A 57,671-nucleotide genomic window follows, 5' to 3' on the forward strand; every position below is an offset into this window, starting at 1 on the left:
ACAAGGAGTCCTGGGGTTTTGATTTCGAGGTTCTCTTGTGTGGCTTGCAGGCATTGATCGGCAAGAGAGCTTTTAAAATCGGGTTCTGTAGTCTGGGACCCACTGGGTGCGCTGATCCAAGGAATGTGTCCGCTGTTAAGTGCAATCGAGCTAGAGCTAGAGTTAGAGCTAGAAGTGGGGAGCGTATTAGAGACAAAGGCTCGTTTAGGTTGCTTCAGTTGTTTATTAAGGTACTCAACATTTGCGGCGTGATTCTCTTCTCCGTTATCTGCAGGAGTTTTGATATTAGAGATCTGAGCGTTGGTCATTTTCAGATCTCCTTTGAGAGTATTGTCGGATTGCGTTAGCACAAACAGAGAACTTTTAATAATGGAGGGAAGATTTTCATAGGATGGCGCGTCTGGATCTGTAGGTCCAGTAGAGGGCGTTGTTGTATTTGCTCCGGTATTCGAAATAGTCGTAGGATCTGGGGCATCAGGATTTTGCGTGATCTCAATTCCCAGGGTTTTATGGGCTAAGTCAATTTTCTCTTCTACTTTTGTGGCAGACGTAATTGCTGTGTCTAGATCTTTGTTGCTAGTGATTTCTTTGACGATGTTTTGCACATATTTTACTGTGGCAGCTTCGGAGTAAAAAGCTTGCCAGGCGGCATTGTAATCATCGATTTTCTTTTGATACGCAGCTAATTTTGTGTTGTACGCCGCGATCTCTTGGTCTTGTTCAGCAGCTGGTTTGTCTTTAAAACCGGCGTCTTCGCGAGGATCCGTGGGTTTTTCTGAGTCTTGTGGTAGTTGGATATTTGGGGCTTCAGGTTGTTTCAAATTAAAGATAGAGTGCGTTCCCATATTAATGTTTCCGGTCATACTTCCTCCTTGAACAGGAAGGTATCCGGGATTAGGATCGTTTTTAGATAGATAGTGCGTTTGGAGATATTGTAAAGGAACCACATCAGTATCTCGAGTGGGAGTGGCGACCCCAGTTAATTTTGCTGGGTTAGGAAAACTGAGCTTGGTGAATGAAGCAACTTGTTGCGAGCCGACGCTCAATAGCGCATCGGCGGGAGTATTCCGTTGAAAAACTGTAGATGCAATAATTTTTTGTAATTTTTTTGTTTTTTTCATTTTTCAATTAAAAATTAACCGATTAGTTTATTAGTTTTTAATATCGATTAGTTTTTATTTTTAAAATGAAAAAGAAGAACTCATGATTTCTTCTGCTATAGAATCATGAAAAAGCCGTCCGCGTTGATTCAATGAAAATGCTTGGTTATTTACGGTAAATAGAGAGCGTATAGTTGGATTTGTTAACATTTCATCAACAAGCTCTTGGGGAAACATTCCAAAAGGAATAGGATCGCAGAGGCGAAGACGCAAGGCTAAAGCCTCCTTGATACGTTCGCTTGGAGGGAGTTCTTCCATGGACTCTGCAGTAGGCTGATGGTGATGTGCAGCTCTTAGATAATGGGAAATTCGGGAAAAATTTTTAGAACGAATTCCGTGAAGATATTGTGAGGCCGAGACTCCTAATCCTAAAAACGGCTGATCTGTCCAGTAGTAGGTATTATGTTTAGAGGCTGCGTGATTTTTTGCATAAGAGGCAAGTTCATAGCGGGCAAATCCATGACTTTCTAACAGTCTTTCAGCGGTCAGGGCCATCTCTGCTAGAGCGTCGTCATCTGCTATGGAAGGCAGAATGCGTTTACGATGCTTGTAAAAAGAGGTATGGGGGTCTACGGTAAGATTATAGACCGAGATGTGCTGGATGGGGAGAGCGATGGCCTGTTGAAGGTCAACAATAAAATCGCTAATCGATTGCGTAGGAAGCCCGTAAATTAGGTCTGCTGATAGATTAGAAAAACCATATTGAGAGCAGAGCAAGAAGGCTTCAGTTGCTTTAGAAGAAGAATGGGTGCGGCCAAGCAATCGGAGTAAAGGATCGTTAAACGTCTGCACACCGATGCTGATCCTGTTAACTGCTGTTTGGGCGAGATCTTGAATATATTTCTCAGATAGATTTTCTGGATTTGCCTCAAGAGTGATTTCTGTCGCTGTTTGAACTTCTAATGCTGTGAGGATATCTTGAATGAAGGCTGGTGGGACTAACGAGGGAGTGCCTCCTCCAAAAAATACGGTATCAACATAGTGGGAACAGCGCAGAGGAGCTAGCTTTTTTAGCCCCTCTTTGATAACCGCCTCGCAGTAAGAGCGAATAAGCTCTTCCTTGTACGGGATAGTATAAAAACTACAGTAGTGACACTTTTTCGAGCAAAAAGGAATGTGTATGTAAAGAGCTAAGGGAATCTTACCATTCATTCGCATCTGGATCCATGATGCCCCCTCTGCGCCAACGGTTGCGATCGCTAAAAGGATCTTCATCGTCTTCGCTGGAGTAATCTAGCTCGTTTCCGATGTCTTCTCTGCCCTCGTCACCTAAGTCAATCTCAATCGTATCGCTAGTATCAAGATCGACTTCTGTATCCGAAGATTCCACAAATTCTACATCTGAAACGCTAGGGCCGTCTGGGTAAATGGTTTTGGTAGGACTTCTGCGGGGAGTTACGTATTCTTTGATTTCTCCGTTTTCTTTAAGAAGTTGCAAGCGCTCTTTCTCTTCCAAGATTTTACTTTCTAAAAGGCGGATTTCCTCTTGATGTCTCTCAATTTCTTTTTTGGGAACAAGCCCGAGTTGCATCCACTGAGTAAGGTCTTGAAGCTCTGATTCTAATTTTTTTAAACGCTCACTTTTCATTCGTAAATAGTCCCGTACTATGATTGAAATAGGAAACCCCCTGAAAGCCAATGTACTTGCTTCTTACCAAGGGTAACTGCATCTTTTGCTCTGAAGGGCAAAAAGTGAGCAGGTATAAACAAATAGATCAGGAGAGATTTTGGCAAACAAAATACTCGTTCTGAAGTATTAGTGCAACTGCTAAGCCAAGCTTTGCTAGCTCTTGCAAGAAGTCAGGAGGCCAGGGTACTCGATACTCAAAAAAAAGCAAAGTTTGCTTTTTTTGAAAAATAAAAATTTTGTTATGGAGAGGCTTCTAAAAGTATCACCTTCAATAAATAGATTCGTCTTATGGACTCAGATTTTGCTAAGCACGTATATGCATCGGATATCGATTGGATAGAATCTTTATTTGAGCGGTTTGAGAAACAAGAGCCCATAGACGCTTCTTGGAAATATTTTTTTGAAGGTTATCAGGTTGGGAAGGTTGATGGTGGGTCAACAGCGGATACTAACGAGCAAGTTGTTGCGGCTCTACAAGAGAAGAAAGCGCAAAGTCTTTTGATGATATACCGTCATTACGGGTACCTGCAGGGACAAATCTCCCCAATAACTTCTGTAGAGGCATCTCCTTTAGTTACGGAGAAAGTTCGAGGGTTTGATTTACAGGAGGAGATCCCTTCTTTGGGATTACTTTCTCAGCCGTTTGTTCGTATTGCAGATTTCATTCAGGTATTAAAGGACAAATACTGTCGTAGTATTGCGGTTGAAACCCTGAACTGCTCTCCTGAAATTCAAGAGTATATTTGGCAGCTTATGGAGGGAGAGAAGACGGTTTTGACGAAAGAGGAGCTGCTATCTCGGTATCGAGAACTCAAAAGAGCTGTGGCTTTTGAAGAATTTTTGCAGGTAAAATTTACTGGCCAAAAACGCTTTTCTTTAGAAGGGGGAGAGTGTTTGATTCCTATGTTAGAGCATCTGATTGCTGTTGGGGCTCAGCAAGGAACGAATCGTTATGTGATGGGGATGCCGCATCGTGGGCGACTAAATGTTTTAGCAAACATTTTTGGTAAACCTTATCGGCAAATTTTCTTGGAGTTTGAAGATGCTCCTTTAATGAGAGGGATTCAGTCTGTTGGTGATGTGAAGTATCACAAAGGATACGTTGCTAATAGACCAAAGCAGAATGTGATGATGGCTTTATTGCCAAATCCCAGTCATTTGGAAGCGGTGGATCCCGTTGTAGAAGGCGCTGTAGCTGCGATTCAGCGTCAAGGAGAATCAGGGAAGGAACAATCCTGTTTAGCGGTTTTGATGCATGGGGATGCTGCTTTATCTGGCCAAGGAGTTGTTTACGAAACCTTCCAATTGAGCGGGATTCCTGGCTATTCGACAGAAGGAACGTTGCATATCGTAGTGAACAACCAGATAGGATTTACCGCGCAGCCTCGAGAATCTCGTTCCACTCCTTATTGCACAGACATCGCTAAGATGATGGGCATTCCTGTATTTAGGGTGAATGGTGAAGATGTTTTGGCTAGTTTACAGGCTGTGGAGTACGCTATGCGTGTTCGCGAGCGTTTCCACTGTGATGTGATTATTGACCTATGCTGCTATCGAAAATACGGGCATAATGAAAGCGATGATCCCTCCGTTACGGCGCCTTTTCTTTATGAAGAAATTAAGAAGAAAAAGCCTGTTTCTTTATTGTTTAGAGAAACCTTACTTGCTCATCCGGAGTGGATGATTTCCTCTCACGAGCTAGATCAAATTGATGAAGAAATCGCGCAAGTTTTAACCCAAGAATTTGCTTCTCTAAAAGATCTGCGTATTGACCAACTCGATGCCAAAGCTTGTATGCATTGCTCGCGTATGGCAGCAGGAGAGCTCTTAGTGGATAACGTAGATGCTTCTTTGGACAAAGATACGTTATTCGATGTGAGCGCTAAGCTTTGTGATATTCCAGAGCATTTCACGCCACATCCTAAGATCCAGTCTCTATTGAATAAGCGGATGAGCATGGCTAATGGGGATATTGGTTATGATTGGGGAATGGCAGAAGAGGTCGCGTTTGCCTCTTTATTGCAAGAGGGCTTTTCTTTACGTTTATCTGGCCAAGATTCTGTTCGAGGAACCTTTAGCCAAAGACAACTCGTTTGGACAGACACTCGAACAGGGGATACGTTCTCTCCGTTGTATCATCTTTCTTCGAGTCAGGGAAGAGTGGAATTATACAACTCTCCTTTATCTGAATATGCGGTTTTGGGGTTTGAATATGGTTATGCGCAACAAGCTGAAAAAACTTTAGTCATTTGGGAAGCGCAGTTTGGGGATTTTTCTAACGGCGCGCAGATTATTTTTGATCAGTATATTTCTTCTGGTATTCAAAAATGGGATTTGCATTCTGATGTGGTGGTTTTACTTCCTCATGGCTATGAGGGGCAGGGACCGGAGCATTCGTCCGCTCGTATCGAGCGTTACCTCCAGCTCGCTTCCGACTGGAATTTTCAGGTAGTGCTTCCCTCCACCCCTGTGCAGTATTTTCGTATTCTTAGAGAGCATACAAAACGAGACCTATCTCTTCCGCTTATTGTGTTTTCTCCTAAAATGTTGCTGAGACATCCTCAGTGTGTAAGCTCCATTGAAGAATTCGGCGTTAAAGGGGGATTTAAACCTTTTCTTGAGGAACCTAGTCCGAATTATCTTGCAAGTGTTCTAGTGTTCTGCAGCGGTAAAATTTATTACGACTACCGAGCCTCGTTACCCAAAGAGTGTGAGCATATGTTTGCATGTATTCGGGTAGAAAGTCTGTATCCGTTGTATTTGGAAGATTTATTAGCTCTAATCGGTAAGTATCCGCAAGTTAAACATTATGTGTGGTTGCAAGAAGAGCCCCAAAATATGGGGATTTTTAGTTATTTTTCTTTAGCCACTGATGAAATTTTCCCCAGTAAATTGCAGTGCGTTTGTCGTCCTAGGAGTAGTTCTACAGCAACGGGATCGGCAAGTTTGAGTCAGAAGGAATTATCCACATTAATGGAAACTTTGTTTTCTATAGGTAGAGAGTAGAGCATGAGTACAGAGGTTCGTATTCCAAATATTGCAGAATCTATTAGTGAGGTCTCAATAGCTTCACTTTTGGTGGCATCCGGAGATTTCGTGCAAGAGAATCAAGGGATTTTAGAGATAGAAAGCGATAAGGTGAATCAGTTGATCTACGCTCCCTGTTCAGGAAGAGTAGAGTGGAATATTTCTGTAGGCGATACGGTAGCAGTTGGCAGTGTTGTTGGTACTATTTTTGAAGCGGAGAGTCAAGATACCTTATCTATTCATGAGCAGATGCCATTTAGCTTGGTAGAACAAGAGAGCGATGCGCAAATCATCTCTTTTCCTTCATCGGTACGGCAGGATCCTCCTGCGGAAGGGAAAACTTTTGTTCCTTTGAAAGATGCCCAACGGTCCTTTTCTGATAATAGAGAAACTCGAGAGACCATGAGCGCTATTCGAAAGACAATTTCTCGTAGATTAGTTCAATCTTTGCACGAATCTGCCATGTTAACTACGTTTAATGAAGTATACATGGGACCTGTCATTGCTTTGCGTAAAGAGCAGCAAGAGGCGTTCGTTGCCAAATACGGAGTGAAGCTCGGATTTATGTCTTTCTTCATTAAGGCCGTAGTAGAAGCTTTAAAAAAATATCCCCGAGTGAATGCCTATATTGAGGGAAATGAAATTGTTTACAGACATTATTACGATATTTCTATTGCTGTAGGAACGGATAGGGGATTAGTGGTTCCTGTGCTGCGTCATTGTGACCAGTTGTCCTGTGGAGAAATTGAAGTACAGCTTGCAGATTTAGCGTCTCGGGCTCGAGAGGGGAAACTTGCGATTCATGAGTTAGAAGGAGGGAGCTTTACCATTACCAACGGAGGGGTCTACGGATCTCTTCTATCGACACCCATTATTAATCCTCCTCAGGTGGGGATTCTTGGAATGCATAAGATAGAAAAACGTCCTGTGGTTAAAGAGGACGCGATCGTTATAGCCGATATGATGTATGTGGCTATGAGTTATGATCATCGGATTATAGACGGAAAAGAAGCCGTAGGCTTTCTTGTTCATGTAAAAGAGCTTCTGGAACAACCAAATCTTTTATTTGCTCTCTAAAAAGCTGGTTTAAGGATCAAGATTATCTAGGAAGAAGCAGCACTGCTGTCACATTATTTCTTCGCGGACGAATCGCGGCAGGATTGTTTTGATGGCTAGATTTCCAGCTTCTAAAAGAGAAAAAGGTATCTGCCTCAGAACAGGTGCAGCGTTCGGAAATGAAGATATTTTTTTTAGATAATCCCTCTGAGAGCAGCTGGTTTCTTGCAACAGCGCGAAAATCTAAGTGATTTTCTTTCGGCATTAAAGGGAAAAAGCTAGAGGGGAAGAGTTTTTGGTAATCTGGATAGATAGCCATATCAGGGCCCAAGGAGGGTGATATAGCTACTACGAGATCTTGAGGCTTACTGCCAAAAGTTTTTTTCAGACGACGAACTGTAACCGCATAGATATTGCCGACGAGGCCTCTCCATCCTGCATGTACATTGGCGATCGCATGATTTTGAGGATCGTAGAAAATCGCAGCCTGACAGTCTGCGTGATAAATGTGTAAAGAAAGCAATGGAGTGGTTGTAAACAGCCCGTCAGCGGGACAGCGTTTCGGCGTCTTATGCGTGACATGGCGGAGGCTTGTGCCATGTACCTGATGCGCATTACAAAACCCCTTGCCTCCCAGGCAAGCGGCGATCTGCGCATCAGAGGCTTGATTCGCTTCCTCCTCATCACTTTGTTTAGGGAAAATCCCATGACTGATAGGGAATTGCTCCAGCTCTGGGAAAGTCAACTTTCGTAATGCTTTGGAAGCGGTTGTCATCGGTATCCTATTCAGGCTCTTTCCATACACCATGCTCTTTTAGCAGTTGGATTAATTCTTCTTCAGCATTTTCCATTGGAATACAAGATTTGACGCATTTATGCTTAACATACAAATCAATCATTCCAGGTTTAGATCCTACATAGCCAAAATCAGCATCAGCCATCTCTCCAGGGCCATTGACGATACATCCCATGACAGCAATCTTTAATCCTCCGGGAAGGTGTTTCGTTCGTTCTCGAATGCGTTGAGTAACTTCTGGTAGGTCAAAGAGTGTTCGGCCACATCCGGGACAAGAAATATACTCCACAGTAACAGATCGAATATTTGCACTTTGCAAAATCAAAAATCCTAGAGTTCTAGAAAGTTGCAAATCCGGAAGATTCAGTAATACGCAGGATCCTAACCCATCCAAAAGTAAGGCGCCTAAACGAACCGATAAATCAATCACCGCTTCATTTTCTGGAAGATTGGGATCTAAAGAAAAGCTCAAACAAATGGGCTGTGAGTGTTCCTTTCGCAACTCAAAAAAGCGACGCGCCTCATAAATATCTTCTACTTCAAAATAAGCAAATGGGGCAGCAAGCGTCTTTTCAGAAAGCCAAGCCTCTTCATTCGTTTCATTAAGAATAGGAGCCGCCTCTTGATCAAAAACAAGAAGATGTTTTTCAAGTTCAGCAACAATAGCTGAAGAACGCATATTTTGAGGGATGACCACCCCTTCCGGTGCGGTTGGGTCTTTTTTCCCGGTGGTTATGTCTACTCCTAAGTTTTGGAGGAGTTCTGCAGGTTCTGTAGTTAATAGCTGAGTTTCGGTTAACTTGACTAGAAGTCCATAAACATTCCCCCAAGGGAGATTTTTTGAGAGTTCTTGAGTAGCGAGCTGTTCCGAACGATAGATTTCAAAAGGATTGTCTTTTTTTTCTGAGAGTTCAGAATATCCTGAGGTTTGCTTGAGGAGATCTACGCACACCGGAATTTCAATAGTTGGGCATCCTGTCAACGAACAACGAATCGTATCTCCTAGTCCTTCAGAAAGTAAGGTTCCTATTCCTACAGCAGACTTCACAACTCCATCGATGCCAGATCCCGCCTCTGTAACACCTAAGTGTAAGGGGTAGAGCCAACCTCTTTGGTCTAACTCGTGAGCTAAAGCTCGATACGCGGCTACCATGACCTTAGGGTTGCTCGATTTCATAGAAAAAACAACATCATGGTAGTCCATATTAACGCAGACTTCGACGTACTCTAAAGCAGAGTAGACCATCCCTTCAATTGTATCGCCATAGCGTTGCATAACGCGCTCGGATAAAGAGCCATGATTGACTCCTATGCGCATTGCTCGGCCTAAGCGTTTGCATTTCTCAACAAGAGGAGAAAACTTTTCAAACAAACGTTCTAAGCTATGCGCGTATTGTTCGTCGGAGTAGATTTTTCCAGTAAACATATTCCGTTTGTCGACATAATTTCCTGGATTGATACGCACTTTTTCTACAAAATCTGCGACATGCATAGCCGCTTGGGGAAAGAAGTGAATATCAGCTACAAGAGGAATAGAGACGTTTTGTTGGATTAAACGATCTTTTATTTTCTCACACGCGCTCACTTCTTTTAGACCTTGAACAGTGACTCGGGCAATTTCGCATCCACATTCCTGTAGAGCACAGATCTGCTTAACCGTGCCCTCTACGTCAGTAGTGGCTGTTGTTGTCATAGACTGTATTTTGATAGAGTGTTCACTACCAACAAAAAGATCTCCGATTTTTACAGAGAGTGTCTTACGTCGAAAAGGCTTTTGTAAACAGGGCGTTGCCATGACAAAGTCTCCTACGAATCATTTTTTGAATTTTTGTTAGGCTGTGTAAGCCAATTGCAGCTCATCCTAGAAAATTTTAGAGGCATAAAAAGTGTAAGATTTGGCCAGATTTAAAGGAAGGTTTATTACGAAGAAAAACCTCCCTAAGCTTTCCTCAGAAATAAATCGGTTGAGGGATGTTGGTTAAAACAATAATTAAATCTTTGTGGTGATATTTGTTTGCTATATTCTCCACCGCATGAAGCAAAGCGAGTTTTGCTGAAATTAGCCAAGACCTTTGTTTGACCGGATCCTTTGGAGTAAAGTCCGAGAAGCCAGACAAAAGAGGAACTTGAATAATTGGACAATCGTGCTTTATGGCTTCTTCAAAACAAGCTGAATAGGCTTTCAAACAAATTCTATAACAATCCCCGGAATTATTCCCATACATAGAGGCTTTAGGGGCCTGTACTTGGATAAATCGAGTAGGTTTATTATAAGTTTTCGTTTCAGGGTCCCAAGTAGGGACAAAGGAGTCTCGGTCTTCCCATTGGGCGGAAGAGCATTCTCCAGGGGCTAAGAGGCCTGAACGGGGTTTAGACTCTTCCCAACACGAGTCAGTAAGCACAGAAGAAAGTAAATAATTCGTTCCACCTCCACCTGAGCCTTTAGAGCAGGATATGGATTGTGCCAAATTGACAATTGCCGCAGGCAAATTGGATTTAAGTCTTAGGGAAGCAAAGTGTCCTGAGGTAGAAATGAATAGTGTCTTTGTGTTCGGGATATTCCAAGCAGAAAAGCGTGCCAAAGAGTTTCTAAATGATAAGGTAATTTTCTCTGAAGAAAGAAAATAAGGCATTATTTTCGGAGATCCTATGCGATTCCAGCCGAAAACTATCTCTTTTATGGTTTTTTTTAATGCTGGTTTAGAAGGGGTCCAAGAGGGAGGAGGGGTGATGGATTCTGGCATTTCGAGCTCGGGGAGTTCAGGAATAGCTTCAGAGGGAAGTTCCCTTACTACTCTTTTTAGAGGGCAAAAATGTTGGTAAATAAGGAATCCCGCAACGAGAAGACTGCTTCCTAAAAAGAGAGCAGAAATCGCGATCAGCGAGGTAGTAGAGGCAAGGATTCCCACTATGCAACCCGCAAGCCCTAAAATGATCCCTGTTGCAAGTGAAGTAACGAGAGCCTGTTTATGAGTCAAAGTGGGAGATTGGCAAGAATGACGTACAGCATTCTGTATTGCAGATAATGGCGCAAACATAAACCCTTAAACTTAAAAATTTTGTTTAAAAGTTTAAGAAAACAGACCGTTTTGCGCAAGAATTCGAAATTTAGGATTAGAAGGTAAGTTTGACACAGCCGCTTTTAATACAACACTGACAAGCCAAACGTTCATTGGACGATTCAGGTTCTCCTAAAAAATCCTGTTCTGCCTCAGAAAATTCACTTAAATTATCTGCCCCTTCGAGGACTTCAACAACACAGGTTCCACAAACTCCTTCTGTACAAGCCAAGGGGACTCCAGCATTCTCACAAGCTTCTGCTATAGGTGCACCATCTTCTAAATCAAACTCTTGATTTTCGCCGTCCGCTGAAATGATGAGCTTGGCCATAAGGTCTCCAGAGGAAAAATAACATTGTGTTTATTAGGAATCGGAGTAGAGGGATTCGAACCCCCGACCTATTGCTCCCAAAGCAACCGCGCTAACCAGGCTGCGCTATACTCCGATCAAAAAGGCAAGAGCTCAGAAGGTTAGCATATACACTATATATTCGACAAGAAGAGGTTGTAGAAAATGCAAAATATTCTTCGAACTTCTTCTTGAAGATATATGTTTTTGCTGGGTATTCGTTCGGTGTAGCATCAGGGGGGACATAGTGAATCACTTTAAAGGAAGTTCATGGAAAGTTGTAGTCATTCCTATCTGTATAGTATTCACTTTGGTGTTCCCTTTTCCCAGATGGCTGATTGATTTTGGGGTGTGTGCTAATTTAGCCTGCTCCTTATCGATCATTTTTTGGGTGTTCTCCCTGCGTTCTTCTGCTTCCGCTAGAATTTTTCCCTCGCTTTTACTGTACCTTTGTCTACTGCGGCTTGGTCTCAATTTAGCTTCCACACGGTGGATTTTAGCTTCAGGATGGGCTTCTCCTTTAATTTTTGCTTTAGGGAACTTCTTTTCTTTGGGGAGCATTCCTGTTGCGCTTACGGCATGTTTACTGTTGTTTCTTGTGAATTTTCTTGTCGTAACCAAAGGAGCGGAGCGTATTGCGGAAGTGCGGGCGCGTTTTTCTTTAGAATCTCTTCCCGGTAAGCAGATGTCTTTGGATGCTGATGTTGCTGCAGGAAGAGTTGGTCCGGGTAGAGCTTCTGCCAAAAAACATTCTCTTTTTGAAGAGAGTGATTATTTTTCAGCTATGGAGGGAGTGTTTCGCTTCGTCAAAGGTGATGCGATCATGGGATGGGTGCTGTTGGGAGTAAATAGTCTGGCAGCGTTATCTTTTGGACGAGATATCTGTGTTTACGATTTATGGTTAACCGTATTGGGGGATGCTTTAGTCAGTCAAGTTCCTGCTTTGCTAACATCTTGTTCAGCAGCCACTCTTATAGCAAAAGTCGGAGAAAAAGAAAGTTTAGCGCAATATCTAGTAGACTATTATGAGCAATGTAGACCAAGTTTTTTATTTATCGCATTGATTCTGTGTGGAATAGCTTGTATTCCTGGGGCTCCCAAAGCTCTTGTTTTAGGATTCTCTGCTTTGTTGCTGTTGGGGTATAAGAACTCTTCTTCGGAAGAAGCTTTGTTGTTTCGTAAAGAGCGGATAGAATTCCTACTGCCTAGCAAAGAATGCTCAGACCCAGAAAATTTATATAAAGACGCTTGTAAGCGTATTTATCAGGAATTAGGGGTAGTCTTCCCCAAATTGAGCGCGGTCCATTATGTAAACGGAGTTTCTCCCAAATTGGTGTTTTCTGGGCAGGAGGTTGCTTTGAAAGAGCTTTCTTACTCTGCCTTAGTAGAGGCTATGAGAAGGCTGGCTCCCGAAATGATAGGAGAAAGTTTCGTTGCTCGTCTTGTTGAAGAAATTCGAGGAGGCGTTTCTTTATCGATAGAAGAGATTATCCCGCAGAAACTCTCGGAAAATTCCTTGGTCTTTCTATTGAGGGCTCTTGTTAAAGAGCAGGTCTCCTTACATTTATTCCCTAAAATTATCGAAGCTATTGATGTGTTTGGTGCTCAAGCACAAAATTCTCAGGAATTAGTAGAGTCTATTCGTAAATATTTAGGAAAACACATTGGGTTATCCTTATGGAATAGAAAGGATGTTCTTGAGGTTATTACCGTGGATGCTATGGTTGAGCAATTTGTGCGCGATTCGCAAGAAAAAGTTCGTTTAGATTTACATGAAAAAGTTGTTTCTCAGGTGAAGAACTTATTACGGGAGAGCGAAGGCCATTTTCGAGCTATTGTGACGGGAGCCGAAACGAGAAAAGAATTGAAACGCATTGTGGATCCATATTTCCCTGATTTATTAGTTTTAGCGCATAGCGAGCTTCCTGAAGAGATGCCGATAACTCTGTTGGGAGCTGTTTCTGATGAGGTTTTATTGTCTTAAAAAGCTGTTTGCTAGGAGTTGTTTATTAATTGTGAAAGAGTAGACGTTGTTTAAAATTTTTATTTGATTTAATCTTATTTTTTTAGTTTGTGAAAGATTATTTTTTTGTGAAGACTCAAGATCTTGCAGATACTTGGCAACTCTATTGGGCAACTAAAGAAATCCATCACAGGGATTTTTTAATTGAAGCCTATCTCCCGCTTGTAAAAAACGTAGCGCATCGACTTGCTGCGGGGATGCCATCTCATGTGAAGATAGAGGATCTTTATGCTTCTGGGGTTGAGGGATTAGTCCGAGCTGTTGAGCGGTTTGATCCGGAAAAAAGCAAGCGATTCGAGAGCTATGCTCTTTTTATTATAAAGGCTGCGATTATTGATGATTTGCGCAAGCAGGATTGGATTCCTAGAAGCGTCTACCAAAAAGCACATCGCTTAGCTGATGCGATGGACTCTTTGAGACAAATGCTGGGGAAGGAACCTACAGATGGGGATCTTTGCGAGTATTTAAATATTTCACAGCAAGAGCTATCGCAGTGGTTTTCCTCCTCTAGACCTGCGCTAGTTTTATCTCTGAATGATGATTTTTCTTGCCAAGATGATGATGAAGGACTTGCTTTAGAGGAAAGGATAGCGGATGAGCGGGCTGAAACTGGGTACGATGTCATCAGAAAAAAAGAAGCTATCTCTATTCTGACAGAAGCTCTTCTTTCTCTTGATGAGAAAGAGCGGCAGGTAATGGCTTTGTATTACTATGATGATTTAGTTCTCAAAGAAATAGGGAAAATTTTGGGAGTTAGCGAGTCTCGCGTTTCCCAAATTCACTCTAAAGCCCTGTTGAAATTGCGAGGCACCTTGTCGAGCTTATTCTGATAGCTTTTCTGGACAATCTCTTCTATATTGTTTTCTCAATTTTTTATTTAGATGTAAGACCCGTTTTGTTGTCAATCCATCCCTCATAGCTTGCCTTGCTATAAAGGAACGGGATAGATAAGATGTTGCTAAATAAGTTTATATGGATAGATTTTATGCAACAGTTAATCGACAGCCTTCAGAAACGGGGGATCTTGGATAATTCTTCCGCAGGATTAGAAAATGTAACTGCCCCTGTTTCTGCTTATTTGGGATTCGATCCAACTGCGCCTTCTTTGCACATAGGGCACTGGATTGGAATTTGCTTTCTGCGTCGGTTATTGGCATATGGAGTTACCCCTGTCGCTCTCGTAGGAGGAGCAACTGGGATGATTGGAGATCCCTCTGGCAAGAGTGTGGAACGCACATTATTAGACCAGGATCAAGTGCTCGATAATAGTAAAAAGATTGAGTCGGCTCTTGCTAGCTACCTTCCCGGGGTTCGTATAGTGAACAATGCTGAGTGGCTGGGATCTTTGAGTATGGTGGATTTTTTGAGAGATGTCGGCAAGCACTTTCGTCTAGGCTCAATGTTAGCTAAGGACGTAGTGAAACAGCGAGTGTATTCCGAAGAGGGAATTAGTTACACTGAGTTTAGTTACTTATTGCTGCAATCTTATGATTTTGCCCATCTTTTTAAGGAGCACAATGTTGTCTTACAGTGTGGGGGAAGTGATCAGTGGGGGAATATCACCGCGGGGATCGATTACATTCGTCGAAGAGGATTGGGGCAAGCTTTTGGACTTACCTACCCTTTATTGACGGACAGCAAAGGGAAAAAAATTGGAAAAACAGAGTCTGGAACCATCTGGTTAGACCCTGCGTTAACGCCTCCTTATGAACTATTCCAGTATTTCTTACGTTTGCCAGACCAAGAAATCCCCAAAATAGTGAGAACGCTTACTTTGCTTGATAATGAGGAGGTCTTTGCTCTTGATAAGCGGTTAGAGAGTGATCCTCAGGCTGTGAAAAGATATGTAGCCGAAATCATTGTAAAGGATGTGCATGGGCCCGAAGGATTGGCTGAAGCACAGGCTGCTACAGAGAGCTTTTTTGCTAGCAAGGGACAAGGGATGACCGAATCAGAGCTTGCAGCATTAGTTCAGTCTGGTGTTGGCGTCAAAGTAGCACGAGCAGATGTGATAGGGAAACGTTGGTTAGATGTCGTTGTGGAACTAGGCTTTTGTTCTTCCAGAGGGGAAGCGAGAAGACTTATTCAGCAGAAAGGCTTGTATATTAACCAGGAACCTTTAGTAGATGAGCAGAGCATTTTGGATGGAACTCATTTACGCTTCGATCGGTATATTCTTCTTTCACAAGGGAAAAAGAAAAAACACGTTATAGATCTTAATTAGGAGGGGACAGTGGCTCCAAATGCAGATATTGGATTGATCGGTTTGGCCGTAATGGGCAAAAACCTTGTATTGAATATGATGGATCACGGGTTCGCTGTCTCTGTCTATAATCGAAGTCCTGAGAAAACCGAAGAGTTCTTAAGAGAATATGGAGAGAACGGTCTTCTTCAAGGGTTTACTACTATCGAAGAGTTCATTCAATCCTTGAAACGTCCTCGTAAGATCATGATTATGATTAAGGCCGGGGCTCCTGTTGATGAAATGATCTCCTCTCTGCTTCCTTTTTTAGAAGCTGGGGATATTCTTATTGATGGAGGGAATAGTTATTATCTAGATTCTGAGCGTCGTTACATAGATCTCAAAGAAAAAGGGATTTTATTTGTCGGGATGGGAGTCTCTGGAGGAGAAGAAGGAGCTCGAAAAGGTCCTTCTATTATGCCGGGAGGGAATGCAGATGCTTGGCCAGCCATTGCTCCTATTTTTCAATCCATAGCTGCTCAGGTAGATGGGAAGCCTTGCTGTTCTTGGATTGGTACTGGCGGAGCGGGACATTTTGTCAAAGCGGTTCATAACGGCATTGAGTATGGAGACATTCAGTTAATTTGTGAAACGTATGAGGTTCTGAAATCTCGTCTTAATCTTTCTCCTGAACAGATAGGAAATATATTTTTTGAGTGGAATCAAACGGATCTTAACAGCTATCTCATGGGAGCTGCTGCGGCTGTTTTAACAACAAAAGATGAACAGGGCGCTCCTATTGTCTCAACTATTCTGGATGTTGCAGGTCAGAAGGGAACTGGGCGTTGGGTCGCGGAAGATGCGATTAAGGCTGGGGTTCCTATGTCGTTAATCGTTGAGGCTGTTTTGGCTCGATATCTTTCAACTTGGAAAGAGGCGCGCACAACAGCCGCTTTGGCATTCCCTGGGGTTCCGCTTCTTTACCAACCTCCACAAGAATCTGCGGCTTTCATTGAAGATGTCAGGGAGGCTCTCTATGCAGCAAAGATCATTAGTTATGCTCAAGGCTTTATGCTATTGAAGCAAATCTCTGAAGAAAAAGGTTGGGCTCTTAATTTAGGAGAGCTGGCTTTGATCTGGCGAGGGGGGTGTATCATACAAAGCGCTTTTCTAGATAAAATTTATCAAAGTTTTGAAAAAAACGCGGATGCACACTCTCTGATCTTGCAGGATTATTTCCAAAAAGTTCTGTTTAACTCTGAAGCCGGTTTCCGCCGAGCTGTGTTGCATGCTGTCGGAGCAGGCATAGCCACTCCTTGTTTATCTGCAGCTTTAGCATTTTATGATGGATATCGGACCGAAAATTCGCCCTTGTTTTTGGTACAAGGTTTGCGCGATTATTTTGGTGCTCACGGTTACGAGCGTCGAGATCGCCCTCGCGGGGAATTTTATCATACGGATTGGTTAGGAACCAAGAAGACGACCCAAATATAACAACAAAAAAAAGCCCGGGATTCTTTTCCCGGGCCTTTTTTTTAGGGGAGTCTTAAGAGGCAAAATTATTCCATTTTGAGAACTTCAACAAAGGCGGTATTCGGAATAGAGACTTTTCCAAATTCCTTCATTCGTTTTTTCCCTTTTTTCTGCTTTTCCCATAATTTACGTTTTCTTGTAATGTCTCCTCCGTAACATTTAGCGGTGACATTTTTGGCTAAGGCTCGGATAGTCTCTCTAGCAATGATTTTGTTATTGATTGCAGCTTGGATGGGAATTTTAAAAAGTTGAGGAGGAATAACATCTACGAGTCTTTCACAGATGCTTCTTCCTTTTGCTTCTGCTTTATCTCTATGTACAAGACAAGAGAAAGCGTCCACGGTTTCATCATTGATAAGGATTTCTAATTTGATAATAGCGCCTTTTTTATACTCTCCTAGACGATAGTCAAAAGAGCCATATCCTTTTGTCACAGATTTAAGCTTATCATTGAAATCAGAAACGATCTCATTCAGAGGCAGTTCATAGGAAAGAACGAGTCTATGTTGGTCAAGCATATCCGTCTTCAGGCAAACCCCGCGTTTGTCCATACATAAGCTCATGATGTTGCTTAAATACTCTTGAGGAGTAATGATATTCACGTGAACCCAAGGCTCTTCCATGTGCTCGATAAGGGCGGGGTCTGGGTAGGCTGTTGGATTGTCGATAAATAGTGTTTTTCCGTTTTTTAAGACCACCTTGTAAATAACACTTGGCGCCGTAGCTATAATATCAAGATCAAACTCCCTCGAAATTCTCTCAAAAATGATTTCAAGATGAAGAAGTCCTAAAAAACCACAACGGAACCCAAATCCAAGGGAGTGACTGCTCTCTTGTTCAATTGTAAGCGCGGAGTCATTCAGCTGCAAACGGCCTAAAGCATCTTTAAGGGTATCAAAATCTGAAGAATCGATTGGATAGATCCCTGCAAACACAACAGGCTTGATTTCCTTAAATCCTTCTAAGGGGGATTTGGCGGGGTGCTTAACCGTGGTGACCGTATCTCCGATTTTTACGTCTTTAACCTTTTTTAGGTTAGCAATGAAATATCCTACCTGCCCCGCTCGTAAAGACCCTTCTATCAAGGTTGCTTCTGGTAGAAATGCTCCAATACCCAAAACCTCAAAAGAGGATCCCTTAGTTGCCATAAAGGTGATGCGGTCACCTTTTTTGATTTCTCCGCTGATTACTCGCACGTATACCATGATTCCTACATAAGGATCGTAATGGGAATCAAAGATCAATGCTTTGAGTTCTGTTTCTGTAGGTTTTTTGGGAGGAGGTATTAGCTGGATAATAGACTCTAAAATTTGGGGGATACCTTGTCCGGTTTTAGCTGAACAAGCTATGGCGTTAGAAGTGTCTAAGCCAATAAACTCTTCTATTTGCTTTTTGATGGCTTCAGGTTGAGCTGCGGGAAGATCTATTTTATTTAAAACAGGAATGATTTCCAAATCCCGTTCTAAGGCTAGGTATACATTAGCTAAGCTTTGAGCTTGCACGCCCTGAGCAGCATCTACTATAAGCAATGCTCCCTCGCAAGCTGCCAGTGAACGAGAAACTTCGTAAGAAAAATCTACGTGTCCAGGGGTGTCTATGAGGTTCAGTTCATAAATTTCCCCTTGGTATTCGTAGGTCATCGTGACGGGATGAGCTTTGATAGTGATGCCCCGCTCTCTTTCTAGATCCATAGAATCCAGAAGTTGTTCGCGCATTTCTCGTTGTTCAATGGTGCTAGTACTTTCTAGCAAACGATCTGCAATAGTGGATTTCCCGTGGTCGATATGGGCAATAATAGAAAAATTACGAATGTTCTCGATTTTATATGGTTTCAATGTTTTTGACCAAATTTTGCTTGGAAAAGGACATGTTAACGGAATTGATAGTTGTCTATCTAGAGAAAATTAATAAGAAGTTGGAAGAGATTTAAAAACAAAGGGCTTTTTTTAAAGGAAAAAAAAAGCCCCGCCCAAATCGGGCGAGGCTCTTTTTTTAGAGCATTTCTTGCGAATCTTAAGAAACACCCTCTACAGCAGGAGAGGATTCTTTAGCTGCCGAAGAAGTTTCCTTCTCGGTTGCCGCTAAAGCTTCTGCTAGTTCTTGTTCTTTGGCTGCTGAGGCAGCTAAGAACAGTTTGTTAAGTTTAGTTGCGGATGTCAACCAAACCATGATGATGGCAAAGAGCGCAACAGCTAGGAATGGAGTCATCGCACCAATGCTTCCGCAAACAACCAAAAGTCCTTGTTGGATCAAAGATCCTCCGGATTTACCAAATCTTGCGGCCACTACGTCAATAGCAGCTTTCCCTTTGACTTTTTGCTCTTGATCCAATGGGATATAAGCCATTTCTTTTGTCGCATCAAAGAGAGCATATTTAGTTGATTTGGAAAGAATGTTTTGGATTGCTCCAACAACAACCGCTAGCATTAGAGGTGTTGTTCCAAGAGCTGCAACCAACCCTGTTGCGTGGTCTCTAAAGATAACGAGAGCAAAGAAGATTGCACCTGTTACAAGGACCATGATAGGTGTGACTAAAGCACCAGTCAACCAGCCGAAGCGACGGATGACGTTACCTCCAATGAAGAGCATAACGATAACAGATACAACTCCGGTCCAGAAGGAGAATTGCCCCATAAATGCGCTGTAGTCATTTGGATTAGGGAATTGCATTTTAAGCTGGCTTTTCCAAGTTACTTCAACGAGGTTAATGCAAACTCCGTAGCAAATAACGAGAAGAGCGAGAAGGAGCATGTAAGGAGATCTTAACAGATAAGAGAAGCTTTCGCCCATGCTCATCTTAGGTTTAGATTTCTTAGCTTTTAGCTCTGCTGGGTTATAGAATCTAGGATCGGTAAGCACATAGCGGTTCATCCACCAGTAGCAAGCCGCGATAATGGCGCAAGAACACAGAAACATGGCCATTAAGAAATACAGAGTTACTCCCCAAGGGTCTACGCCTTCTGAGAAGCTTGCTCGTAGTTTAGAAGACCAAACAATAGCTGGACCTGAGACCAAAAGAGCGACATTAGCTCCAACTCCGAAAAGAGCATAGAAACGCTTAGCTTCGCTAATTTTAGTAATTTCGTTCGCAAAGCCCCAGAACATTAAAGAGAGCATAACGCTTCCCCACAGTTCCGAAAGTACATAGAACGCAGCAAATGTCCAGTTGCGGAGCATCGCAATGAAGCCCATGAATCCGGAAGGAAGGATAGATTGTAGTGTGTCAGCAAAAGCTGTGGGGTGAAGAATATGGCGGCAAGGGTATATCAGTACAGGGAACAGTGCGAAGAATACAACGAATGGTGAAAGCACTGCATAGAAAAGAGCCTGTTTGTTCAAAATGTTGCTTAACTTGGCGTAGATAAGCATGAACACAACAGCAGAAGGGACAACCAGCCATAACTTAATAAAAGGAATGGCTTCTGCTCCAGATCCCGGTGCTGTAACGATAAGAGTATCTTTTGTATCTCTCAAAATCGTGTAATTGAATGAAATACAGAAGAACATTAGGAACATTGGCAGAACTTTCTTCAGCTCATGCATATGTATCGGCCAAAGGAAAGAGCGCAATTTTCCAAAAGGTTTTTCCGCGGTTTGAGTCATATTTCACCCTCTGAAAAGCTTATTTTAATTGTTAATTTTTCTTTGTTGATTAGATCAACGAAACTTTAAAAATATTTTTTAGCAGCACGAAACTTCTTTTTCTTAGTGCTCATTCCGGCTGAATCTTCGGTTGCGTGGAGAAGAGATGCTCTCTGCTCGGAGAGCTTAGGAGAGCGGAATAAAAAAACGGCAGAATTTCAGCCTTTAGGAAAAAAGTATACCATCAAAGGTCGCGGAAGGCAATAGAAAAGGGCTGCGTGCCTAGTGAGTAAAGGGCTCTTTAATAAGAGCCCTCTATGGAGATTTTTTGTTCTAGCTTTTAAAAAATTTTTTATAACTTTATTCTGCAGGCTGAGAAAGCGCCTCTACATAGGCATTCCAAAGTTCTTGGCTTGCGATATTATTGCGGATAGAGCGAATAAGCTCTCTCTTCAGTGAAGGAAGAGGTTTTTTGGGGCTGAATCGAGCTAAAAGATCTTTATCGCCAACTTGACGGGCCAATTCTAAAACGCGTTCGATGTCTGTTTTCGTAAAATTCACAAAATCTCTACGTTTTTTAGAGCCTCGAGGAGCTCTAGGTTTGGGGCTAATAGATCTAGGAGTAATGGAGTCGATCACAAACGTTTTCAACATTTTTAGAAGCTGTTCTGGGGCAGAATTTTTCATTTTTTTTAAAGTAAAATGATGCATGTATCCGCCTGTTGGCCCTGGGAGATAACGACAAAGATCATTCTCTTTACTTCCTCCAACCTTGCTAATCGCTTTAGTTATGAGCTGCTCTATTTCTTCTTGGATAGTAATCTGTGCCGTAGCCATGAATAGCTCCTTGGGGATAAATCTAGTTCAACAGATGATAGTTTTGGCTTTATTAACTTTAATAGTTAACTAAGTCTATTTTTGATTTAATGTTTAGTCGAAATAAAAATCAATTACTGTTTATCTTTTGGTGGATTCTATAGTGATTTTTGGTTTTTTCGCAATATCATTTTAGAGATTTTTTTGATTTGGACAAAAGAAATAAAGTACTTCAGATAGTTTTCTAAGTTTATTTGCATAAATTTTTTCAGTTATGTGGATTAGTAGTGAAAGACCGCTTGCAACGAATATATCGCTGATGTTCTTTTTATAGTTTTTTTCTTGGAGAGCTGTCTTTTGTAATCCTTGTTTCTTAGCTGCTAAAATTATTTAGAATTGTCTTATCAGGGAAAGAAAGGAGAAGCTTTTCCTTTGAGTTGAGGATATAAATCCATATTTGTTAAAAATACCCTTGCGATGGGCGGTTGCTGTTTTTAAAAGAAACGATCCTCGTAATAAAGTAATGAATACTTCGAAGAAGATAGTAGACTAGTATTATAACAGCGTAGTGATGGGCCAGGTCCGATACCAGTGGCTGTATTAGAAGGCAAGTTTTTAGCGTTTTTAAAGAAAAATAACGAGAAACTTTTAGAGAGATTTCCCGTGTTAATTATCTGGGGGCTATATGTCTTTTTTTTCTGTTAGAACCTGTAAGCATATTATTGGGGGGCTCTTGTGTTTGGTGGGGTGTTTGATAGTAAATGGTTGTTCTTCTGATAAGGGACGGCAACCTATCGATACAAGAATCCATGTCTTGTCTATGAATCGCATGATCTATGACTGTGTTTCGCGTATAACGGGGGATCGAGTTAAGAATATCGTGTTGATCGATGGATCAATAGATCCGCACTCTTATGAGATGGTCAAAGGTGATGAAGATCAAATGGTGATGAGTCAGTTGATTTTCTGTAATGGTTTAGGATTGGAGCATTCAGCCAGTTTGCGGAAACATTTAGAGGGAAATCCCAAAGTCGTAGACTTAGGATCTAGATTGCTGGATAAAAAAGTTTTCGATCTCCTTAAAGAAGATGGTTTCCCTGATCCACACATCTGGACAGATATGAGGGTATGGAGTGCTGCCGTGAGAGAAATAGGAACGGTGTTAGTGCAGCAGTTTCCTCAATATGCAGAAGAATTTCAAAAAAACGCCGATCAGCTGCTTTTGGAAATGGAAGAGCTGGATCGTTGGGCAGAGCGTTCTCTTGCTACCATTCCGGAGAAGAATCGTTTCTTAGTCACTGGGCACAATGCGTTTAGCTATTTCACTCGTCGCTACCTATCTTCTGACGATGAGAGAGAGTCCGGAGATTGGAAATTACGTTGTATCTCTCCAGAAGGCTTGGCCCCCGAAGCGCAGATTAGTATCCGAGATATTATGCGAGTGGTGGAATACATCTGTGCAAATGATGTGGGAGTTGTTTTTTTTGAGGATACTTTAAATCAGGATGCGTTGAGAAAGATTGTTAGCTGCTCAAAAAGTGGTCAGAAGATTCGTTTGGCAAAAGCTCCTTTGTACAGCGACAATGTTAAAGACAATTATTTTCATACCTTCCAGCATAATGTCCGTACCATTACGGAAGAGTTAGGAGGGACTATTCTTGAATAAGGATAATACGATTGCTTGGGCTATAGAGGACCTTTGTGTTAACTATGATCACACAGATGTTTTGTGTCATGTTTCCTTTTCTTTGCCTGCCGGGGCTATGGCGGCGGTTATTGGGCCGAATGGAGCTGGAAAAAGTACTTTACTAAAGGCTTCTTTAGGCTTGATCCGGGCTTCCTCTGGCCAAAGTTTGTTTTTTGGGCAAAAGTTCGCTAAGGTGCATCAAAAAATCGCCTATATGCCTCAGAGAGCTAGTGTGGATTGGGATTTTCCAATGACGGTTCTTGATCTTGTGTTGATGGGATGTTACGGCTATAAGGGTATGTGGAACCGTATTTCTGCAGAAGATCGACGAGAAGCTATGAATATCTTGGAACAGGTTGGGTTAGAAGCTTTCGCCAATCGGCAGATTGGGAAGCTTTCTGGAGGGCAACAGCAAAGAGCTTTTTTGGCTCGCTCATTAATGCAAAAAGCCGATTTGTACCTAATGGATGAGCTGTTTTCTGCTATCGATATGGCGTCCTACCAAATGGTAGTTGATGTTTTACAGGATCTTAAAAAAGAAGGGAAAACGGTTGTTGTCATTCATCATGACTTGAGTAATGTTCGGAAACTTTTTGATCATGTGATTTTATTAAATAAACATCTGGTGTGCTCTGGAAGTGTAGAGAAGTGCTTAACTAAGGAATCTATTTTTCAGGCTTATGGGTGTGAACTTGAGCTCTTAGATTACACGCTCAAACTGTCTAGAGGAAAGTATCAAGGATCTTGTTAAATGCTTAATTGTATATTCAAAGATACAATCTTTCTTTCTAGTTTTTTAGCGGTGTCGCTAATTTGCATGACGACAGCTTTGTGGGGGACGATTCTTTTGGTAGAAAGACGACCCTTGTTAAGCGAAAGTCTTTCGCATGCTTGCTATCCCGGTCTTTTGATAGGAGCGCTTGTTTCCCACAAAGTATCTTGGTTCGCAGATTCTTTGTGGGTTGTTATCTTTTTTGGTTGTTTGGCTGCTATTCTGGGATGTTTGGGGATTTCTTTTTTAGAAAAAAGACTCAGTATGCACAAAGATTCTGCTTTGTGTTTTATTTTGGTTTCTTTCTTTGGAATAGGGGTCATTCTTGTTAGTTATGTTAAAGATTGCTGCCCTCTTTTGTACAATAAGATCAACGCTTACCTATATGGACAAGCTGCTACTTTAGGTTATGCCGAAGCTAGGTTGGCGTTGGTCATTTTTTGTTTGTCGGCGGTAGTGCTGTGGTGGTGGTATCGTCAAATTGCTGTAGCTATTTTTGACAGAGAATTTGCTTATTCTTGTGGATTAAGAACGCGTACAGCTGAGACTGTTGTCCTTATATTCCTTTCATTGGTTGTCGTGAGTGGTGTGCGTTCTGTGGGAATTTTGCTCATTTCAGCAATGTTTGTTGCGCCTCCTTTGTCTGCCAGACAGCTTTCGGATAAATTAAGCACCTTACTCATTTTATCCAGTATTTTTGGAGGAATTTGTGGAGCTTTGGGCTGCTATTTTTCTGTTGCGTTTACCTGTCAATCTGTTGTTGAAGGAAAGGCTACAGCAATTATTCTTCCAACTGGGCCATTGGTTGTTTTTTTTGCAGGCCTACTTGTTTTCTTGTGTTTAATTTTTTCTTGGAAAACCGGTTGGGTGACGCGATATATTCGAAGAAAATGGTTTCTATTTTCTCGAGATGAGGAACATTTATTGAAAATTTTGTGGTATTTGCAAGAACAGAACATTTTCCGCGTAGGTATGCGAGATTTTGTTCGTTCTAAGAGGTATCAGGAGTATTTTGGATCTAAAGCATTCCCGGGATTTAGAATGTTTTGGTTGTGTAAGAAAGGGTTAGTGTCTTGTTCGGAGCATCAATGGGCTTTGACGGATAAAGGTGCAGCCAAGGCTGCTAAGTTGGTTCGTGCTCATCGATTATGGGAGTCATATTTGGTCCGTGAGTTAGATTTCAACAAAAATAAAGTACATAATTTTGCTGAAGAAATGGAACATGTTCTAACCGATGAATTAGACACTAAGCTCTCTCAAATACTTCAAGATCCCGATTACGATCCGCATCATCGAGAGATTCCAAAACGAAAAGGAAAGTAGGATGGTTGCCAGTATCTCTCCGTACTATGGGGTATCGTTTTTAGAATTTTTTATTGTCTTTTTTTCACGTCTTTTCTCAGGAAAACTATTTTATGATCATCTGTATATCGACGATATTCAGGTGGTTGTGTTCTTTGCGATGGCAGTATCTTGTTCTATAGTTGGGACCTTTTTAGTACTAAAAAAAATGGCTATGTATGCCAATGTGGTCTCCCACACTATATTATTTGGGTTAGTATGTGCCTGTCTATTCACTCGTCAGCTTACCCATTTATCTATGGAGACTTTGACAATAGCTGCGGTTTCGACAACTTTGTTAACCGGAGCCTCCATTCATTTTATTCGAAATGTCTTTAGGGTAGCAGAAGAGGCTAGTACTGCTTTGGTATTTTCTCTTTTGTTTTCAGCAAGCTTGTTACTTCTTGTTTTTTTGACAAGGAATGCTCATGTCGGGACGGAGTTAGTTATCGGAAATGCAGATGCATTAGCTAAAACAGATATTGTTCCAATATTTTTAGTGTTATTGATTAACCTGGGGATTTCTTACTGTTTCTTTTCGAGTTTTGTTTGTGTGTCTTTTGATACAGTGTTTGCTTTCTCTCTAGGCATTCGTGTTAGATTAATAGATTATTTGATTATGCTTTTGCTCTCAGCTTCTATTGTTGGGGCTTTTAAAGCTGTTGGCGTGCTTATGTCATTGGCTTTTTTATTGATTCCGGGATTGATTGCCAAGTTAATAGCTTCTTCTGTTCAGAAGATGATGATTTATTCTATGGTTTTCGGAGGGCTTTCAGCTTTGCTTTCTCCGGCTCTTTCCAGAGCAATTCTGTCTGCCTATGGAATTGGCTTATCCACTTCTGGATTAGCTGTAGGATTGTTGCTGATTTTTTACATTGTTATTCTTGCAGCTGTTTGCGTCAAAAAACGTAAATCATTTTATCAAAAAATGGATTCATAAAGATTTAAGAGGGTATTTTGAAGCGCTTGTCTTTGATTGGTTCAACAGGGAGTATAGGAAAGCAGGTTTTGCAGGTAGTGCGATCAATTCCCGATGCATTTGTTATTGAAACGCTTGCTGCATATGGACGCAATCGAGAAAGTTTGATCTCTCAGATTAAAGAGTTCATGCCTCGAATGGTTGCTGTTCGTGATGAGACCACCTACAGAGAACTTCGCAAGGCTTTCCCAAAAGTTGAAATCCTTCTAGGAGAAGAAGGCTTAGTTTCTGTGGCTACTGCGCCTTCTGTAGATATGACGATTGTCGCTTCTTCTGGCATAGATGCTTTACCTGCTGTGATTGCGGCTATCCGAGAGAAAAAGCAACTGGCTTTAGCCAATAAAGAATCTTTAGTAGCTGCAGGAGAACTGGTCACTCGTTTAGCTAAAGAACATCATGTAGATATTCTACCTATAGATAGTGAACATAATGCCCTTTTCCAATGTTTAGAGGGGAGAGAGCCTTCTACAATTAAAAAATTGCTTTTAACAGCGTCAGGAGGACCATTAAGAGATAAGTCGAAAGAAGAGTTGCAACGAGTTACTTTACAAGAGGTTTTGCAACATCCTGTTTGGAATATGGGCCCAAAGATTACGGTAGATTCTTCGACCTTAGTAAATAAGGGATTAGAGATCATTGAAGCTTTTTGGTTATTCGGATTACAGGATGTAGAGATTGATGCTGTCATACATCCCCAAAGCCTTATTCATGGAATGGTAGAGTTTTGCGATGGAACGATCCTTTCTGTAATGAATCCTCCTAGCATGCTTTTCCCCATACAACATGTCCTGACGTATCCGGATCGTTATCCTCCGGTAAGTTCGAAGTTAGATTGGCTGACACAGCAAACTTTAGAGTTTCTGCCTATTGACGAAGAAAGATTTCCAAGTGTTCAGCTAGCAAAAAAAGTGCTTCATGAGGGAGGCTCTATGGGGTGCTTTTTTAATGGAGCTAACGAGGCTTTAGTTCAACGGTTTTTATCTGGAGAGATTGCTTGGCATCAAATTGTTCCTAAATTACAAGATCTTGTGGATGGCCATCGAGTGCAATCTTGTTTATCTTTAGAGGATATTTTGCAGATAGACTCAGAAGCCAGAGCGCTTGCTCGAGAGTGTTAACTGTTTCTATGTGCGTTAGATGGTCTTTTTTTCGATAGTGGTGCGGAAAAAAACGATTCGTGTAGTATAGGGGCGGCTCCTTATTGTGCTAAGCGTTTTGTAGTATCTTAGGCTTCCTTATAGAGGCCTGTATAGCAGCTGTTTTAAGCGAGGGTTAAAGCCAGTTTAGAACGTTGATCATCCAGGTATAGAGTATGACGATAATATATTTTGTTCTTGCAGCCCTGGCCCTAGGTTTTTTGATTTTAATTCATGAACTTGGCCATTTGTTGGCAGCGAAAGCTGTAGGAATGACTGTAGAAAGTTTTAGTATAGGGTTTGGGCCAGCGCTTGTTCGAAGAACAAAAGGGGGCATTGAATATCGGATAGGGGCTATTCCTTTTGGAGGATATGTTCGGATCAAAGGTATGGACCGGCATGATAAAGAATGCTCTATTGATAAGGAAAAGACGGTTTACGATATCCCTGGAGGTTTTTTTAGTAAGTCTGCTTGGAAACGCATCTTCGTTTTAGCAGCAGGGCCTCTAGCCAATATACTGGTGGCTCTTTTTGCTTTTGGGGTCTTGTATTTTGCGGGAGGGAGAACAAAATCTTTTTCTGAACACACGAGTGTTGTCGGGTGGGTTCATCCTTCTTTAGAGAAAAAAGGACTGAGCGCAGGAGATCGCATCTTTTTCTGCAATGGGCAAGTCTATTCTGGGAATAAAATGGCGTTCTCTTCTGCTTTGCTTGATAGAAAACTTCTGTTACAGGGAGAGCATCCAGCCTACTTCTCCGACGCAAAAGCTTTTTCGTTGGATGTGCCGTTTGATCCTACCATCGAGGGAGTCCCTTGCTTAGGGGCCAGCTACCTACTGTATCGGGGATCTGAGCCTTTGCCGGAAAAATCTCCTCTGATAGACGCAGGGTTGTCTGAGGGGGATCGTTTAGTATGGATGGATGGGGCCTTAGTATTTTCTGGTGCACAGGTCTCTCAAATGCTCAACGAAAAGAAAGCTTTTTTGCGAGTTGAGCGTCAAGGTGGTGAGGTTGTATTTATTCGTCAAGCTAGGGTCTTAGCTGGAGATCTGCAACTGACTTCTTACTTTAAGAATGAGCTCATTGATTGCCAGTATGAAGCTGGATTGAAAGGGAAGTGGGCTTCGCTATATATGTTGCCATATGTCATTAATAGCGAAGGGTTTGTTGAAAGTAAAATAAACCTTCTAAGCACTGACCGGGGATCTCTGGATTACCAGCTAGAATTAGGAGATAAAATTGTTGCTGTGGATGGCATCCCTGTTATGAGCAATGCAGATATTTTACGCCTTGTTCAAGACCATAGGGTTTCCTTAATCTTTCAAAAAATGTCTTCAGAACAGCTCGCGATTTTAAATCAGAAAGATGCAGACAAAGCGTTCATTGACTCTTATGATATGGACGATCTTTTGCGTATCGCAGAGTCTGTTGGAGAAGAGCGAGAGGTTTCTCGCCTAGGGGCGTATCGTTTGGTATCTCGAATACAGCCTAGACCTTGGGTACATATTTATTCTGAAGAATTATTGGATCAACAGCGAGCCCTTGCTTCTAAATTTCGGGATGAGCATGAAAGACGCTATTATCTCGAAAGAATAGAAGCTGAAAAGCAGCGCATTTCTTTAGGAATTCCTCTTAAAGATTTGGCGGTTCAGTATAATCCTGCTCCTTTAACCCTGATGGGGGAATCTGTCGCTGATAGCTTAAAAACGGTAAAGGCCTTAGGAATGGGGAGATTGAGTCCTCAGTGGCTATCAGGTCCTGTGGGAATTGTGCGTATTTTGCACACAGGATGGTCTATGGGAGTCCCTGAAGCTTTATCTTGGATTGGGTTAATTAGCATAAATTTAGCTGTATTGAATCTACTCCCTATACCAGTCTTAGACGGGGGGTATATCCTTTTATGTCTTTGGGAAATTCTTTCCAGACGTAGGCTGAATATGCGACTCATTGAAAAAGGATTAATCCCGTTTATGATTCTGCTGATTCTATTTTTTGTATTCCTGACTTTCCAAGACCTTTCCAGGGTTTTCATTAGCTGAGGTTCTGCTTTTAGGGAATCCATAAAGGCTATAGGGGTGGGCTCCGAAACAGTGAATGATGTAAATGTCTTTGCTTTTTTCTTTGTTTGCTGTTGGTTTAGGGGCCTGTTTCATGCTAACCTCTATTTCTTCGGGGACTTGGTTAAGCACATGACTTCGGCTGCCGTTGCGCAGAAACTCCCTCATTAGGAAAAGAGAAGTCTTATTGGTAATGATGTAGGTGTGGTTCGCATCAATAATGTAATTTTGGTGTGGTGTGTCCAGTCTTGTTTCTGTTACACAAACCTTCCCATCATTATCTTCTTCCAGTTGGAATGGAAGAAATTTGCTTTTTTTATTTCCGCTTAATACTAAGACATCAACGGTAGAGGGCATTTTTGCCACGTTCAACATATGCTCCGGGCTATAGGTTAGGAGCTGCATCCCAAGCTTTCCTCCGAAAACGAATTGTACTAGAGAGCTTCGACTATAGCGTCTTGCTAATGTCGATCCGGCATTAGGGGGCGCCATGAGGATAGCTTTACCTCTTTTCGCTTCTTCAGGACAGTCTGGGTGTGCTAATGCTACGCGAACAATAACTCCTCCCACAGAGTGGGTGACGAAATTAATGGGTACGCCAGGCTTCAGCTCTGCAATTTTATTGAGCAAGCGGATAAGATGCTCCGCATGTTTTTCTAAAGTAAATTTTCGCGTTTCGTAGTTCCAAATGAAAACATCATAATTTTCTTTTTCCAGAACTCGACCGATAGGTTTTAGCGAACTATAAGATCGTAGGAATGCGTGAACGCACACAACAGATTCTTTTTCTTCGCGTATCGAAGAGACCCCAGCAACCCCGGATGTTAAAGTTTGAATTACAGCAGGATCTGCTAGTAGGGGGGTTCCTATTAATAGAAAGAGTATGGTTAATAAAAAATTCTTCATTTCGCAACACCGATTAATACTATTTTAAATAAGTTTGTTTTATTAAAAACAGGTGTTTATTCGAGTTTGTTTTGTATGCGATATAAATAACTTTTTATTAATAAAATAAAACGAAAAACTTTGTTTTGTTTAAATAATAATGGCAGCAAAAAATTTATAAGGAATGGGGGGAGACAAGCGATACTCGCGCTTGTGCAACATGAAAAATGAAAGACTCGGCACTAAGAGACTCAGGGCAGGTTGTAGAGGTTGTAACTGTCTGTCCTAAAGAGGCCGAAAGCTGAAACAGTTGTTTTAACCGATCTTGATCAAGACAAGCATGAATGTCATCCATACACAAAAGCGGTCGAAGTAGAAATTCTTCCTGAAAATATATACATTCTGCAAATCGAAGAATGGCTAGAAGAGAATGCTTTTGCCCTTCGCTAGAAAACTTAGCCACAGGGAGATTATTGAGCTTAATGATCAATTCATCTCGATGAGGCCCTATTGTTGTATAGCCGAGCTCAAGGTCTTTAGCGTTAGCCGTTCGAAGCTGTTCGTAATAATTACCTGCAATAGCATTCAGTGTGGGAGAGTCTGTAGTGATAAGAGAACTTTCATAATGAAGAGATAAGGTTTCTTTTAATGTATTATCCCAAAGATTTTGAAAAATTCGATTCAGTTTTTTAGTGCACTCATAGCGTAAAAATGCCACAAGACTTCCATAAGCAATAAGAGGCGAGTTCCAAGCTGCAATAGTTTTGAGATTGTGTGTTTTAATAGAAGCGTTGCGCTGATCTAAAGCCTTATGATACAAAGAAATCTGCTCTGTATATTTTTCTGAGGCCTGGGCCAGTAAGAGATCCAGAAACCGACGTCGTTCTGCTGGAGGCCCTTCAATAATAGCCGTATCTTTTACAGAAAAAAGAATAACAGGAAATAACCCCACAAGCTCAGATAATTTGGTAATAGGGGCTCCGTCAAAAAGAATTTTTTTTCCATGCTTATCTACTTGAATAGAAAGCGTATGAAAAACTTGATTTTGAGAAAAAACAGCTTCTATAAAGAAGTGAGGCGCTCCAAAGCGTATAGCCTCGGTCAAACGGTTTGTTCGAAAAGAGCGCCCTAAAGATAAAATGTATAGCGCCTCAAGAAGATTTGTTTTTCCTTGAGCATTAAGACCGAAGATTGCATTCATCTCCGGTCCGAATTCTAGACGAAGCTCTGTATAATTTCTGAAATCTTTAAGAAATAAAGAGAAAACCCGCATTAATCGTCGTGCAATCTCATAGGCATAATGACGAACAGACTGCGCGTGGAGTCTGTAATAATTCCAGGATTATAAGAATCAGAGATTCCTAATTGAACAAGTTCATCACGGCTGTGTTTTAATATATCTAAAAAGAAGAAGGGATTGAAGGCAATTTCCAGAGTTTCTCCTGCGTAATTCACAGCCATACTTACTTTCCCTTCTCCAACTTTCGTACAGTTCGCTGTTAGAGTGAGTTCTCCTGGCGAGAAGCTAAATTTCACAGAATGAGAAGACTCGTTTGTGAAAAGGGCTACCTGTTTAAGAAGGGAGATCAGCTCTTCACGATGAAGGTCTAGGCGAACGCTGCTCTGAGTAGAAATAACAGGGGAAAAATCAGGAAATTCGCCGGAAAGAAGCTTGGTCACCAAAAGAGTATTCCCACATTCTACAGCAATTTTTGTTTGATCCAGGAAGATGGTGGCCTGGGAGTCTTCTGAAGCCATACGAATGATTTCTTCGACTGCTTTGATAGGAATAATGTAGTCTCCTGAAAAGCTAGGATCTAAAGAAATCTCTGTGTCGATTTTTGCTAAACGTTTTCCATCAGTTCCGACAACAGTCATCGTACCGTTGGAAATAGAAAGCAAAACCCCCGTGAGTACGTAGCGGCTCTCCTCTCGGGATACTGCAAAAGATGTTCTTTGAAACATGTCTTTTAATTGCTCAGAATCGAGGGTAAAGCGGAGAGCATTTTGCATGTCTGGCAGCATAGGAAAGTCTTCTTTCCCCATACTCAATAATCTGAAACAAGAGGAACCGGAGGTAATCGTTGCCATCTCTCCAGACTGGGCTGCTACTTCGATATTAGCCTCTGTTAATTCTCGAATCAGTTGAAAAAAACGTCGAGAGGGTATTGTTACCGATCCAGACTCATAAACCTTTGCTTTAACAACACATCGGGTGCTGACAGTTAGGTCTGTAGCAGTGAAGACCAATTCGTCGTTACAGCTTTCTATAAGTACGTGGGTCAATACGGGGATCGGAGTACTTTGTGGAACGACATTTTGAACTTTTTTAATCAGATTTCCTAATTCATTGCGGGAAATAACGAATTTCATGATTTTCCTGTAATCACGTAAGTCTTTTTGGAATGAATAACCGAGCTTCATGGCACGGAGGCAAACAAGTCGTCTCCTGGAGCAGGTCTCAGTAAAAAATGTCTTGACAAAAGACTGCTTAGGCAATAGCTCCTTGAAGGCGGAAATCCAAATGGTACTTGCAGTTTAGGATTATTATCAATGACAAAGGACGAATCCTTTGGGAAAGGGAAGAAGTACAACCGTTCTTTTAAGAAGAAAACCTTTTTGCTATACTAACTCTAGCTTTCAAGAGGTAAAACATGGGCGTTAAGGAAATCGTTTCGAATCGTAAAGCTTTTCACAATTATGAAGTGTTAGAGACGTTTGATGCAGGGATTGTTTTAACAGGAACAGAGATCAAATCTTTGCGGGACCATGGTGGAAATCTGAGCGATGCTTATGTAACGATCTCAAAAGGAGAAGCTTGGTTGTTACAGTCTAGTATAGCGCCTTATCGTTTTGGGAATATCTATAATCATGAAGAGCGTCGTAAGCGTAAGCTTCTCTTGCACAAGTATGAAATTCAAAAGTTAGATTCCCGAATTTCTCAGAAGGGACTAACGATAGTGCCTTTAAGCCTCTTCTTTTCTAAGGGGTTTATTAAGGTTCGTCTTGGTTGTTGCCGAGGGAAGAAAGCTCATGATAAGCGGCAGGCTATAATTGAGAGAGAGAAGAAGCGGGAATTGTCTGCTGCTATGAAGCATTCTTATCGGTAATATAGACGCAAAGCCCCTTCTTTTGTGCCCAGTCCAGGGCTTCTTTCTTAGAGGGAAAGGTCGTCAATGCGGTAGCCATGGCATCTGCGAAAGCACAACTTTCATCAATCACGGACACTGCTACGATAGGATATCGACTCTCTTCTAAAGGGGTGCCAGTTACGGGATCTAGGATGTGTGTATAGATTTTTTTATTCACACACCATTTCTGGTATTGGCTTCCACTTGTCGCGATGGCGTGATTATTAAGCTGAAGAATCTTAGGCGTTGCTGATGAAGCAACGGCCCAAAGTCTTCCGGAGGGGTGCTTCCCAGCGACCTTGATTTCTCCTCCCCATTCTACATAATAATTTTGACAAAATTGGGAGCAGACAAGTCCTAATAAATCCACTGTAAATCCTTTGACGGCTCCACAAAGATCTAATTGGACAAGTGGAGACAGTTTTTTTAACGTTTGCTGGGTTTTATCAAGAGAGAGTAGATGCCAGCCTGTGTTCTGCTTGTAAGATTGAAGGAGGTCTTGAGGAGGGAGTGTTTGGGATTTCAGGTGAAGCAACCATAAATTTTTTAAGGCTCCTAATGTGGGATCAAAACGTCCATCAGAAATGGTATGAAATCGGTCGATTTCACATAAAAAGGAAAAAAGCTCTGGAGATAAGGGGATAGGAGAGCTTGTGTCGGCTCGATTAATGCGCGAAATTTCAGAGCAAGGATTCCAATTATTGAATATCTGATCAATGTGGTTAAAAACGCGATCGATTTCTTTTTGAGCCTGTTTTACTTGGTGAGGGGAGAGCGTTCCTCCAAATACAATGCGGTAAGGGATAGTCATGCGGACTCCTTCAAAAGTTGTTTTTGAAGGAGGAGAGCAGGCCTGAATCAAGAACAGAGCACAGATTAGCACGTATGACGTGAAAAACTTTCCCATGTATTTCTCATTAGCAGGGCAACGGTCATTGGGCCAACCCCTCCGGGGACAGGAGTTATTGCCTGGCAAACTGGCGCAACATTATTAAAATCTACATCACCAGCAAGTGAATACCCTTTAGGATTAGCTGCGGGGATTCTTGACGTGCCCACATCGATCACAATGGTTTTTTCAGAGATCATTTCTCGGGTTACAAAAAGAGGTACACCAATGGCGGAAACAAGAATATCTGCAGTTCTCGTGATCTCTGAGATATGTTCGGACTGGCTATGAAGGACGGTTACACTAGCATTCGTATCGGCATGTTTTTGCATAAGTAAAGCTGCTAGAGGTTTTCCTACAATATTACTACGTCCTAAGATAACAACGTGTTTCCCGTAGAGAGAAATTTCATAATATTTGAGAAGCTCAACAATCCCTGCGGGAGTGCAAGGAACAAACCCATCTGTTTCTCCAAGAAGCAGTTTGCCTACGTTTGTAGGATGTAGGCCATCGACATCTTTATCGGGAGAAATGGAGGAAAGAATAGCTTGAGTATCCAAATGTTTAGGAAGAGGAAGTTGAACAAGGATACCATGGATATCTTCATCGCAGTTGAGCTGATGGATAAGTGCTAGAATATCCGAAAGGGTAGCATCTGAAGGTTTTCGGTAAGATCTAGATACCATTCCTAAATCTGTGGCGCGCTTCACTTTCATGCTTACGTAAATTTCTGAGGCAGGGTTGTTTCCTACCAAGACAACAGCAAGACCTGGAGCTCCCGAATGGGACTGAATCTGGTCTTTGATTGTTGCTAGAATACAGTTAGCAGCTGGAGCGCCCTTTAATAACATGCACAAATACAGAGTTAAGAGGTTTTATCCGTTGTTCGAGGAAGCTGAGAAGATCATCCTCCAGTCCAGTGTACAAAAGCAGATGAATTTTTAAAACTTATTAGAAGATAGAGAAAGAATTAGATCTGAGGAGTGAAAGACTTTTTTTGAGTCAGAAGACTGAGAAATGTGCCGTAGGGAAGGTCTACTAAGATTACATGTTGTAAATCAGCGAGAAAAGTCATTCCGTATAAGCAAAGAGGGCGATTGAAAAAAGCAAGCACAGGGTAGGACAGGAAATAGAAGGTAAGAGCAAACAGTGCGCTAATTAAAGGAAGAGAGATCCAACGCTCTTTTATAAAGAACTTTTGTGTTTTGTACAGGATAAGAGAGGTGCTTACATAAAGAAATGCTTGGATACCCATAAAGCAAGTGGATCCCATATCGCAGAGAAGACCAGAGAGCATTGCCCAAAGAAGAACGCGTTCTTTAGGATGAGAATAAAAAGTAGTGACGACCAAAGGAGCAAAATACACTGGCCGCCATTCAGGAAAATATCGGGGAAACAAGAGAAAACTGAGCAACGAAATGGAGAGTAGCGTTATACGCGAAAGATTCTCAGAGAAGATTTTGAATAGAGATGGGAGGAGGTTTTTGGGTAGAGGAATGAGAGCCTCAATAGTTAGATGTTTGCATCTGGAATATAAAAGATAGAGCGATTTACGGCAATAGAGGGGGAGGAAAAGATAAAAGGGGTTTAATTAGAAGAGCGCGTTTTATAGTTTTTATAAAAAGCGATTCTAATTAAAATTAAAATATATTTTGAAATAAAACCATTCTGGTTTCTGCTCATGAAAAAAAGAGGTAGTCGTAAGCTGGCGCAAGTGATTGGGCGTAAGACCAGGAAATATTTCCCGGGCTCTATCGAGAATAGAACTCCAAAGGGGCCAAAACATTACTATAGCACGGACTTGGAAGAAAAAGAGACTCTTAGAAAGCGAGCGGAAGAGTTCGACGCTCTGGTCCACTCACTCTTAGATAAGCAAAATTCTCCAAATCCTGACCACATTTTGGTGTTCACTTATCAGAATGGGTTTGTAGAGACGGATGTACATAATTTTGGTAGGTATTCTGTAAAATTGTAATTAAGGGAAAAGAGCTAATAAAAAACTAGTCAGTGGGATTACTCACAATGGAAAGACGGAGGGCCTGGGTGTACATATAGGTCCCAAAGACCGCTTAGTCATAAAGATCTCCAAAATCTTTATAACTGAGCGGTTAGGCATGAGTGCCTGTTTAGGGCTACAGAGATGCGCTTTATTGCATCTACCCGCTTTTTCCTTCTCATCCATTTTTTTGGTTTTTTTCGCAAGGCATACTCGCCTTGCGTTTTTTTTTGTCTAAATGATTTTTAACGCGCGATAGTTTTGTTTTTATAATTAACTGTTTCAGTTTAAAATTATTGTTACCATTCACCGGCTTTTTATTTTTTAAGGAAATATTTATGTCTGTTTTTGGAAGTGGTAACGTATCTCCTGCAACACCGGATTTTGATCCTTCAATTTTGATGGGGAGACAGGCTGCATCTACTAATGCTGCTAAAGAAGCTTCTGGAGCATCCCAGGCCAAGGAGACTTCTGCTGCAGAACAGCAAGCCTTGATAAGCTCCGGGGCGGAGACGGATTATATTACGGATCTGCAGCAAGCCGAGGGTAAATACAAAAAAACTCTTGATAAAACTTCGAAATCTCCTAAAGCCAAGTTGAAAGGAAGTTTTTCTAAGGTGCGTGCTGGTACTAAAGGATTTCTAATAGGATTCGGGACACGCGCCTCGCGTATTTCTGCACGTAAGGCTGAAGCCAATGGGGAAGGGATGTCCATGATTCCCAGCCAAATGGAATACGTTAAGAAAAAAGGAAATCGAGTTTCTCCCGAGATGCAAAATTTTTATCTTGGGGCTTCAGGGTTATGGAGTACAACGTCTGGAGTTTCTTCCATAACAGAAAATCGTTTAGGATCCACTTCGCTATCTTCGATTTCCTCAGTAGCAACATTGCATGATCCCGTCTCTGTGGAGAAGCTATCGGCTAGCGAGATCACAACTCTAGCCTCTTTTAATCCTACTGTGCGCGCAGCTTCTTTAAATGAGCACACGATTAATGCTTGGACAGAAGCTCGATTAGGCGGTGAAATGGTTTCGACCCTTTTAGATCCTAATATTGAGACCTCTTCTCTTTTACGTAGAGCCCCCTCTGTAGGGAACGAAGGAATGGTGGATGTGTCCGACATGAGTAATCAGACGGCAAGTGCATCCATGGAAGGATTGGTGAACTCTGTGGTCCAGGATCCTACGTCTTTAGAAGGGGAGAAGCAGAAAGAGAAGCTCTCTTTAGAAGAGATGGCTGCTATGGCAAAGATGATGGCAGCGCTACTAAGTTCTGGTCAGGGAATGGCTTTTTTTGTTGCTTCTTCTACAGAAGGGTTAGGAGCTACACAATTTCCAGAACCTAAATTTTCAGGAACCATCCCGCACCATTTTGCTAAAAAGGAAAGGAAAGAGGATGTTTGGGAAGACGGTTCGCGGTTAGGAAGTATATCTTTCAATGCCCAGGAAAAAACCTCGGCAGTCTTTTTGCCAACAACAAGTTTACATGAAGAGGCTTCTTACAGGTTCCCATTAGGGGAAGCTCCCTGGGATGTTAACGAACTTCCTTTTGCAGTTCAACATAGTGCATCGTTTATAGAACAGGATGCTAATACGGAACAAGATCTGATTCAAGACAAAAGTACTGGGATGATTTCTGTTTCAGCAGAGGTGGTAGGCCAGGATACAATCAGTTCTGCTTATCAGTTTCCTTCTCATTTAGGAATGGCGGTATTAGCTCCTATCCCCATTTCTACAGAGGATTACCAGACCATTGTGGAGCATCGTAAAGGTCCTGGAGGTCCTCCCGATCCGTTAATCTATCAATACCGTAATGTGGCTGTTGATCCAGCGATTATTTTCACCGCACCCTCTCCTTTCAGTGTCTCTTCGCGTTTTTCTGTACAAGGAAAACCAGAAGTATTTGCTGCATATGATGATAGTCAAGAATCTGCAGAAGATAACAGAGGGGATGGGGAACAAGAGCAAGAGCAGGATAAAGCGAATAAAACAGAGGATGCTGGAGGTGATTCGTGAGAATTATCCCTTTTGATCCTTATGGATCGATGATCTTTCAAGGGATTGCCAAAGATCCTCAAGAACGCAAGTCTACGAGTATATCAGAAAAAATTGCAGAAGAGATCTCTCGTAATGAATCCTTGCGCATGGCTTTGTTAGCCATTGCGGAACAGGAAGATCGAGAAAAAAAACAACGTCATAGATTTAAAATTCTAACTAAAAAGCAAACTAAAGTTTTGTTGGGTCAACTACGGCATTTTCGGTTGGACTTTCAAAAACTTCAGATGGGAGGAACTATCGAGTGGTCTTGGGATGATGAAACGGAGCATTCGAAGTCTTTAGGATCACGGATTACAAAAAAAACTAAAAAATCCATTCGTATTGGCTCTGCTGCAGCACAAGCAATAGCTCATGCTGCAGAGGCCTGGGTGATTGCTCGCAATGAAGGAATCCTGGAAATGACTTTATCGCTATTTCCCAATAAAGAATGCGAGTAACCTTGCAGATGTCATCAGGCAGCTTGTTTTTTCTCGCTCGGAGGGAATGGAATAATTAAAGGGGGTTGTTCCTCTTCTCGACCTGGAGAGTAATACAAAGCACATTCTTTCACTAATCCATCCCAGATATCTTGTAGTTTACGTTGTTGTCGTTCTGTAAGATTTTCTATAACAATCATGTCTTCTGTATTGAGAAGAAATCCATTCTCAGACCAGTTTACAGATCCTGTGATAAGAGTCTTTTTATCGAAAATGCCGAATTTATGATGAAGTTGGTATGGGGTTACTTTTTCATAGATAGAAAGACTAGGGTTCTCCAACTGTTTAATTTGTTGTACGAGGAAGGATTTAAATCCCCTGTCGACTAGGATCTCCACGTCAACGCCACGGTTCTGTGCAGAATTCAATTCTCCAATAATTTGTGGAAGGGTAAGAGCAAACATGCCAATTTGGATGGATTCCTTAGCAGCGCGAATGTGGTGGAGTACTTTATCTAAAGCAGAAGAATTTCCTTCATCTAAGGAAAAGTATTCAATAGGTTGGTTATTAATGGAGCAGCGGCCAGAGGTTTGTGTCTTGATGAAATGACAAAGTTCTGGGCTTTTCAATCCAATAATGAGATTTGCGCTTTTTTCTAAGGAGGCTAATGTAAAATTTGCAGATCCTAGCCAGGCGGTTTCTCCATCTATGGCCATGGTTTTTTGGTGCATGAGTTTTCTTCCTACGGGCGGATGTTCTACTAGGGTAAGGTAGGGAGAGGGTGAGAAATCTGCATTTTTTGCGATACGCTGGTAATGAATACACACAGGAATTTGCGCTGTTACTTGCTTTTTCAAACTCGTCGTGATAGCGGGGATAGAAAGATCATAGATACTTAGAAAGATCTCTTTTTGAGCAGAATTTATCGCATCACAGAGAACTTGAGTAATATTATCGCCGCATTGTTTAGCAAAAATCACCGGTTCTTGGGATTCAAGAAACGTTTGAAAGGTATCTGCGGATGGATTCGGGGCAGGGGCTTTTAATAAACACCCTCCGATAAAGAGGGAGGCTAGGCTGACCGAGATTTTATAAATAAGGTGTTTTGTTTTTTTCATTTGCTTATGTTTAGCTCCTTGACACCTCGATAAGGTGCTGTGTTTAATCTACTCATGAATAGTTATTAATAATATAATTTTTTTACGTGTATTTATTTTCTTTTAATTAAAAACAAAACAAAAAACGGTCTTTTTTGAAAAAAGAGGATCTTTTTTAAGAAAAGTACTGATGCCAACGAGACGCAACAAGCTTTTGTGTTGCTTCGTCTGATTCAAGCTCTTTAGGATAAGAAGGTTTCATGAGGGCATTTAGAATCATAGGAGGGCGGTAGTGTATCTTATGATTTGTTGTGCCACTCACAGGGATATGCAAGTCCGTTGCTGGGGATGATCGTGTGAATGTTCGCCATAAAAACTCTTTCGTACTAGAAAGAGTTTTGGATAGGTCTTCTGATAGAACGATTAAAGGCCACTGCTCTAAGTAAGGTTCCTTGAGTAATAAGGAAATGTCTATGTCCTGAGGAGAAGTTTCTAGAACTAAACATCCTCCACAAAATACTCCTATGCGAAAGACTCCAGGAAGAGAAGGGCCTCGGTATTGTCGGGGCAAAGATCGGATTGGTGTTCCGACTCCTAAAAAAATGCCTTTAGAACCTTTATTTAAGGCTGGTCCAGTGTAATCTAGAGTGTCATTAGCGGTGTCTGAAAGGATAAGAAGATCTCGATCAAAGCGCATGCGCTCTAATACGCATTCTAATAGGCTAGGGAAGTGATTTAAATCTATGGATTGATCTGTAATCCACAAAAATTTTGTTAAAGATAGTTGCCCTTCCCCAAGTATTCGTAAAGAGGATCGTAAGGCTTCCTTCCAGTAGCGCTCTTTAACTATAGCAGCAGCCACTGCATGAAATCCTGCTTCTCCGTAGCTTTTGAGAGCGCGAACCCCGGGCATAATCAGTGGGAAAAGAGGATCAAGGATTTCTTGAAGCTTGTTCCCAAGAAAAAAATCTTCCTGAAAGGGTTTTCCTACGATAGTGGCAGGATAGATAGCATCCTTTTTGTGATACAAACGTTTACAGTTAAAAACTGGAAAATCATGTGTTAGACTATAGTACCCGAAATGATCCCCGAAAGGTCCTTCAGGACGACGCTGTCCTGCGAGAGCTTCTCCTGTCAGAATGAACTCAGCATCACATAGAAGCGGATGCTGAGATAAAGGATCTTTTTCTATAAAGGAGAGCTTTTTGTTTTGTAAAAAAGAACAGAAAACTAGCTCTGGGACGTTTTCTGGGAGAGGGGCAATTGCAGATAGGATCAAAAAGGGGTTGCCTGAAAGGAAAACTGTGACAGGAAGATTTTGTTGTTTTTTCTCCGCTTCAAGGAAATGAGCACCACCTCCTTTTTGAATTTGGAAATGCAACCCTAAGGTATGTTCATCGAAGCGTTGCATGCGGTACATTCCCAAATTAGGAACACCATTCTCGGGCGACTGCGTGTAAACTAGAGGGAGTGTTAAAAAAGGGCCTCCATCTTCTGGCCAGCTCGTGAGCATGGGAAGCTGGGAGAGGTTGGGGGGATCTCGCCAAAGAAAAGGGGAAGGTCGGAAACGTCGTTTGTGTAGTCCTAAAGAAGAAAGGCCTCGTTTTAGAAGGGAGCGGTGTTTCCATAAAGAGGAGAAAGAGGGGGAGGAGGTCAGTAGGCTGACAACCTGATCTAAAAGATGAGAGGAAAGATCGGGAAATAGAAGGTCTACACGTTTCTGAGTTCCGAATAGATTAGTGAGCACGGGAAAGGGAGAACCTTTCACGTTGTGAAAAAGAAGGGCGGGGCCTTCGTTCTCTACGACTCTGCGATGAATCTCAGCTATTTCTAGATAAGGATCTACAAGGACATGGACATCTATGAGCTCTTGTTGAGCACGCAGATAATCCACCAAAGAGCGTAAGGAAAACACGTCGCGGTCTGTTTATTCAAAAATTCAAAAAAGCCTTCCTGCTTTCCTAAAAAAGCTTTTGTCAGGTAGAGAATGCGCATGCTGAGAGAAAATCTCAGCATGCATACGGGACGCTAAAAACCTTTACTTTTAGCTCGCGCAACAACTTTATCTAGTCCTAATTTATCAACTAAACGTAGCGCTGCTGCAGAAATCTTAAATTTAAGGAAGCGATTTTCTTCTGTAGACCAAAGTCTCTTAGTCATCATATTGGGAAGGAAACAACGTTTCGTTCTTCCTGTAACTTTTAAACCGATTCCTTTTTTCTTTTTAGAAATCCCTCGGATAGCATAGCTATAGCCGCGACGAGGCTTTCTTCCTGTAAGTGCACATTTCTTCGACATGACTTCCCTATATTCACTAGCCACTATCTCTCGACAGGGCAACTATAACAAAAAGAAACTATGTTAGACCTTTTTTAATATATCGGGAAGAAGTTTTCGTGAAAATGAAGCAGAAAATGTAGTTCAAAATAAAAATACCTAGACCCTTCAAAAAAAGGCCTCAAGTAAAGAATTTAGCTTGGAATGAACGGATAATTGTTCAATAGAAGGTTTGAGTCGGTACGTCCAATTATTTTTTGAAATGGTGCCAGGGAGATTGATTCTTTCTTGTAAAGGATCGTTCGAGATTAAATCCGGACATAGAGCAAGGTAGTCATTGATAAGATTGATATGAAAAATGGAAGAGGTTTTATGAGATAGTTTGAGAATTTCGGTATGATTATGCAAAGAAAGGGATTGGGTGTAGGGCAGCCCTAAAAATTGAGCAAATGTTTGGGCTTCTTGTGGAGATTCTTGCCACCATAAGGCCAAGGTGGAGGAGTCGTGTGTTGAGATGCTTGTAACAGACAAAGGATCATATTGATCGAACGGGGTGTAAGCGCCAGAGCCTTCCCAATCACGTTCCCAACGTGGAATTCGGGTGCCGCATATGGCCAAAGATTCAAGCATGTGTTTTACATCTCTTGGGATAGAGCCTAAATCTTCTCCTATGGGTAACATGGACGATGCCTTTAACAAGTGGGACAAAATACTTTGCCCTTGGGCTAGGTAATCTTTGGGATCATCAGGTTCAAATCGCCCACGTCCTGAAGCATCCCATACCCAAAATCTAAACAGGCCTACGACATGATCCAAACGATATAAAGAGTAAAAATTTTCCGCATAACGCAAGCGCTCCTGCCACCAACGATAACCATCTTGTTGCAAAGCTTTCATATTATAAATGGGTAGGTGCCAGTTTTGTCCTTCCGTATTATAAAAATCCGGAGGAGCTCCAACCGATTCGGAAGAGGAAAAGTATTTTCTGTAAAACCAGACATCACAGCTGTCTTTGCTGATTAGGATGGGGATATCGCCTTTAATGAGGCAGCCTTTCTCATCAGCATGTTCGCGTACGCGTTTCATTTGTTTGAAGCAGAGATACTGTAGATAGGAGTAGAATTCTATATCTTCGGAAAAGGTACGCTCGTGCTGTGCAATGTACGAAAGATCTGTATAAGTGGCTGGCCAGAGATTGATCGGAAGGTAGTTTAGGTGTTCTCGAATGGAACAAAAAATAGCATAGGGATGCAACCAATAGTTTTCTTTTTCACAAAAAGCGTAGAAATCTGCGTGGCTAGTTAAGTTTTTCTTTTTACAAACTCGGAAGTATTCCTTAAAAAATTTCCTTTTTATCGAAAGCACTTTTTCATAATTTACGCGCGGAAGTCGGGAGAGTTTTCGCAATGTACTTAGGGTTGTTTCTGCGAAAGGGACTTCATCCTGGTAAGGAAGAGCGGATATCGATAGGTGTAAAGGATTAAGAGCTGTAGAAGAAATACTATTGTAAGGGCTCGAGCAAGATCCGGTATCGTTAATAGGAAGAATTTGAAGAATTTGAAAGCCGTGATTAGTACACCAGTCAATCATAGGGATGAGGTCGAGAAACTCCCCTATACCGCAACTACTTTGAGTATGGAGGGAGAAAAGCGGGACGCACACGCCATGTTTAGGAGAGGTATCTATTTGGTTCCAAACCTTCCGAATAGGAGAGTTCTGGATGATGCGTAGGGCGCGAGATAGTAATGGCATAGTCTACAGTAAGTGATACATACCTAGGGCATGTAGATCGGGGAGCTCTCCTTTTGCAAGCGCCTGCATCCAAATTTTAGCGTGTTGAGAAAAAAGCACTAGGTAGCGAGCCAATTTTTCTCCATTTAGATAAGTCATGTTGAGGCGATCGCATAGGTACAGTTGATTAGAAATTTCGCCATAAGCCATCGTTCCTTTAATATTTGACTGGGGAGAACCATTGATGGATAAAGCAGCCTTAAATACTTTTTGTCTAAACGTATTCTCCGGGAGTTTCCCAAGGATCACTCCTGCAATCAAGAATCCAGAATTACCATCCTCTTCAATTTGTACAGCAACATCGTTATACCCGAAGCGCACAACACAAGCGTTGTTTTCGTCTGGAGAGAGCGGGCTGTTGAGCTGATCGCCAAGTTCTGTAAGAAGTTGTTCGAATTGATTTTGCATAGCAATAAAAACTCTCTTTTTAGGCGATTTCTACTGGGCTGCTGGCGGAGACGAAGACTCTGACAGTATAGACTGCTCGGTGGCATGCGGTTGAGGGAAGATAGGAGCTCTTGGGAAATCTCCTGGTTTAGGATAATCTTCATTATCGGCATTCACCGCATCTAACGTATTTGTAATAATAGTCCCAAGTTGTTGTTTTTTCTCTGCCCCCAGAAATATTCTAGGAGAGCATCCGCTAAGCGCTCGGAAAAATAGATTTAACACTTCGGTTTGTATAGTAGTTTCTTGGCCCACAAGCTCGGATAACAATTTTTGCGTTTTCATCGAGGAGGGGAACTTATCCTCCACTAACTTAAAAAACGTCTGAGCAAGATTTTTAGGAGTTACGGACGGAGGAGGGGAGAACCCTTCGTTTTTCAGGTTGTTTAGTATCCCTCCTGTATGCTTATCAAAAAAGTTATCTACAGAGTTCAACGCTTGTAGATTACTAAGTTCCGTCATATATACTTGCAGTTGCGCAGGTGGAATAGAAGGGCCTCCAGATTTGAGGTCTGCCACCATTCCGCCGACTAAAAAATCTAAAACAACCGTTTTTTCGCTAGGTGTGTAGGAAGAGAGCATTTGACGTAATGTAGAGCAATTAGAGGGACCAGAGGTGACTTGGAGATAAAGGGAGCGCAATGACGATGGAGAGGTATTTGCTTTAGAAGCAAAAGCTTCGGATGCTATAAGGACATTACGCCCTCCGACAATCGCTTGAGGATTCTGTTGGAAAAGAGTTTGTTTAGCCTGAATGAGAGCAGCTCGTAGCTTCCCATCAGGAGGACTTGTCGTAATCAGGTAGTCAAGCGCGAGATTTTTGATGGTGGGGTCTGAAAATTTTTGTGACAACAGCTCCAGCACGTCGTCTGAGGAGGACTCATCGCTGAGTTCGTTCTTTAGTCCTTTAAAATCTTGTCCAGAAACTTCAGACAAATCTTCCGTGAACCTGTCTTCAAGAGGGGTGTCACCTTTCTCCTCAGTGCTCTCGGATTTTGCATTCGACTTATCTGTCGTTTTACGGCGAGCCTCTAATGATTGAAATTTTTCTTCTTTTTTTTTGACTCGCGGGGCTGCTGCTGGATTAGTAAAGTCATCATTTCCTTTAATCATGCTGGCTTCAGAAGATTCTTGAGAGCCGATAATCTCTTTTACATCTTCTGCAGCCGCAGCAGCTTGCGCTTGAGACACGTTCACTGTTTGGGCGCCGCCTAACCCTCCAGCTCCTCCAGATGCTGTCATCTCTTCTTACCTCGCGGTTAGAAAATTTGAATTCTTCCTAAAGGCTGGATTCTAATTTCAGGTAAAACCTCTTGATAAGAAATCACAGCAATGTCAGGGAATTCTGTCTCGATTAATTTTCGTACATATCTTCTCACATCAATTGCTGTCAACAGCACTGGAGGCTGACCACCAGGAGGTGTTGGGGTGATGGTCATTCGCATAGATTTTAAAATAAGGTTAACGGAATCGGGATCCAAGGCCAAATAGGATCCAGCAGAAGTTTGTTTGATTGCTCCTCGAATCATTTCTTCAATTTCAGGATCCAGTAGGTAGACGGAGATAGCAGACTGTCCCTGAGAAAATTTGAAACTGATGTACAGTTTTAATGAAGACCGGACATATTCAGTGAGCAAAACAGTATCTTTTTCTGTTTGAGCCCATTCGCTTAGTGATTCTAAAATGGTTCGCAAATCTTTGATGGAAATTTGCTCTTGAACCAAACGTTTAAAGATTTCCGTAAGTTTCTGTAGAGGGATAAGGCGTGTAACCTCTTTAACAAGATCTGGAAAAGAACGTTCCATAAATTCAATCATAGAGCGTACTTCTTGAATTCCCAGAAATTCTTGAGAGTTTTTATGGAAGAAGTAGGAAAGGTGAAGGATAATCACTTCAAGAGGAGACCAGTATTTAATAGCCGCTTTTTCTAAAATAGCAAGAGCATCGGTGCTAACCCAGGCAGAAGGCAATCCGGCGGCATTTTTGTAGGTAATGAAAGGCAAATTGTAACGAGAAAGGTTCTCCTCTACTTCGTTCGTTAACACATGATTAGGTGGAATTTTTCCTCGAACATAGGGGACTTCGTTGAGAAGAATCATATAGTCATTTCCCTCTAAAGAAGGAGAGTCTGTACGTACATGGATTCCTGGGTAACGAATCCCAATATCTTGATACAAAGCCTGGCGCATTTTAGGAATCATGTCATCCACAAAGCTTTGCCCTGATTTAGTTCTTTGTTGAATGAGTTTAGATAGATCTTTTCCGAGCTCAAGAATCACGGGGAGAGTTAGCGCGTAGTCATCGGAATTTTCTCCAGAGGCGGCAGCTCCGTCGGCAGCTCCCACGGTAGTGGAAGAGCTGGAGCCTCCTTTTTTCCCGGGGGCATTTTTCTTAGTAATCAATAAAATTCCCAACACGGCAAAAAGAACGGCCATTAAAGCAAATGACCATAACGGGAATCCTTTAAAGAACCCGATTCCTAATGTAGCTGCTGCGGAAAGGAGCAGTGCTCGAGGTTCTTTAACTAACTGGCTAGAAATTTCTTTACCAAGGTTGGTATCTTTATCACTGGATACTCGAGTGGTTACAATACCTGCGGTTAAAGAGATTAATAGGGAGGGGATTTGAGAAACTAGTCCATCTCCGATAGTAATGAGTGTATAAATGTGAGCCGCTTGAGCCATCGTCATGCCTTTCATAGTGACTCCAATGACGAGGCCCCCAACGATGTTAATCAAGGAAATAACAATTCCGGCAATCACGTCTCCTTTGATGAACTTCATGGCTCCGTCCATGGCTCCATACAGTTCACTTTCCTTTTGAATTTGTGCTCGTTTATCACGAGCTTGTGTTGCATCAATCATTCCTGCGCGAAGATCCGCATCGATAGCCATCTGTTTACCAGGCATAGCATCCAATCGGAATCGAGCAGCAACCTCCGCGACCCTTTCGGCTCCTTTTGTCACCACAATAAACTGGATGATTGTGATGATAAGGAAGATAATAAATCCAACAACATAGTTTCCTCCAACGACGAAGTCCCCGAAGGCTTGGATAACGTTTCCCGCATAAGCATGTAGAAGGATCTGTCTGGAGGAAGAAATATTGATCCCTAAGCGGAACATAGTCGTAATCAGAAGTAAGGAAGGGAAAACAGAAAGTTGTAATGCGCTAGGGATATATAGGGCAACCATCAGCAAGAACACGGAGATTGCCAAGTTAATGGTGATCATGAAGTCCACCATAACTGGAGGCAATGGTAAAATGATCATCAAGACCACACCCAACATCCACATAGCAAGGATGAGGTCGCTGGACTTGTTTATCATATTCAGGGCTGCGTCTCCCCCGAATGTTCTACTGACAAAATTGAGTAGCTTGTTCATTACAGATTATCGAATTGGTTAATGTTTTTATTCTCAAGGTTTTGCGCATTAAGAGAAGTGATGTAAAGAAGGATTTCCCCAACCGCTTCATATGTGCTCTCAGGAATAAACTTCAACTCTTTTCCTTCATCTAAAAGCTGGTGTGCTAAGGGGACGTTCCTCATGATGGGAACCCCATACTTCTCGGCTTCCGCAATAATCCTTTTGGCTCTTAAGTTTACCCCCATGGCTATAATCCATGGGGCCTTGTATTTTTCAGGCATATAGCCGATTGCTACAGCAATATCTTTAGGGTTAGATACTACAGCGCTCGCATGTTTAATTTGAGAGGATGTGTCTTCGTAGGCGATCTCTTGTGCAATTTGACGACGTCGTCCTTTAATCTCTGGGTTCCCTTCAGTATCTTTAAATTCTTGTTTTACTTCGAATTTTTCCATCTTGAGTTCTTTAGCAAAACTATGTCGTTGATAAACAAGGTCTATCACCGCAACAACAAGGAAAAACATACCAATGGAGGTAACGGCCTTGTAAAGAATCTCTTTAAAGATTTGAGCCGTAACCAGAGGAGGAACCCCTGCTGTTTCAATAACTAGCTCTACACGATTTTTTAGAACAATATAGAGAATTAATGCTGCTCCAGAAATTTTAAAAATGGACTTAAGCAATTCAATGAAAGTTTTGATCTTAAACTTCTGTTTGAGATTTTCAATGGGATTGAATTTTTTTAAATCCGGTTTGAAAACTTCTGTGGAAAATGTGGGGCCAACGACTAAAAATCCTATCAACAACCCCACAAACCCCACAGCCCCTAGCAAAGGAAGGGAGACAGTAAGAATCAGCATCAAACAATTTTTTAAATAATAGATGGCTAGGCGAGGGTCGTGTTGTTGGGGAGCTGTTTTGAAAATGGATACTAAAAAACCTCCTAGATGCTCAGCAAAAAATGACGCTAAAGAAAAGGTCATGAACATGGACACAAGGAACGTAATCGCAGAAGGAAAATCTTGAGATTTGGCGACTTGTCCTTTTTTTCTAGCGTCTCGAAGACGCTTAGGGGTCGCCTTTTCTGTTTTTTCGCCCATAAGTGGCCAGTTGCTTAAGCGCTAAAAGGAATATTCCGCAAGTTACCGTATGTAAATGTTTTTCTCAAGAAAGAAGGAGGTTAGAGCTCATCTTGTTTATGTGCAGTGAGTAATGTTCTTCTAGGGCAAAAGAAGTTTTCTTTTAGCACTAATCTTGCTTTTTCTTTAAAATCTCAATTCCCTTAGCAGTTAAAAAGCAAGACTTTGTTGGTCTTGGAAAAAAGAATCAATTTTCTGGGTAATCGAAATGGGACAAACTGAGTGTGGAATAGTAGGGCTTCCCAATGTAGGCAAGTCGGGTTTATTTAATGCATTAACGGGGGCGCAGGTCGCATCTTGCAATTACCCTTTTTGCACGATTGATCCCAATGTCGGGGTTGTCCCTGTTATCGATCCTAGATTAGAAACATTAGCTCGTATTAGTCAGAGTCAAAAGATTATCTATGCAGATATGAAATTTGTAGACATTGCCGGATTGGTTAAAGGTGCGGCAAGTGGTGCCGGATTGGGAAACCGCTTTTTGTCACATATTCGAGAAACGCATGCGATTGCTCACGTTGTGCGCTGTTTCGATAATGACGACATCACCCACGTATCTGGAAAAATTGATCCCGAGGAGGATATTGCTGTCATCAATTTAGAATTGATATTGGCAGATTTTGCTTCGGCTACTAGCGTTCGTGATAAATTAGGGAAACAGGCTAAAGGGAAAAAGGATGTTGGACAGTTGTTACCTCTTCTGGATCGTGTAGTCGAACATTTAGAAGCTGGAAATCCAGTGCGAACATTGACGCTCTCTTCAGAAGAGAGAATCTTGTTAAAACCCTATCCTTTCCTTACAGGAAAGCCCATGCTTTATATCGCCAATATCGATGAAAGCTTTTTAACAGAGCTGGATAATCCTTATGTCCAAAAAGTGCGAGAGGTAGCGAACCGAGAAGGAGCGAGCGTAGTTCCGATCTGTGTAAAATTAGAAGAGGAGATTCTCTCTCTTCCCTTAGAAGAGCGTCGAGATTTTTTACACAGCTTAGGTTTGCAAGAGTCGGGGTTATCTCGTTTAGTAGCCGCTGCTTATAACACTCTGGGGCTCATTTCGTATTTCACTACGGGTCCGCAAGAGACTCGAGCTTGGACCATTGCTCGAGGAGCTACAGCGGGAGAAGCAGCAGGGGAAATTCATTCGGATATTCAAAAAGGATTTATTCGTGCAGAGGTTGTGACCCTAGAGGATATTGTTACCTATAATGGAAGAGCTGGTGCGCGAGAAGCCGGGAAACTTCGTGCAGAGGGCAAGGACTATATTGTTCAAGATGGGGATATCATGTTGTTCCTGCATAATTGAAGCGGGGGAGGCTTTTAATCTGAACGAGCCTTGCGTATATCCTCTTGTATAGCAAGAGCTAGCTCCTCTACGGAAGAAAACGCCTGTTCTTTTCTAAGAAATTTTTTGGGAATGATAGTCACGCGTTTTTCATAAAGATCTTTCGAAAAGTCTAGAATATGAGCCTCTAAGCATAATTGGCGTCTTTGTATTGTAGGCGCCATACCGAGATTCATGACCCCTAGATAGCTTTGCTGCTCAATTTTTACTTCACAACTGTAGACTCCCAACGGCAGGAGTGAGTGAGTTAGAGGTAGATTGATCGTTGCATATCCAAGGGAAGAGCCGATTCCCTGTCCGCGAGAGACGATTCCGGTATAGGAAAAAGGTCTGCCTAAAAATTTTTCTGCCGAAAGGAGATTTCCTTCTCGTAGAAATTGCCGAATTTTTCTACTAGATACAATTGTCCCATCAATGCACAAGGGAGGAACTTCTTCCAAAGACATCCCTAAAGAAGAAACAAAGGGTTTTAATGTCTGCGCTGTTCCTAGGCCGTCTTTTCCTAATCGAGAATCATATCCTAAGAGGATTCTCGAGGGGCGAAGCGTTTTATAAATGGACAAAATAAAGTGTTCAGCTTTTTTATTGGCTATTTCTCGATTAAAAGGAAGAACCGCAAGATAATCGATGTCACAATCCGCCAACAATCGAATACGTTCCTCAAGGGGGGTGATTTCTTCTGGCGGAGAGTTTGATAGGGTGTGTTCGGGATGTTCGCTGAACGTTATGACTCCAGCTTTCCCAGGAAACCGTTTCAAGGAAGAAAGAAGAACCTGATGTCCTAAATGACACCCATCAAAAAAACCTACCGTAACAGATGCTATGGAATCAGAGGCGGGGAGCAGGCTGTAGAATAAGTCCATCTGCGTCACGTAAATGAGGAACTACATCAAATCCTGGTTCATCCAGATGATTCCCGTCAATACACTGATCAACGGAGAAAATTCCACTACGCAATCGGCGAAGTTCTTCCAAATAAGCTCCACATCCCAGCATATTGCCTAGCTCGTGAGCGATGCTCCGAATGTAGGTTCCTTTGCTGCATTGAACTACGAAATGTAAACGTGGGTACTCATACTTAACTAAACGAAGATCTACTCTTACGGTGGCAAATTGCCGTTCTATGGATAACCCCTGTCTAGCATACTCGTATAATTTTTTCCCTTGCACCTTCTTAGCCGAAAACATGGGAGGTATTTGCTGAATTTCTCCTTGAAAATAGCTCGTACATTCCAACACTTCTTCCATAGTTGGAACTTTTTTAGAGCGGCCTACGATTTTTCCATCGCAATCATAAGTGTCTGTAGTAGTTCCTAGGTGTGCTACGGCAGCATATTCTTTATCTTCAAAAAGCATGATGTCTGATAAACGAGTGAATTTTCTCCCTATCAGCATAACCATAACGCCTGTAGCAAAAGGATCCAGGGTCCCTGCATGGCCAATTTTTTTTACGCCTATTAGCCTAACAAGGGAACGAATAAGGCTAAAAGAAGTTCTCCCTTGTGGTTTGTCTACAAGCAAAACGCCTTCGATAGATTCTGTCGCAATTTCCATAATTGATCGTGGAGTTCAGAGATATTGTTATGGGTTAATTTTGTTTATCTTGTTCTGCTATTCTCAGAAGAAGCCTTTCTATATGGTCCTGAGGAGAAAAAATATCTTCTACATAGAAGTGCAAGTCTGGAAAATATTTGAGAACGACAGCTTTAGAAGCTTGACAAGCAATGAATCCAGCAGAAGCCTTTAAAGCCGCAAGCGTTTCCTCTTGAGAATTGTCATGCGGCATTATGGATACATAAACACGAGCAGACTGTAAGTCTCTCGACAAAGATACTCGTGTTATCGTGATCCAGCAATTTGAAATTTTAGGGTGCTTTACATCTTTCAAAATGACTTTTGCAATAGCTTCTCGCAACATTGCATTCACTTTTTTCATTCGTCTATTTTCAGTCATATCGGCCTACAATTTTTGTGGGTGATAAATAACCTCATAGCACTGAAGTATGTCGCCAATTTGTGCTTGTTGGTAATTGTCCAGTAAGATACCGCACTCCATTCCTTTTTTAACCTCTTTGACATCTTCTTTGAGGCGTTTCAAGGAGGAGAGAGAGCCCTTCCAAAGAACCTCTTTATTTCTAATAATGCGAATCTTCTGATTGCGTACCATGCTTCCTTCTGTAACCAGGCAACCGTAAATAGTTCCCAATTGGGAAGATTTGAAGGTCGCTTTAATCTCAGCAGCACCCAAGTCTTTCTCTTCTGCTATAGGATCCAAAAGACCTGTCATGATTTCTTTAATAGCGTCTACTGCGTGATAAATGATATCGAACAGATGAACTTTAACATTTAAGTTTTTAATTAAAGACTCTGCATGACTTTCTACACTTGTATGGAATCCAACAACTACGGCTTTAGAAGCTGAAGCCAAACGGATATCAGATTCCGAAATATCGCCAACTCCGCTAGATAAAATTTCGACATCGACTTTTTCTGAGCGAATGTTGAGTATGGAGTGTGCTAAAGCTTCTATGGAACCTTGAACATCGGCTTTGACAATCAACTTCAAAGTTTTCTTGTTTTGTAACACAGCATCAAAGTTCGGTCGCTTTTTCTGCAAAGCAGCAGATCTTTGCTGCCCAGCAAGTCGGGCATTAATGATCTCTTTTGCAGCTTTTTCATTTTTAACGACGATAAAGGGATCTCCTGCTTTAGGAATCGCGGATAAGCCTGTAATGAGCACGGGAGTAGAGGGTGCTGCCGCCTGCAAGAGCTGATTATGCTCATTGTGCATGGTTTTTACTTTCCCGTAACAATCGTTAAATACTAAAGCTTCTCCTAGATGAAGCGTTCCGTTTTGAACTAGTACAGTTGCAACCGCTCCCAATCCCTTATGCAGCTCAGATTCAATAACAAGTCCGCGAGCTCTAGCAGAAGGATCGGCTTTCAGCTCCAGAACCTCTGCTTGTAATGCTAACATTTCAAGCAAATCTTGCAATCCTTCTCCTGTCTTAGCAGACGTATTAATGGTTGCAATAGATCCTCCCCAAGCTTCAGGAAGAAGGTTGAGTTCTGCTAACTGACGATAAACTGTTTCAGCATTGAAGTTTGGTTTGTCGCATTTGTTGATAGCAACAACAATGGTAATATTAGCAGCTTTCGCATGCTCAATAGCTTCCACAGTCTGCTCTTTAATTCCCTCGTCTCCTGCGACAACCAATACTACGATATCGCAAACTTCTGCTCCTCGAGCTCGCATGGCAGAAAAAGCCTCGTGACCAGGCGTATCAAGAACAGTAATTTCTCCAACAGGAGTCGAGCATTTGAAGGCTCCCATATGTTGCGTAATGGCGCCGGCTTCCGAGGCTGCCACATTACTTTGCCGTAAAGCATCGATAAGAGTTGTTTTTCCATGGTCTACGTGCCCCATAAAAGCCACAATGGGGGAACGAATGACTAACTTTTGCGGATCCGTTTCGTTAATTTCGTCGCGGACAGTATTTTCTACCAAGCAAAGTTTTTCTTTCTCAGAAGAATCAATCTCAATAGTACATCCAAACTCTAATCCAATATATTGTACAACGGTTTGGCTATCCAAAATGTCGTTTACAACATAGGTCATGCCGTGAATGAAAAGTTTTTGAATAAGCTCCGAAGCTTTTAACTTCATCTCGGCCGCAAGATCTTTGACTGTGATAGGAAGTGCGATCTTAATGTGAGACGGACATTGTACAACATGTTCTTCAGTTTGTTTTTTCGTTTTATGAACACGTTTTTTTCGCCACTTATCTTCTTCGGAAGAGTCCTCATTTAACCCATAACGGTCGCGTCCTGTAAAAGCCTTGACATTATCTTCAGATCTTTTAGCGCGATCGCGTTCCGAGCCTCGCTTAGAGTTGTTATTATTATTCGCAGAGTCTCTTCGATAAGCAGGAGCGGATGAAGTCTGACGAGTACTTGCTCCAGAAGATGATTGCTTATTGCTGTTAGGAGTTGAATCCACAGGAGGACGCGTTTGCTTAGGCGTTTCTTCTGCGGGCGCCGCATCTCGAGCTTCTTTAGCTGGAGCTTTAAAAGTTTTAGCCAATAGATGATTAATATGTTTCCCTGTAGGCCCAAATTTGGGTTTGATGGAGACAACACTTTTAGGCTCTGTTCTTGTCCTAATAATGGGGGTTTTTTCGACGCGCTCAGACGGCTCTTTGGCGTGTTCTTCCTGAGGAACTGTCGCATCTTCCTGCGAAGAAGAAACTTCTGCAGTATCACTACTAGTCTTTTCCTTTTGAGACGAGAGATCGCTATCTGCAGAGCCTGCCGAAGGAACTATGTCCAAAGTTAAATGCGAAGCATCGCTGGACAGAGCTGCTGGTGCAGTAGGCTCTTCTGTCGCAAATGAAGAGCGATCTTTAGCACGAATTCTTCTTGCGGTAGATTCTGTTATGCCTGATTCTGCCTCAGGCGCAGGAATGGACGTGCCAGCAGTTTTTTTTAAGCCCTTTTCTTTGGGTTGAGCTTTACTTGCTGGAGAATTTTTGGTGTCAGAAGAGCCGGCTTGAGCTAGTTTCTGTTTCAATTTGTCTAAGCCAGCAGCCTTCGTTAACTGTGCATTCTTAATCTTCAACTTGAGGTTTTTCGTCAACTTTGCCTTCTCCATATTTGCTGACCTGTTCTAGGATCTTATAGGCTAGCTCTAAACTAATTCCTGGAACAGAAGCCAATTCGCTAGCGCTAGCCAGCAATATTTTCCTAATCGTGTCGTATCCTGCGTGCTCTAAGTTTTGCACTACCAACGTATTAATTCCTTCGACTTCCAACGGCTGATCCAATCGAGGATCTTCGAACTCGGCTAACTGCAAGCGTTGAATTTCCAACAACTTGTTGTATTCACTCATTCTTTGGACTTCGAGTTCATAGCCTAAAATTTGACTGATTAGGCGAGCGTTGATACCTCGTTTACCAATAACAGTTGCATAATCCGAGTCTTGGACAATAATAGCGATAACTTTATCGTCTTCTAAAATAGCAATTTTTTGAATCTCTACAGGATAGAGCAAATTTTGTAACAATTCTGTCGACACAGGGGAATAATTTACAACGTCTATTTTCTCGTCATTCAATTCCCGAATGATGTTTTTAATGCGAGAGCCACGCATTCCTACGAAAGCTCCAACAGCGTCAGTTTGAGGGTCAGAAGAGCGCACAGCCATTTTTGTACGATACCCGGCTTCTCTTGCAATTTTTACAATTTCAACAGACCCTTCCTCTAGTTCAGGCACCTCTTGCATGAATAACTGTCTTACAAACTCTGGGTGACTTCTACTGAGAATTACTTCTGCTCCGCCGTTTTCAGATTCTTGTACCTCGTAAAGAAGTGCGTAAATCTTATCACCAACTTTATGTTTTTCTGTTTTAGGGTAAAAGCGAGCGGGCAACAACCCTTCGACTTTCCCCAAATCGACCACTAGATTTGCTCCTCGAGCGAAACTTTTAACTACTCCCGAAATAATTTCATTTTTTCGATGACGATACTCTTCGTAAATCACGTCGCGCTCAGCATGACGAAGCTTCTGCCCAATGATTTGACGTGCTGCATGAGCAGCAATCCTTCCAAATTGATCAGAGACAAAAGGAACATCCATATACTGCCCAATTTGGCAGTCTGGATCATATTCACGAGCCTTATCTAGGGGAATTTCCTTACTTGGATTTTGGCATTTTTCAACGATCTGTTTTTCGCAAAAAACTTCTATATCACCAGTGCGGGGATTGATACTTACGGACACATTCGCGTCGTCTCTAAGAGTCTTTTTCGCAGCAATTTTCAGAGCGGATTCAATAGCAGCTACTATTGTAGAGCGTTGAATACCTTTCTCTCTTTCCATGTAGTCAAAAATAGCCACAAGATCCTTGTTCATTAATACTCCTCTTATGGGTAAGGGAAAAAAAGCAAAAAAAATAATGCTAATAATGGAGCAGAGCTATTAACAGCTCTGCTCTTGCGTTAGCTCTTCGATAACGAAAGCTTCTTTTAGAAAAAAGATTAGTCTCTGTCAGAAGACGTCTCTTCCTCATCTTGACCAGCCTGTCCACCATGAGCAAGGAATTCTTTAATGGAAAGAGAAACTTTCTTGTGATCAGGGTCTAGTTTAATGACCTTAGCAGAAACCTTGTCTCCAATGGAGAGGATGTCTTCAATTTTAGAAAAAGGTTTTTCAGAAAGCTCTGACACATGAATCAGTCCTTCAATGCCATTTTGCAGTTCAACGAAAGCACCGAAAGCTGTAATTTTGGTTACAACGCCAGAGATATCACTTCCAACAGGGAACATAGCTTCAATTTCGTCCCATGGATTAGGAGTCAATTGTTTTACCCCTAAAGTAATTTTTTTGCTTTCTTTGTCTACCGACAGAATAACTGCTTCAACGGTGTTTCCTTTTTTGAAGAGTTCTGAAGGATGCGAAACTTTTTTGATCCAGCTCATATCGGAAATGTGAATTAGTCCTTCAATACCAGGCTCTAACTCAACGAAAGCTCCGTAATTCGTTAGATTTTTAATTTCAGCTGTTACGCGTAAGCCAATAGGGTATTTTTCTTCAATGTTATCCCAAGGATTATGTTCTGTTTGTTTTAAGCCAAGAGATATTTTTCCTTCATCTTTTTGAATGGAGAGAACAACGACCTCAACTTCGTCGCCTTTGTTCACCACTTCGTTAGGATCTACAATGTTTTTAACCCAAGACATTTCGGAAACGTGAATAAGGCCTTCGATACCTTCTTCAATTTCAATAAATGCTCCATAAGGAAGTAGTTTGACAATTTTTCCTCGAACACGTTTTCCTGGAGGATATTTTTTCTCAATGTCTTCCCAAGGATTGTGTTCTTTTTGCTTCAGGCCAAGCGCTACACGACCTTTTTCTTTATCTACGCTAAGAATGATCACTTCCAGCTCTTGGTTGAGTTCAACCATTTCAGAAGGGTGTCGAATGCGTTTCCATGTCATGTCTGTAATGTGTAGCAAACCATCGATTCCATCGAGGTCTAAGAAAACTCCGAAATCGGTAATGTTCTTGACAATACCTTTACGACGTTCTCCGATTGTGATCTGCTCGATAAGCTCTGCTTTCTTAGAAATGCGTTCAGCTTCTAGAAGCTCTCTTCTAGATACAACAACATTTCTGCGATCCACATTGATTTTGAGAATTTTGAACTCGCAGACTTTTCCTACGTAATCATCCAAGTTTTTAATTTTTTTGTTGTCGATTTGGGATCCTGGAAGGAAGGCTTCCATACCAATATCGACAATTAAACCACCCTTGACTTTTCGAGTGATTTGTCCTTTGACGATAGATCCTTCTTCACAATGCGCCAGAATATATTCCCATTGACGTTGTCTCGTGGCTTTTTCTCGGGATAAAACAACTTTCCCTTCGTCGTCTTCAGTTTGATCCAAATAAACTTCAACTTCAGCCCCAACGGTCAGGCCCTCTGAAGAGTCGATAAATTCTGACATTGGAATGACCCCTTCAGACTTTAAGCCAACATCAACAACAACAAAGTCTTTGCTTATGTCGACAACTGTACCTTTTAGGATCGCACCAGGCTGTACTTCGCTAGTAGGTTCTTCTTCCGTCGCGGTGAAGCCATGCATCGCGTA

Annotated in this window: 46 protein-coding genes, 1 tRNA gene and 1 pseudogene (2 of these 48 cut by a window edge); 17 read left to right on the plus strand and 31 right to left on the minus strand. The window is 41.8% G+C overall.

Translation table 11 applies throughout. From position 1 onward, the window contains the following. The 3 genes in view from B6E89_RS00270 to B6E89_RS00280 are tightly spaced (at most 60 nt apart) and all read right to left on the minus strand, a layout consistent with a single transcriptional unit that may run on beyond the window. Window positions 1-1,121 carry the 5' portion of a hypothetical protein gene (locus B6E89_RS00270; RefSeq protein ID WP_080132809.1) on the minus strand. It extends 415 nt beyond the left edge of the window, so the window shows 1,121 of its 1,536 coding nt (coding positions 1-1,121); the start codon lies at window positions 1,119-1,121; its stop codon lies off the left edge, out of view. A 60-nt stretch (window positions 1,122-1,181) separates the two neighbouring features. After that, entirely contained in the window at window positions 1,182-2,312 is a 1,131-nt protein-coding gene (gene hemW, locus B6E89_RS00275; protein ID WP_080123472.1) for a radical SAM family heme chaperone HemW, read from the minus strand. After that, window positions 2,302-2,748 (minus strand): hypothetical protein, encoded by a 447-nt coding sequence (locus B6E89_RS00280; protein WP_035405544.1) that lies wholly within the window; start codon window positions 2,746-2,748, stop codon window positions 2,302-2,304. The genes hemW and B6E89_RS00280 overlap by 11 nt, the downstream gene beginning before the upstream one ends. Window positions 2,749-3,078: 330 nt before the next feature. On the opposite strand from B6E89_RS00280, the gene B6E89_RS00285 reads away from it, so the two are divergent. Together B6E89_RS00285 and sucB are read left to right on the plus strand one after the other, a co-directional pair. Further along, entirely contained in the window at window positions 3,079-5,796 is a 2,718-nt protein-coding gene (locus B6E89_RS00285; protein ID WP_080132810.1) for a 2-oxoglutarate dehydrogenase E1 component, read from the plus strand. A 3-nt stretch (window positions 5,797-5,799) separates the two neighbouring features. Then, window positions 5,800-6,894 (plus strand): dihydrolipoyllysine-residue succinyltransferase, encoded by a 1,095-nt coding sequence (gene sucB / locus B6E89_RS00290; protein WP_035405548.1) that lies wholly within the window; start codon window positions 5,800-5,802, stop codon window positions 6,892-6,894. 22 nt (window positions 6,895-6,916) lie between these two features. On the opposite strand, the gene pgeF is transcribed toward sucB, so the two are convergent. The 5 genes from pgeF to B6E89_RS00315 form a co-directional block, all read right to left on the minus strand. Then, window positions 6,917-7,648 carry a peptidoglycan editing factor PgeF gene (gene pgeF, locus B6E89_RS00295; protein ID WP_080132811.1) on the minus strand — a complete coding sequence of 244 codons (732 nt, stop codon included), beginning with the start codon at window positions 7,646-7,648 and terminating at the stop codon, window positions 6,917-6,919. A gap of 7 nt (window positions 7,649-7,655) precedes the next feature. Next, complete coding sequence (locus B6E89_RS00300; RefSeq protein ID WP_080132812.1) at window positions 7,656-9,464, minus strand: 4-hydroxy-3-methylbut-2-en-1-yl diphosphate synthase; 1,809 nt, start codon at window positions 9,462-9,464, stop codon at window positions 7,656-7,658. A gap of 154 nt (window positions 9,465-9,618) precedes the next feature. Beyond that, on the minus strand, window positions 9,619-10,707 hold the full coding sequence (locus B6E89_RS00305; protein WP_080132815.1) for a macro domain-containing protein: 1,089 nt from the start codon (window positions 10,705-10,707) through the stop codon (window positions 9,619-9,621). Window positions 10,708-10,783: 76 nt separating this feature from the next. Beyond that, window positions 10,784-11,059 (minus strand): 2Fe-2S iron-sulfur cluster-binding protein, encoded by a 276-nt coding sequence (locus B6E89_RS00310; RefSeq protein WP_035405556.1) that lies wholly within the window; start codon window positions 11,057-11,059, stop codon window positions 10,784-10,786. Between the two features lie 40 nt (window positions 11,060-11,099). Further along, a tRNA-Pro gene (locus B6E89_RS00315) sits at window positions 11,100-11,174 on the minus strand. 104 nt (window positions 11,175-11,278) lie between these two features. Between B6E89_RS00315 and B6E89_RS00320 the strand changes: the two are divergent. The 4 genes and pseudogenes from B6E89_RS00320 (at window position 11,279) to gnd (ending at window position 16,776) form a co-directional block, all read left to right on the plus strand. Beyond that, window positions 11,279-13,061 (plus strand): annotated as a pseudogene (locus B6E89_RS00320) (FHIPEP family type III secretion protein). A 107-nt stretch (window positions 13,062-13,168) separates the two neighbouring features. Further along, window positions 13,169-13,930 carry a FliA/WhiG family RNA polymerase sigma factor gene (locus B6E89_RS00325; protein WP_035405743.1) on the plus strand — a complete coding sequence of 254 codons (762 nt, stop codon included), beginning with the start codon at window positions 13,169-13,171 and terminating at the stop codon, window positions 13,928-13,930. A gap of 155 nt (window positions 13,931-14,085) precedes the next feature. Further along, window positions 14,086-15,324 (plus strand): tyrosine--tRNA ligase, encoded by a 1,239-nt coding sequence (gene tyrS, locus B6E89_RS00330; protein WP_080133248.1) that lies wholly within the window; start codon window positions 14,086-14,088, stop codon window positions 15,322-15,324. A 9-nt stretch (window positions 15,325-15,333) separates the two neighbouring features. Beyond that, the gene (gene gnd / locus B6E89_RS00335) at window positions 15,334-16,776 is read left to right on the plus strand and encodes a decarboxylating NADP(+)-dependent phosphogluconate dehydrogenase (RefSeq protein ID WP_080132818.1); all 1,443 of its coding nucleotides are present in this window, start codon (window positions 15,334-15,336) and stop codon (window positions 16,774-16,776) included. A gap of 65 nt (window positions 16,777-16,841) precedes the next feature. Here the strand turns inward: gnd and lepA are convergent, their stop codons facing one another. The 3 genes from lepA to ddbA all read right to left on the minus strand — a co-directional run bounded on the left by lepA (window position 16,842) and on the right by ddbA (window position 21,234). Further along, window positions 16,842-18,650 carry a translation elongation factor 4 gene (lepA, locus tag B6E89_RS00340; protein WP_080132819.1) on the minus strand — a complete coding sequence of 603 codons (1,809 nt, stop codon included), beginning with the start codon at window positions 18,648-18,650 and terminating at the stop codon, window positions 16,842-16,844. 178 nt (window positions 18,651-18,828) lie between these two features. Continuing rightward, entirely contained in the window at window positions 18,829-20,418 is a 1,590-nt protein-coding gene (npt1, locus tag B6E89_RS00345; protein ID WP_080121107.1) for an NTP/NDP exchange transporter Npt1, read from the minus strand. Window positions 20,419-20,757: 339 nt separating this feature from the next. Then, entirely contained in the window at window positions 20,758-21,234 is a 477-nt protein-coding gene (gene ddbA, locus B6E89_RS00355; protein ID WP_080121109.1) for a DNA binding protein DdbA, read from the minus strand. 664 nt (window positions 21,235-21,898) lie between these two features. On the opposite strand from ddbA, the gene B6E89_RS00360 reads away from it, so the two are divergent. The 6 genes from B6E89_RS00360 to B6E89_RS00385 all read left to right on the plus strand — a co-directional run bounded on the left by B6E89_RS00360 (window position 21,899) and on the right by B6E89_RS00385 (window position 29,167). After that, complete coding sequence (locus B6E89_RS00360; RefSeq protein ID WP_080126503.1) at window positions 21,899-22,879, plus strand: metal ABC transporter solute-binding protein, Zn/Mn family; 981 nt, start codon at window positions 21,899-21,901, stop codon at window positions 22,877-22,879. After that, complete coding sequence (locus B6E89_RS00365; RefSeq protein ID WP_080122874.1) at window positions 22,872-23,651, plus strand: metal ABC transporter ATP-binding protein; 780 nt, start codon at window positions 22,872-22,874, stop codon at window positions 23,649-23,651. Before B6E89_RS00360 ends, B6E89_RS00365 begins: the two co-directional genes overlap by 8 nt. After that, window positions 23,652-24,995, plus strand: coding sequence for a metal ABC transporter permease (locus B6E89_RS00370; protein ID WP_080132820.1), 1,344 nt, complete (start codon window positions 23,652-23,654; stop codon window positions 24,993-24,995). Window position 24,996: 1 nt separating this feature from the next. Continuing rightward, the gene (locus tag B6E89_RS00375; protein WP_080124212.1) at window positions 24,997-25,953 is read left to right on the plus strand and encodes a metal ABC transporter permease; all 957 of its coding nucleotides are present in this window, start codon (window positions 24,997-24,999) and stop codon (window positions 25,951-25,953) included. A gap of 17 nt (window positions 25,954-25,970) precedes the next feature. Continuing rightward, a complete protein-coding gene (gene dxr / locus B6E89_RS00380; RefSeq protein ID WP_080122876.1) occupies window positions 25,971-27,110 on the plus strand; it encodes a 1-deoxy-D-xylulose-5-phosphate reductoisomerase in 1,140 nt (379 codons plus the stop codon). Window positions 27,111-27,304: 194 nt separating this feature from the next. Further along, window positions 27,305-29,167: an RIP metalloprotease gene (locus tag B6E89_RS00385; RefSeq protein WP_035405578.1), complete on the plus strand. Its 1,863-nt coding sequence runs from the start codon at window positions 27,305-27,307 to the stop codon at window positions 29,165-29,167. Here B6E89_RS00385 and B6E89_RS00390 read toward each other — a convergent pair. From B6E89_RS00390 to dnaN, 3 genes are all read right to left on the minus strand, one after another. Continuing rightward, window positions 29,114-30,091: an esterase/lipase family protein gene (locus B6E89_RS00390; RefSeq protein WP_080131987.1), complete on the minus strand. Its 978-nt coding sequence runs from the start codon at window positions 30,089-30,091 to the stop codon at window positions 29,114-29,116. The two genes, B6E89_RS00385 and B6E89_RS00390, sit on opposite strands and share 54 nt — an antisense overlap. 154 nt (window positions 30,092-30,245) lie before the next feature. Then, entirely contained in the window at window positions 30,246-31,343 is a 1,098-nt protein-coding gene (gene recF / locus B6E89_RS00395) for a DNA replication/repair protein RecF (RefSeq protein ID WP_080121120.1), read from the minus strand. After that, window positions 31,343-32,443 carry a DNA polymerase III subunit beta gene (gene dnaN, locus B6E89_RS00400; protein WP_035405584.1) on the minus strand — a complete coding sequence of 367 codons (1,101 nt, stop codon included), beginning with the start codon at window positions 32,441-32,443 and terminating at the stop codon, window positions 31,343-31,345. Before dnaN ends, recF begins: the two co-directional genes overlap by 1 nt. A gap of 281 nt (window positions 32,444-32,724) precedes the next feature. Between dnaN and smpB the strand changes: the two genes are divergently transcribed. Next, entirely contained in the window at window positions 32,725-33,180 is a 456-nt protein-coding gene (gene smpB, locus B6E89_RS00405) for an SsrA-binding protein SmpB (RefSeq protein WP_035405586.1), read from the plus strand. Here the strand turns inward: smpB and B6E89_RS00410 are convergent. The 3 genes from B6E89_RS00410 to mreD form a co-directional block, all read right to left on the minus strand. Beyond that, a complete protein-coding gene (locus B6E89_RS00410; protein ID WP_080131988.1) occupies window positions 33,158-34,108 on the minus strand; it encodes an FAD:protein FMN transferase in 951 nt (316 codons plus the stop codon). The genes smpB and B6E89_RS00410 overlap by 23 nt on opposite strands. Continuing rightward, window positions 34,078-34,941 carry a bifunctional methylenetetrahydrofolate dehydrogenase/methenyltetrahydrofolate cyclohydrolase FolD gene (gene folD, locus B6E89_RS00415; protein ID WP_080126508.1) on the minus strand — a complete coding sequence of 288 codons (864 nt, stop codon included), beginning with the start codon at window positions 34,939-34,941 and terminating at the stop codon, window positions 34,078-34,080. The genes B6E89_RS00410 and folD overlap by 31 nt, the downstream gene beginning before the upstream one ends. Before the next feature lie 119 nt (window positions 34,942-35,060). Continuing rightward, the gene (gene mreD / locus B6E89_RS00420) at window positions 35,061-35,504 is read right to left on the minus strand and encodes a rod shape-determining protein MreD (RefSeq protein WP_087877774.1); all 444 of its coding nucleotides are present in this window, start codon (window positions 35,502-35,504) and stop codon (window positions 35,061-35,063) included. A 267-nt stretch (window positions 35,505-35,771) separates the two neighbouring features. On the opposite strand from mreD, the gene ltuB reads away from it, so the two are divergent. From ltuB to B6E89_RS00440, 3 genes are all read left to right on the plus strand, one after another. Beyond that, a complete protein-coding gene (ltuB, locus tag B6E89_RS00425) occupies window positions 35,772-36,065 on the plus strand; it encodes a late transcription unit protein LtuB (RefSeq protein WP_080132548.1) in 294 nt (97 codons plus the stop codon). 359 nt (window positions 36,066-36,424) lie between these two features. After that, window positions 36,425-38,101 carry a type III secretion system effector protein gene (locus B6E89_RS00435; RefSeq protein WP_080133249.1) on the plus strand — a complete coding sequence of 559 codons (1,677 nt, stop codon included), beginning with the start codon at window positions 36,425-36,427 and terminating at the stop codon, window positions 38,099-38,101. Continuing rightward, the gene (locus B6E89_RS00440) at window positions 38,098-38,580 is read left to right on the plus strand and encodes a hypothetical protein (RefSeq protein WP_035405600.1); all 483 of its coding nucleotides are present in this window, start codon (window positions 38,098-38,100) and stop codon (window positions 38,578-38,580) included. Before B6E89_RS00435 ends, B6E89_RS00440 begins: the two co-directional genes overlap by 4 nt. Before the next feature lie 14 nt (window positions 38,581-38,594). Here B6E89_RS00440 and B6E89_RS00445 read toward each other — a convergent pair whose 3' ends face one another. The 8 genes from B6E89_RS00445 to cdsU all read right to left on the minus strand — a co-directional run bounded on the left by B6E89_RS00445 (window position 38,595) and on the right by cdsU (window position 48,639). After that, window positions 38,595-39,677 carry a phospholipase D-like domain-containing protein gene (locus tag B6E89_RS00445; RefSeq protein WP_080132821.1) on the minus strand — a complete coding sequence of 361 codons (1,083 nt, stop codon included), beginning with the start codon at window positions 39,675-39,677 and terminating at the stop codon, window positions 38,595-38,597. A 154-nt stretch (window positions 39,678-39,831) separates the two neighbouring features. Continuing rightward, the gene (locus tag B6E89_RS00450) at window positions 39,832-41,571 is read right to left on the minus strand and encodes a menaquinone biosynthesis decarboxylase (protein ID WP_080125941.1); all 1,740 of its coding nucleotides are present in this window, start codon (window positions 41,569-41,571) and stop codon (window positions 39,832-39,834) included. A gap of 113 nt (window positions 41,572-41,684) precedes the next feature. Beyond that, window positions 41,685-41,954: a 50S ribosomal protein L28 gene (gene rpmB / locus B6E89_RS00455; protein ID WP_035405607.1), complete on the minus strand. Its 270-nt coding sequence runs from the start codon at window positions 41,952-41,954 to the stop codon at window positions 41,685-41,687. 147 nt (window positions 41,955-42,101) lie between these two features. After that, a complete protein-coding gene (locus tag B6E89_RS00460; RefSeq protein ID WP_080132551.1) occupies window positions 42,102-43,685 on the minus strand; it encodes a 4-alpha-glucanotransferase in 1,584 nt (527 codons plus the stop codon). A 3-nt stretch (window positions 43,686-43,688) separates the two neighbouring features. Further along, window positions 43,689-44,132, minus strand: coding sequence for a CesT family type III secretion system chaperone (locus B6E89_RS00465; RefSeq protein WP_035405611.1), 444 nt, complete (start codon window positions 44,130-44,132; stop codon window positions 43,689-43,691). 30 nt (window positions 44,133-44,162) lie between these two features. Next, window positions 44,163-45,413: a type III secretion system gatekeeper subunit SctW gene (gene sctW, locus B6E89_RS00470; protein ID WP_080132822.1), complete on the minus strand. Its 1,251-nt coding sequence runs from the start codon at window positions 45,411-45,413 to the stop codon at window positions 44,163-44,165. 17 nt (window positions 45,414-45,430) lie between these two features. Then, complete coding sequence (gene cdsV, locus B6E89_RS00475) at window positions 45,431-47,557, minus strand: SctV family type III secretion system export apparatus subunit CdsV (protein ID WP_035405615.1); 2,127 nt, start codon at window positions 47,555-47,557, stop codon at window positions 45,431-45,433. After that, on the minus strand, window positions 47,557-48,639 hold the full coding sequence (gene cdsU / locus B6E89_RS00480; protein WP_035405617.1) for a SctU family type III secretion system export apparatus subunit CdsU: 1,083 nt from the start codon (window positions 48,637-48,639) through the stop codon (window positions 47,557-47,559). The genes cdsV and cdsU overlap by 1 nt, the downstream gene beginning before the upstream one ends. Before the next feature lie 241 nt (window positions 48,640-48,880). On the opposite strand from cdsU, the gene ychF reads away from it, so the two are divergent. Further along, window positions 48,881-49,981: a redox-regulated ATPase YchF gene (gene ychF, locus B6E89_RS00485; protein WP_087877776.1), complete on the plus strand. Its 1,101-nt coding sequence runs from the start codon at window positions 48,881-48,883 to the stop codon at window positions 49,979-49,981. 14 nt (window positions 49,982-49,995) lie between these two features. On the opposite strand, the gene B6E89_RS00490 is transcribed toward ychF, so the two are convergent. From B6E89_RS00490 to rpsA, 6 genes are all read right to left on the minus strand, one after another. Beyond that, window positions 49,996-50,892, minus strand: a complete 897-nt coding sequence (locus B6E89_RS00490) for a bifunctional riboflavin kinase/FAD synthetase (RefSeq protein WP_099156062.1) — start codon at window positions 50,890-50,892, stop codon at window positions 49,996-49,998. Then, a complete protein-coding gene (truB, locus tag B6E89_RS00495; protein ID WP_035405623.1) occupies window positions 50,849-51,574 on the minus strand; it encodes a tRNA pseudouridine(55) synthase TruB in 726 nt (241 codons plus the stop codon). Before truB ends, B6E89_RS00490 begins: the two co-directional genes overlap by 44 nt. Window positions 51,575-51,608: 34 nt before the next feature. Continuing rightward, entirely contained in the window at window positions 51,609-51,974 is a 366-nt protein-coding gene (gene rbfA, locus B6E89_RS00500) for a 30S ribosome-binding factor RbfA (RefSeq protein ID WP_080125945.1), read from the minus strand. 6 nt (window positions 51,975-51,980) lie between these two features. Then, complete coding sequence (gene infB, locus B6E89_RS00505) at window positions 51,981-54,671, minus strand: translation initiation factor IF-2 (protein ID WP_080132834.1); 2,691 nt, start codon at window positions 54,669-54,671, stop codon at window positions 51,981-51,983. Continuing rightward, complete coding sequence (gene nusA / locus B6E89_RS00510; protein WP_035405628.1) at window positions 54,628-55,932, minus strand: transcription termination factor NusA; 1,305 nt, start codon at window positions 55,930-55,932, stop codon at window positions 54,628-54,630. Before nusA ends, infB begins: the two co-directional genes overlap by 44 nt. A 125-nt stretch (window positions 55,933-56,057) precedes the next feature. Then, window positions 56,058-57,671, minus strand: partial view of a 30S ribosomal protein S1 gene (gene rpsA / locus B6E89_RS00515; protein WP_080123498.1) — the 3' portion only. The gene runs 96 nt beyond the window's last position; the window shows 1,614 of its 1,710 coding nt (coding positions 97-1,710); the start codon falls outside the window, past its right edge; its stop codon occupies window positions 56,058-56,060.

Source organism: Chlamydia suis, assembly GCF_900169085.1.
In the GTDB taxonomy this organism is placed as follows: Bacteria; Chlamydiota; Chlamydiia; order Chlamydiales; family Chlamydiaceae; genus Chlamydia; species Chlamydia suis.

Coding starts and splice junctions, on each gene's coding strand:
- hemW (WP_080123472.1), bottom strand. CDS start 2,312: ATGAATGGTAAGATTCCCTTAGCTCTTTACATACACATTCCTTTTTGC.
- B6E89_RS00280 (WP_035405544.1), bottom strand. CDS start 2,748: ATGAAAAGTGAGCGTTTAAAAAAATTAGAATCAGAGCTTCAAGACCTT.
- B6E89_RS00285 (WP_080132810.1), top strand. CDS start 3,079: ATGGACTCAGATTTTGCTAAGCACGTATATGCATCGGATATCGATTGG.
- sucB (WP_035405548.1), top strand. CDS start 5,800: ATGAGTACAGAGGTTCGTATTCCAAATATTGCAGAATCTATTAGTGAG.
- pgeF (WP_080132811.1), bottom strand. CDS start 7,648: ATGACAACCGCTTCCAAAGCATTACGAAAGTTGACTTTCCCAGAGCTG.
- B6E89_RS00300 (WP_080132812.1), bottom strand. CDS start 9,464: ATGGCAACGCCCTGTTTACAAAAGCCTTTTCGACGTAAGACACTCTCT.
- B6E89_RS00305 (WP_080132815.1), bottom strand. CDS start 10,707: ATGTTTGCGCCATTATCTGCAATACAGAATGCTGTACGTCATTCTTGC.
- B6E89_RS00310 (WP_035405556.1), bottom strand. CDS start 11,059: ATGGCCAAGCTCATCATTTCAGCGGACGGCGAAAATCAAGAGTTTGAT.
- tyrS (WP_080133248.1), top strand. CDS start 14,086: ATGCAACAGTTAATCGACAGCCTTCAGAAACGGGGGATCTTGGATAAT.
- npt1 (WP_080121107.1), bottom strand. CDS start 20,418: ATGACTCAAACCGCGGAAAAACCTTTTGGAAAATTGCGCTCTTTCCTT.
- ddbA (WP_080121109.1), bottom strand. CDS start 21,234: ATGGCTACGGCACAGATTACTATCCAAGAAGAAATAGAGCAGCTCATA.
- B6E89_RS00360 (WP_080126503.1), top strand. CDS start 21,899: ATGTCTTTTTTTTCTGTTAGAACCTGTAAGCATATTATTGGGGGGCTC.
- B6E89_RS00370 (WP_080132820.1), top strand. CDS start 23,652: ATGCTTAATTGTATATTCAAAGATACAATCTTTCTTTCTAGTTTTTTA.
- B6E89_RS00375 (WP_080124212.1), top strand. CDS start 24,997: ATGGTTGCCAGTATCTCTCCGTACTATGGGGTATCGTTTTTAGAATTT.
- B6E89_RS00385 (WP_035405578.1), top strand. CDS start 27,305: ATGACGATAATATATTTTGTTCTTGCAGCCCTGGCCCTAGGTTTTTTG.
- B6E89_RS00390 (WP_080131987.1), bottom strand. CDS start 30,091: ATGAAGAATTTTTTATTAACCATACTCTTTCTATTAATAGGAACCCCC.
- recF (WP_080121120.1), bottom strand. CDS start 31,343: ATGCGGGTTTTCTCTTTATTTCTTAAAGATTTCAGAAATTATACAGAG.
- dnaN (WP_035405584.1), bottom strand. CDS start 32,443: ATGAAATTCGTTATTTCCCGCAATGAATTAGGAAATCTGATTAAAAAA.
- smpB (WP_035405586.1), top strand. CDS start 32,725: ATGGGCGTTAAGGAAATCGTTTCGAATCGTAAAGCTTTTCACAATTAT.
- B6E89_RS00410 (WP_080131988.1), bottom strand. CDS start 34,108: ATGGGAAAGTTTTTCACGTCATACGTGCTAATCTGTGCTCTGTTCTTG.
- folD (WP_080126508.1), bottom strand. CDS start 34,941: ATGTTATTAAAGGGCGCTCCAGCTGCTAACTGTATTCTAGCAACAATC.
- ltuB (WP_080132548.1), top strand. CDS start 35,772: ATGAAAAAAAGAGGTAGTCGTAAGCTGGCGCAAGTGATTGGGCGTAAG.
- B6E89_RS00435 (WP_080133249.1), top strand. CDS start 36,425: ATGTCTGTTTTTGGAAGTGGTAACGTATCTCCTGCAACACCGGATTTT.
- B6E89_RS00445 (WP_080132821.1), bottom strand. CDS start 39,677: ATGAAAAAAACAAAACACCTTATTTATAAAATCTCGGTCAGCCTAGCC.
- rpmB (WP_035405607.1), bottom strand. CDS start 41,954: ATGTCGAAGAAATGTGCACTTACAGGAAGAAAGCCTCGTCGCGGCTAT.
- B6E89_RS00460 (WP_080132551.1), bottom strand. CDS start 43,685: ATGCCATTACTATCTCGCGCCCTACGCATCATCCAGAACTCTCCTATT.
- B6E89_RS00465 (WP_035405611.1), bottom strand. CDS start 44,132: ATGCAAAATCAATTCGAACAACTTCTTACAGAACTTGGCGATCAGCTC.
- sctW (WP_080132822.1), bottom strand. CDS start 45,413: ATGACAGCATCTGGAGGAGCTGGAGGGTTAGGCGGCGCCCAAACAGTG.
- cdsV (WP_035405615.1), bottom strand. CDS start 47,557: ATGAACAAGCTACTCAATTTTGTCAGTAGAACATTCGGGGGAGACGCA.
- cdsU (WP_035405617.1), bottom strand. CDS start 48,639: ATGGGCGAAAAAACAGAAAAGGCGACCCCTAAGCGTCTTCGAGACGCT.
- truB (WP_035405623.1), bottom strand. CDS start 51,574: ATGGAAATTGCGACAGAATCTATCGAAGGCGTTTTGCTTGTAGACAAA.
- rbfA (WP_080125945.1), bottom strand. CDS start 51,974: ATGACTGAAAATAGACGAATGAAAAAAGTGAATGCAATGTTGCGAGAA.
- infB (WP_080132834.1), bottom strand. CDS start 54,671: ATGGAGAAGGCAAAGTTGACGAAAAACCTCAAGTTGAAGATTAAGAAT.
- nusA (WP_035405628.1), bottom strand. CDS start 55,932: ATGAACAAGGATCTTGTGGCTATTTTTGACTACATGGAAAGAGAGAAA.